The sequence below is a fragment of the Agrobacterium sp. D14 genome (genome assembly GCF_001526505.1).
GTDB classification, from domain to species: domain Bacteria; phylum Pseudomonadota; class Alphaproteobacteria; order Rhizobiales; family Rhizobiaceae; genus Agrobacterium; species Agrobacterium leguminum.
Genome location: NZ_ASXX01000022.1, coordinates 1 through 57671, shown reverse-complemented (window position 1 = coordinate 57671; position 57671 = coordinate 1). Strand labels below are relative to the sequence as shown.

Genomic DNA, 57671 nt, shown 5'->3' with positions numbered 1-57671 from the left:
CCGATCTCGACCTTCGCATGATGGAAGGTCTGGCGCTGAAGGATGCGCTGGCGCTCTGATTGACCGCCATCCCCGTCGCGGGACGGGAATGGCGGGTTGATTGCGTGTCAGGCGGCGTAACGGCTGATCGCCAGATCGTGCGTGTCGATCTCCGGCTTGTTGCCGCTGATGAGATCGGCAAGCACCCGGGCGGAGCCGCAGGACATGGTCCAGCCAAGCGTGCCGTGGCCGGTATTGAGATAAAGATTGCTGTAGCGGGTGGCGCCGATGACAGGCGTGCCATCCGGCGTCATCGGGCGCAAGCCGCACCAGAATTTCGCCTGGGTCTGGTCGCCCGCGCCGCCGAACAGGTCTTCCACCGAATGGGCCAGCGTTTCCTGCCGCGCTGCCGGCAAATCCTTGCTGAAACCGGCGATTTCCGCCATGCCGCCGGCGCGGATTCGTGAGCCGAGGCGGGTAATCGCCACCTTGAACGTCTCGTCCATGACCGTGGAAACGGGCGCGCGCTCCTCTTTCACGATCGGAACCGTGATGGAGTAACCCTTGACCGGGTAAACCGGCAGGGTAAGGCCAAGCTGGCGCACAAACTGCGGCGAATAGCTGCCGAGTGCCGCCACGAAAATATCGGCCTCCACCAGCCCGCGGGTGGTCTCCACAGCCTTGACGCGTCCTGCCTCGACGATGGGGCGCATGATGCCGGTATCGTAAAGGAAGGTGACGCCCGCCTCTTCGGCCATACGGGCAAGTTCGGTGGTGAACATGAAGCAATCGCCGGTTTCATCGCCGGGCAGGCGCAGGCCGCCGACGATCTTCTCCTTCGAAGGAGAAAGACCGGGTTCGATGGCGGCGCAGCCGTCGCGGTCGAGAATCTCGAAAGGCACGCCGCCCGCCGTCAGCACGTCGACATCCTTGCCGATGGCATCGAATTGCTTCTGGGTGCGGAATACCTCCAGCGTGCCCTGCATGCGCTGGTCATATGCGATGCCGGTCTCTTCGCGCAGCGCCATCAGGCAATCGCGGCTATATTCGGCAACGCGCACCATGCGGCTCTTGTTGATGGCGTAACGCGCCGAGGTGCAGTTGCGCAGCATCTGGCTCATCCAGCGCCATGCGGCCGGATCGGCCGTTGGGCGAATAATCAGCGGCGCGTGTTTCATGAACAGCCACTTCATCGCCTTGACCGGAATGCCGGGGGCGGCCCAGGGCGATGAATAGCCGGGGGAAACCTCGCCGGCATTGGCGAAGCTGGTTTCGAGCGCTGCCGCCGGCTGGCGGTCGATCACCGTCACCTTGTGTCCGGCTTTGGCCAGATACCAGGCGGATGTCACGCCGACAACACCGGCTCCGAGGATAGTGACGTTCATGATCGTCTCACTTGTGATTGACTGATGTTGAAGCGATGGCCGAGGTTTCTCCCGGCTGAATATAACTACGGCGATATCGGCGTCCGAGGCCGGTCAGGATTTCATAGGCGATCGTGCCCGCATCCTCGGCAATGTCTTCCAGCGTCTGCTTAGGCCCGATCATCTGCACAAGGCTGCCCTGGGTCAATGTTCCTTCAGGCAGGGCGGATATGTCGAGAATGATGCTGTCCATGGAAACGCGTCCCGCAATCGGCAGGCGCACGCCGTTATACCACGCCGCGCCGCGATTGCTGAGCGAACGCGGCAGGCCGTCAGCGTAACCGGCGGCGATGGTTGCCAGACGCGTGGGCCCGGCCGCTTCGAAGGAGCCGCCGTAACCGACCAGCGAACCGGCGGGGACGGTGCGGGTCTGGATGACGGCGAGATCGAGGCGAACGACCGGCTTCATCGGGTTGGGGCGTGCAACGGACGGCGCGCCACCATAAAGTGCGATGCCGGGGCGCAGCAGGTGGTTGTGGTAATCATTGCCCAGAAAGATGCCGCCGGAATTCGAAAAACAGACGGGCGCTTCAGGAAAGGCAATGGCGGCTTTGCGCATCACCGCAAGCTGCGCGGCATTGGAGACATGGTCCGGTTCGTCGGCGCAGGCGAGGTGGCTCATGACGAAGGCAATGTCGATGCCATCCAGCAATTGCGGATGGGAGGCGAGGATTTCAAGCTCTTCGGGGGAAAGGCCGAGACGACACATGCCGGTATCGATCTGCACGGCGGCGGTGAGCGTCTTGCCAAGCTTTTTGGCGTGGCCCGACCATTGGGCGATCTGTTCCAGCGAATTCAGAACCGGGGTGATGGCCATGGCGGCGCAGGAGGTCTCATTGCCGGGCTGAAGACCGTTAAGGACGAAAATCCGCGCCTCTGCCGAAAGCCGCAGTCGCAACGCCAAGGCTTCATCGATATGGGCAACGAAGAAATTGCGGCAGCCCGCCTCGAACAGGACCTGCGAGACGATATCCGCGCCGAGACCATATGCATCGGCCTTGACGACCGCTGTCGTCTGCGATGCTGGCGCCATGGCCGCAAGGGTCAGATAATTGTCGCGCAATGCGCCGAGATCGATGGTCAAATGGCCGCTTGCACCACCGGCGGCCTGCTGGCGGCTGATCTGCATGTCCATGGTCGTTCACCCTCATTTTTATCCCATGAGGGTATTGCAACGATTGTCGAATTTCTTGGCGATTGTTCGAGGAAAATGCGATAGAATTCATAATGGCGCAATTTTCTTTTGCTGATTGGAATCTTCTATGTCGTCACTCGATGCGACCGACCGCCACATCATCCGCCTGCTTCGGCTCAATGCCCGCATCAGCAATGCGAAACTGGCGGCCGAAGTCGGGCTTTCCGCATCCGCCTGCCTTCGCCGGGTCGATATTCTCGAGCGGGAAGGGATCATCAGGGGGTATACGGCGCTGACGAGCGGCCTTGCCGGCGGCGAAGTGATTTCGGTCATCGTGCAAATCACGCTCGACCGCCAGACGGAGGATTTTCTCAACCGTTTCGAAAATGCGGTGCGGCGATATCCGGAAATCCGCGAATGTTATCTGATGACGGGCGGATCGGATTATTTCCTGCGCTGCGAGGCGGAAAGCGCTGGGGATTTCGAGCGGATTCACAAGGAAATACTGTCGAAGCTGCCGGGGGTTTCGCGTATTCATTCGAGTTTTGCGATCCGGAATGTGTTGGCGACGCCGAAGGCGCGGTAGCATCGGAGTTCGCGGCTACCCCCTCTGTCCTGCCGGACATCTCCCCCTCAAGGGGGGAGATCGGATGGAGCGCCCGCTCGTCCCCCTCGTAGCCATCTTATCAATAAAGTGACGTTGCTGAATGTGGTGGGCAAGCCACTTGTCGATCTCCCCCCTTGAGGGGGAGATGTCCGGCAGGACAGAGGGGGGTAAACCCCAAACTCCGCCCTCTCATCGCTAACCCCACCACCGATAAAAATGATGTACCGGCCCCCGCCCGTGCCCGACAGCAAGGCCCCGCCCGGCATCGAGCGCCCCATTCAGATAGTCCTTCGCAAGCCCAACCGCCTCCTGCAACTCACAACCCTTTGCAAGATGAGCCGTAATCGCTGCCGCCAATGTGCAGCCGGTGCCGTGGTCGTTCTTCGTCTCCACCCGCGGCGCGGAAAGCGTCTGCATGGCGCCATCCGCAAACAGATAATCCGTGCTCTCCGGCCCGTCGCCGTGGCCGCCCTTGATGAGCACGGCTTTTGCGCCCGCCTTCAGGATCGCCTCGGCTTGCCGGACGATCTCTGTCTCCGTCTTCGCCATCGAAGACCCGGTCAGCAGCGCCGCTTCCGGCAGGTTCGGCGTGACGATGGTGGCGAGCGGCAGCAAGTCGCGCCGCAATGTCTCGATGGCGTCTTCATGCAGCAGCCTGTCACCGGAGGTCGCTACCATGACCGGGTCGAGCACCACCGGCTGCGATTGCCGCCGAAGCCGTTCCGCGATGGCGGCGATGGTTTCGATCCGCGAGACCATGCCGATCTTCACCGCATTGACGGCGAGATCGGAGAATACCGCATCCATCTGCGCGATAATGGTGGCGACCGAAATATCCTCAACCGCCGTTACGCCTTTGGTGTTCTGGGCGGTGATGGCGGTGATGACGCTTGCGGCGTAGGCGCCGAGCGCGGAGAAGGTCTTGATATCCGCCTGAATACCCGCGCCGCCGCCGCTGTCGGAGCCGGCAATGGTCAATGCAATGGCTGTCATGGCTGTCTCGCTTTCAGTGCCGCGTCAATCTTGGAGCGGAAGTCCTTGGTTGCGCTGGCAATATCTCCCGCGCGGAAAATGGCGGAAATGACCGCCACACCATCCGCGCCGGCGGCAATGACGGGTGGCACGCGGGCAAGATCGATGCCGGCGATAGCGCCGACCGGCATATCCGGTTTCCACTCCTTCAGCAGGGCGCGCAGCGTGGCAAAACCGTCGATACCCACCGGCTTGTCCGGATTGACCTTGGAAACGGTTTCGAACACGCCGCCAATGCAGGCGTAGTCGACGGGCATGGAGGCCGCCCGTTCGGCATCGGACCGGTTCTTGACGGTGAGGCCGATGATCGCCTTTTCGCCGAGAATGCGCCTTGCGGTTTTGGCGTCCATGTCGTCGGCGCCGAGATGCACCCCGTCCGCGCCCGAGGCGAGGGCCACATCCACCCGGTCGTTGATGACCAGCGGCACGCCGGTGCCGGCGATGGCCTCGTGAATGGCGCGGGCGTTTTCGATCATCTCGCGCGTCGAGCCGTGCTTGTCGCGATATTGCAGAATGGTCGCGCCGTTCAGCGCGGCGGCGAGCGCAAGCTCCGGCAGCGGCGCGACATCGTCAAGGCTCGCATCGACCAGCGCGTTGAGGCGGTAATCAACCTTGTTCATGCTCTATCCTCGCGTGATTTGTGATGTCCTCACCGGAAATTTTGGAAAGCACATCTAGAAACGCCGGTTCGAAGCTGCCGGGGCCTCTGGCGTGCTTGGCCGCAAGTTCGGCGGACACGCCGGTGACGGCAAGGGCGGAGGCCGCCGCCGTCAGTGCGTCTTTTTCGACAGCCATGAAGGCGGCGATGACGCCGCCCGAAAGGCAACCCGTTCCCGTCACCTTCGCCATCCACGGATGGCCGTTGACGATCCTGACGCTGCGGGTGGCATCGCGCAGATGATCGACCGGCCCGGTCTCGATCCTCACCACGCCAGGCACATCGCCGATCAGGCTCATTTCGGCGTGATTGCCACGCACGATCGTCGGGGAAAGTGCGATGAGTTCGCGCGCGAATTCCAGACGCGACGGCGAATAGTCGCAATGCACGGGGTCGACGATCCACGGCTTGCCGGATGCATTGGCGATTTCGATCGCTAGCCGGATGACCTTGCGCCGCTCGGCATCCAGCGTGCCGAGATTGACGGTCAGCGCATCCGCCTTGGTGACGAAGCTCTCGATTTCCTCCAGCGAGGTGGTCATGGAAGGAATACCGCCAACGACGGTGATGCCGTCTGCGGTGAATTTCTGCACCACGGTGTTCATCAGGCAATGCACGCGCGGGCGCGTCTTGCGCACCCGCTCCAGAATCTCGGCGGCGATTGCCGCTGTCGGAAAAGTCGTGGTCATGGCTGTTGCAGCTCCACGGCGATGTCGTCCGCCGCCGGCGCCTGCTTGATCAGCTGCATCTCCTGCATGAAAGCGCCAAAACGGGCATAGCGGGTGCGATCAAGTGCGGCCGGGCGCTTGGCGAAGCGCGGCAGCGTGTCGAAGAAGGCCTGCTTGTTCAGCGCGTCGTCAAGGTTCGGATAGGCCTTGATGAAAAGCTGCCAGGATTCCTGAGGATGGTTGGTAATGAAGATCGCGGCTTGCTCCACGGCGGAGAGGAAACGCGGCAGGCGGCTGTCTTTTGCGAGATCGCGGTGCGTGACGAAGATCAGCTCGTCATAGGCCGGCACGCCGTGTTCCTCCGGGAAGAAGGAGCGGCCTTCATGTCCCTCGAGCTTCATCTGCGTCAGCTCGAAATTGCGGAAGCCGCCAAGCGTGGCATCCACCTTGCCGGCGATCAGCGACGGCGAGAGCGAGAAGTTGACGTTGATGAGTTCGACATCGTCCTTTGTCAGGCCGTCCTTTTCCAGCATGCGTTTCAGCATCGCATCCTCGAAGCCGGAAACGGAAAAGCCGACCTTCTTGCCCTTCAGGTCTTTCAGGCTCTTGATCGGCCCATCGGCCAGAACGGTGACGGTGTTGAGGGGCGTCTCGACCAGCGTGCCGAAACGCACGAGCGGCAGGCCGGCATCGTGATCGAGGTAGAGGTTCGGTTGGTAATGCACACCGATATCGGCCTGTTTGGCCGAGACGAGACGCGGCACGGCGGAGGGGTCTGCGGGCGGAACCAGTTCCACTTCCAGCCCCACATCGGCAAAGAGGCCGCGTTCCTTGGCGATCACCATCGGCGCATGATCGGGGTTCACGAACCATTCGAGCAACACGGTCAGCTTGTCTGCCGCATGCGATTGCATGGGTGAAAGCACGCTTGCTGCCGCAACGACGAGGGAAAGAAGAGTTCGTTTCATGGTGCCGAAAGTCTCCGTAAAGATCTGAAAGGAATGGTGTGTTCTGTTTCCTTGGCCCAGGGGGCCAGATTGGCGGTCGAAAAGTCGACGATGAGCCGCAGCAGCACCGCCATGATGGCGAGAATGGCCATGGCCGCGAACATGGTGTCGGTTTGCATGCGGGCATTGGACTGGATCATCACAAACCCAAGCCCGGCCGATGCGCCCACCCATTCGCCGATGACAGCGCCGAGCGGGGCAAGCGGCGCCGCCACCCTCAAGCCCGAAATCAGCGATGGCAACGCCAGCGGCACACGCAACCGGGTGAGGATCTGCCAGTGGCTCGCCTCAGTCAGCGAGGCGGCGTCGAGGATGGCGCGATCGGTGCGGTTGAGGCCATCCGTGAAAGCGGAGGCAACGGGGAAGAAGATGATGATCGCCGTCATGACCACTTTCGAAGCCATGCCGAAACCGAACCAGAGGACGAGGATGGGGGCGAGCACGAAAACCGGAAAGGTCTGCAACACCAGAACCATGGGCCAGACGAGGCGGCCAAGGCGCGGGATGGCGGCAATCGTGAACGCGACGAGAATGCCGGCGGCGATGCCTGCCACAAGCCCGAGCGCCATTTCACCGAGCGTTACCAGTGCCTGCCCGAACAGGAAGCCGGGCTGGCGCCAGAAAGCGCCAGCGACATCGGCGGGCGATGGCAGGATATAGCGGGGTGGGGAAAACAGCCACGTTCCCGCCTGCCAGAAAACCAGCAGAAGACCGACACCGTTCAGCGCATGGGTGGCACGCATGAGCCGGACCTCAGACGCGGGCGCACCGTGTGCGAAGGGCGGAAGGTTTCAGCATCATCATTCGTCTCCAGATATGACAATCCCGGAGATCAGGCAAAGCGGAGAAGAGAAAGGGCAGCGCCTCTTGGCGCGACAGTTCCGTTCCTACGCCGGCATGACCCGGATCAGGTTCAAGGGTCCGGCTCATCGCCATCTCAGCACCGTTCGGTGCTCCCCTCGGAAGAGTTTGTTTTGTAGGTCAAGTTTCATAAATGTCAACGTCCCGCCGGCGATCCGTCGTCAGGCGTGATCGTGAATGCCTGCACGGGCTCGCGCCGGTGCGCATCTCCCATTGGCGTATTAGTTATTGAGGAAATTAGATTTATCGAAAATTAGTTATCTCTTGAAACTGCCTTTCAATATTGTTCGGCTAACTTTCGCTCCGGGGAAAAGTTCCGGGGGCGAATTTGAAGAACATCTGGCAGGATAAATCGGGAAATTTCGGCATTCTCAGCGCCCTGTTGATGGTGCCGCTGATCGGGGCGGCCGGCGTGGCACTCGATGTGACGCATGGCATGGCCGTCAAATCGGACCTGCAGATGGCGGCGGATGCTGCGGCGCTTGCTGTGGTTGCCGATACGTCGTCGAGCGTTCAGAAGGCAAAGGAAATGTCGGGCGACGGTGTCATTTCGCTTGGCACTGATGAAGCCTCCGCATTCTTTGAAAGCAATGAGCGGGCCAATCCCGATTATAAGCTCCTGTCTCTTGATGTGTCGGTGATCAAGCAGGGTAACGCGATCGAATCCTCGGTCAGCTTCAAGGCATCCGTTGGCACGACGCTTTCACGGATACTCGGAGAGGATCTCATCACCGTTTCGGGCAAGGCGACCGCCAAATACGAGACGGAAACATTCAGCGACTTCTATGTCCTGCTTGATAACACCCCCTCGATGGGTGTCGGCGCGACGCCGACCGACGTTGCGACCATGGTTGCCAATACCAGCGACAAATGTGCTTTCGCCTGTCACATCGTGAAAAACGGGGTGGTGGATACAAACAGCTATTACTACAAAGCCAAAAGCCTCGGGGTCACGACGCGCATCAATGTGGTGGCGCAGGCTACGGCAAGCCTGATGGATACGGCGAAGTCCACGCGGAAAAGCAGCAATCAATATCGCATGGCTGTCTATACCTTCGGAGAGAAGGCGGAAGATACGAAGCTGCTCGAAGTCGTTCCCTTGACCTCGGATCTGGCGACCGCGAAGAAGAAAGCCGCTGAAGTCGACCTGATGTCGATCCCCAAGCAGGGGTTCAACAACGACCAGCAGACCGATTTTGACCGGGCACTGACCCAGATTGGCGACAGGATCGGCAGTTCGGGCACCGGTGCAAGTTCAGCCAGCCCCGAAAAGATCGTCTTCTTCGTTTCGGACGGCGTCGGCGATAGCTACAAGCCATCCGCTTGCACCAAAAAAACCACCAGCGGCCGCTGTCAGGAGCCGATCGATATCAAATATTGCACGAAGCTGAAGGAAAAGGGTTTTCGCATCGCCGTGCTTTATACCACCTATCTGCCGCTGCCGACCAATGACTGGTACAATACGTGGATCGCGCCCTTTCAGCCGGAAATCGGCGCACGCATGCAGCAATGCGCTTCGCCGGGCCTGTTCTTCGAAGTCAGCCCATCGCAGGGTATCAGCGATGCGATGACCGCCCTTTTCAAAAAGGCCATCACATCACCCCGCCTGACGGGGTGATGGCAGGGACGAACCCACTAGTTCAGCCGATGGTGCGAAGCTGTTCAAACAGCGGACGATGGCTGCTATCGGCACGATAGAACACGGCCGGCTCGCCGAGCGGCGCTTCGACGGTGACGTCCTGTCCGCCGGGATAATGCGTGCCGCTCCACAGGTGCACCCATTCACCGTCGCCCGGAAGATAGAGCGAGCGTTGCGTTTCGCCCGCTTTCCAGACCGGTGCGACAAGCATGTCCGCCCCGTAGAGATAGCAGTCCTGAATGGTATAGGTCTGCCGGTCATGCTCGTAATGCAGGAAGAGCGGACGCTGCACCGGCAGGCCCGTCCTGGCCGCTTCCGCCGAGAGCGATTTCAGATAGGGGGCCAGCGCGACATAGATGGATGTCATGCGGGCGAAATGGGCAAGAACCGCCTCATCCTGATCGATCTGGAGATTGTCGCGCGGCCGGTTGCCCTCATGGGTACGCATGACCGGTGTGAAGGCGGCCATCTCCGTCCAGCGCATGATGAGTTCCGCGGTTCTAACATTGCCGAACAGGCTGGTGTAACCGCCAATATCGGAATGGTGATAGGCATTGCCCATGAGGCCGGAGGAGAGCGCCCCGCAGATGACGGTGACCAGACCGTCGTGACGGGAGAAGTCGACCGACTGGTCGCCGCCCCAGATGAGCGGGCAATGGGCCTGTACACCGGTGAAGCCGGCCCGCATGAAGAACAGCGCTTCGCCGGTCTTGCCGCGACTTTCGACGGCCTTGGCGTTGACCTCGGCCCAGAGCGTTGGCCAGGCATTGTGCACCAGCTTGGCGTCGACGCCATTGGAAAGCGTGATGTCGATCGGCAGATATTCGCCGAAATCGGCCATCCAGCCGGAAAGGCCGAAATCGAGCATGTTCCTGCCGATGATCTCTTCGGCAAACCAGTCGGCGGCGGCCGGATTGGTGAAATCGACCACGCCGCAATCGAACTCGCCGAAATCCACCAGCGCCGTCTTGCCCTCGGCGTCGGTGGCGAAATAACCGGCTTCTTCGGCAACCGGAAAGAGCGGGCCATCGACGCAGAGATAGGGATTCACATAACCCAGGAAACGGATGCCCTGATCGGCAAGCTCGGCGATCTTCTGGCGCAGATGCGGATAACGCGTATCATTCGCCTGCCAGTCCCAGAACAGGCGCGCGCCGAAGGATGTCTGGCGAAGACCCACCCAGTCTTCGCACCAGAGGCCGGACACCTTCGTTCCGGCCGCACGGATTTTCTCCAGCCGCGCAAAGGAGTTGACGCCGTCCTTTAACCCGATGATCGCGCCGCCATAGATCCATTCCGGCAGTTCCGGCTGGCGTCCGAACCGCAGCGACAGGGCGGAAACGATATCGGTGAAATGATCGCCGGCGAAGAATTCGATCTTTTCGGGGATGGCCCAGATTTCGATCTCGTGGAAATCGCCGTTGCGGAAATCGAAGACCGAATAGGCGCTTGTCTCCACATGGAGGGCATATCTGCGCGACGACAGGTAAGTCGGCTGCGGGTAGTTGGTGTTGTAATAATCGCCGCCCGCCTTGCCGCTGACATCCGATTTGAAGGTGATTTCGGTGGTTTTGTCGCGACCGACCCCCGGTTCGGAGGTCCAGAGCGGAAAGCGGCGGCCGCGCATGTCGAAATAGGACATCTGCTCGCCGCCGCCCCAGACATGCTCATCCGTTTCCGCGACAACGCGCAGCCAGAGGCGGTTGATGGTGTCATCCAGCGCCGTTAGCCGCATCGCGTTGCCGTCGAGCGTCAGACGAAGGCGCGGTGCCTGTCCCGGTGCGGATGAGAGCGTGACGCCGTTGCCGCTGACCTCGGCGTGGCGCAAGGCGGTTCGTTCGATAAGGTAGTCCTCGATATCGAAATTGCCGCGATACATATCCATCCTCTCCTTACCGAAACCGGCGAAGAAGGCCGGGTTTTCAAAGGAATGGGAAAGTATGGTGCGGTTGCCGATGGTGAGCGCGAAGCCGTCTTTGGTCGTTTCGAAATGCATGACTTTACCTTTTAGCCCTTGAGACCACCGGCGGTGAGACCCGAGACGACCCGTTCCTGAAAGATGACGATCAGGATGGCGACCGGCACGATACCTACCACCAGCGCTGCCGAAATGACCGGCCAGGGGAAGGCGAATTCACCCTGATAAAGCTGGATGCCAACGGGAAGCGTGCGCAGTGCCGGATTGGAATTGAAGGACAGCGCCAGCAGGAACTCATCCCAGGCATTCACGAAGGCAAGGATGCCGGCGGTGAAAACGCCCGGCGCGCAGAGCGGCACGACGACCTTGAACAGCGCGCCGATGCGGGTGCAGCCGTCGATCATGGCGGCATTTTCGAGATCGCGCGGAATGCTTTCGAAGAAGGAGACCAGCATCAGCGTGCAGACCGGCAGCGAAAGCACAGTGTAGGGCAGGATCAGCGCCGTCCAGCTGTTGAGCAGGTTGAGCGCCCGCATGATTTCGAACAGCGGCACCAGCAGCGTCACCAGCGGGAAGGTGGAGACGGCGATGATGAGCGAGAGGATCAGCGCGCGATATTTGAGGTTCAGCCGCGCCAGCGCATAGGCTGCCAGCACCGAAATCAGGATGGTGAGCGCGGTGGAAAGCAGCGCCACCATGAAGCTGTTGAACAGGAAGAGATGCAGCGGCTGGTCGGAAAAGGCCTGCATGTAATTGGCCAGCGTCGGCGCATGCGGAAACCAGGTGATCGGCTTGACCGTCAGTTCCGCTTCGGTCTTCAGCGAGGTGAAGAGAATCCAGATCGCCGGAAACAGGCCGTTGACCAGAAGAATGGAGGCCGCGATGAAGCGTAGCGGCTTGCCGGAAAAGAAGGAGGACAGACCGGAATTCGCAACGGTACTCATGGGATCAGTCCTTCGTCCTGATGATGCGGAGATAAACGGCGGTGACGCACATGGAGAGCGCAAACATCATGACCGCCAGGGCCGAACCGTAACCCAGATCGAGGAAGGAAACGGTGTTCTGGTGAATGTACATGGCAAGCGTCGTGGTGGATGTGCCGGGGCCGCCGCCGGTCATCATGTAAGGAATATCAAAGGTCTGCAGCGCCGTGATCGTGCGGAAGATGAGCGCGACGACAATCGAGGGCTTCAAAAGCGGCAGGGTGATTTCGAAAAATTGCCGGATTTTACCGGCGCCATCCACATCAGCCGCCTCGTAGAGCGAACGCGGAATGGTCTGCAGGCCGGCGAGGATCATCAGCGCCATGAAGGAGGATGTCTTCCAGATGATTGTCAGGCAGATGGCCGCAAAAGCCCAGTTCGGTGAATTGAACCAGATGATGCCTTCAAAGCCGAAACGGTTCAGCACATCGTTGACGACGCCATATTCGTAATGGAAGAACCATGCGAAGATGAGACCGGCGAAAGACAACGGCAGCGCCCATGGGATCAGCAGCGAAAGCCGCATCGGCCACTGCATGGAAAAAGGCAGGTTGGCGAGCAGTGCGAGGCCAAGGCCCATGATGAGCGCGCCGGGCACGGTGATCAGCGTTATCAGAACCGTATTCCAGGTCGTTTCCCAGAAGATCGGGTCGTCGAACATCGCCGTGTAGTTTTCAAAGCCGATGAATTCCGCCGGCAGGCCGGATGTCAGCGAAAGGCTGAAAAAGGAGGTGTAGACGAGCCGCGCCACCGGATAGACGATGATGAGCGACAGCAGGATCGCCGCCGGTGCCAAGAGAAGCACCGCCAGCGGCCGGTCGCCGAGATCGAGCCACCGCGTCCAGCGCGGCTGCGGTTTCTCGTCCACCCGAACCATGGTTCTTTCCGGCATTGTCACGTCTGCCACTCCCGCAACTGGATTCACGTCGTCGTCTCCCGATCGGACCGGTTCTTATCCGGCCCGTTTATCGCGCCCTTCAGGCGGCTTTATTCCTGTCAGTCGAAGCGGCCGGAAAGGGCATGGCAGGCATGTCGCTTTCCGGCCCAAAGCTTAGCGCAGAACGCGCCGCAGACGGCTTTCCATCTGCTTTGCGCCATCCTCCGGCGTCATCACGCCGGCAAGCACACCGTTGACGGTGGTGCGGATCGTCTCGCTGACCTCGTTGTAACGCGGCGTCACGGGGCGGGCCTTGGCGGTTTCAACCACGGGCAGGGCGTCAGCGAACCAAGGGATCGTCTTGGTCACATCCGAATCCTTGTAGAGAGCGGCATAGGTGGGCAGCAGCGCGGCGTTGATGGCCATGAACTTCGACACATCCTGACCGGAGAGATATTCCACCAGCTTCTTGGCTTCCTCCTGCTGCTTGGAATAGGCGGAAACGCCGAATTCCCAGCCGCCGAGGCAGGTCGTCTGCTCGCCGCCCTTGACGGCCGGCAGGCGGGCGACACCGACCTTGTCGTTCACCTGCGATTCCTTGCCCTGGAAATGGGTCCAGGCGTAGGACCAGTTGACGGCGAAGAGAACCTTGCCGGCCTGGAATTCCTTGCGGGTGTCGTCGGTCGCGACTTCCGAAATATTCTTCTTGGAAATGCCTTCATCGACGAAGCTCTTCCAGAGCTTCAGCGAATCCACGGCCGCCTGATTATCGAAGTTCAGCTTGCCGTTTTCGACCAGCGACTTGCCTTCGCTCCAATAGGGCAGCAGGAAGGTGCAGACCGCACCCTCGATCGCCTTGCCCTGGAAGGACAGGCCCTGAAGCTCGGGGTTCTTTTCACCCTCCATCACCTTCTTGGATGCTTCCTTCAGCTCGTCCCAGGTGGTTGGCGGCTGAATGCCGTATTTGTCCAGCAGGTCCTTGCGGTAATAAAGGAACATGGAGTCGGCGAAGGCGGGCAGCGCCACGATCTTGCCGTCCACGGTGTTGGCTTCGGCATAGGTCGGCAGATAGGCGGACATGTCCTTGCCGGAGAAATCGCTGGTCCAGCCGGCGGTGGCGAATTGCGCCGGGCGGATGACGTCGAGCATCAGCACGTCGAGGCTGGAATCCTTCGCCGACATGACGGTGTTGAGATATTGCGCCTGCATTTCCGAGGTGTTGCCGCCGGTCTCGATGACCACCTTCACGCCGGGCGTTTTGGCCTCATATTGATCCAGCGCCTTGCGCCAGACATCCGGCTGATGCTGGCTGGAAACGAAGATTTTCAGTTCGGCGTCGGCAAAGGCCTGTCCCGAAAAGGCGAGCACGGTTGCGCAGAGCGCGGCACCCATGAGGGCTTTGCCCTTGATGGTTTTAAATGTCATGTGTTCCTCCCATTATTAAACCTGTTGGCCGCAGCGTCTCTTCGCCCGGCAATCAGTGAATCGAGCGTTCCGTCGCGGCATCGAAAAGATGGACCTTGGACGGATCGACGCCGATCTTCAGTTCCTCATTTGGCGCAGGTCGCAGATGCGGCGGCATGCGTGCGGTCAGCGCCGCATCGCCAAGGCTGAAATGGACGAGCGTGTCCGAGCCCAGCGGTTCCACTACCTGCACCTTGACCGCAAGCTGCGTGTCGAAGCCCTCTACGGGGCCGAAATGTTCCGGACGAATGCCGACGATGACTTCGCGCCCGTCGAGACCCGTTTCGCGGGATGGCCGGATGGCTGCCATCGGCAGGGAATTGCCGTCGGAAAATATCAGCCGGTCGCCGCTCACCTTTGCGCGGGCGAAATTCATCGCCGGAGCGCCGACGAAACCGCCCACGAAGACGCTTTCCGGACGGTTATAGACCTCGTCCGGCGTGCCGACCTGCTCGATATCGCCGCCGCGCAGGATGACGATACGGTCGGCCAGCGTCATGGCCTCCACCTGGTCATGGGTGACATAGATGATGGTCGTGCCGAGCTGCTGGTGCAGCCGCTTGATTTCCGTGCGCACCTGTCCGCGCAGCTTGGCGTCGAGGTTGGAAAGCGGCTCATCGAACAGAAACACCTGCGGGCGGCGCACGATGGCGCGGCCCATGGCCACGCGCTGGCGCTGGCCGCCGGAAAGCTGGCCGGGCCGACGGTCGAGCAGGTGCTCGATGCCCAGCATCTTCGCCGCCTCGTCGATGCTGGCATTGGCCTGCGAGGCGTTGACCCCGCGCACCTTCAGGCTGAAACCCATGTTTTCGCGCACCGTCTTGTGCGGATAAAGCGCATAGTCCTGAAACACCATGGCGATGTCGCGCTCGCGCGGCGGCAGCCGGTTGACGACGCGGTCGCCGATCTTCACTTCGCCGCCGGTAATGCTTTCAAGCCCGGCGACCATGCGAAGCGTCGTCGATTTGCCGCAGCCGGAAGGGCCGACGAACACGACGAATTCGCCATCGTTGATTTCAAGGTCTATGCCCTTGACGATGCGCAGCGCACCGTAACTCTTGTCCAGCTTGCGCAGGCTGACCGAAGCCATATTTCCCTCCTCACGACCGGCGCGTCCAGAATTCGGATGGACGCCATTGCCGGTATCAACGTTCAAGTTCCACGCATCGCATCATCGAAAATCGATCCCGATTGTCTGGCGATATCGTGTGATGGCGAAACGCCTGTCTCCCTGAGGACGTGATATTACCTTTCAAAAAAAGGAAATCAATAGTGTATCAATTTTATTTCTGACAGAAATCAAAAACTATTAAGTCATTGATTTAAAGAAATATAGTCGCAAAACAGCCTGCAGGACAGGCCGCTGCTTGCTTGCCTCCCGTCAAATTTCTCCATTCATCTGCATCACGCGAATTTTGCGCAGTCTCAACGTATGCGAGAAACGTATCGCGCAACGCTATGGTCGAACCACGTCCATGAAACTTCGGCCACCGCACCATCCTGCGCCTGGCTAAGACGCAACACCCGCGGCACCAACGCGCCTGATTTCTGACCGAAGACCTCGGGCGTCCATTCGGGTACTTCACCGAGATCGATGCGATCCTCCGCCTTCGATATCCAGAGGTTGAGGCGGGTGCGATAATAGAGATAAAGGGATTCCGACATGTTCTCGATGGCGATGGTGTCGACGTAAGAACCGTCCAGCCAGATTTCTTCGATGGCCGCTGGTTTGCCGGCAATGCGCCGCAGGCGGCGAATCCTGTGCCCTTCGGCCGATGTGCCGAAAGCGGGCAGGTCGGCGGGCTTGGCAAGACGCGCCACATCCAGAACTTCCGCCGTCGGCAGGCCGCCGCCCTCGATCAGTTCAAGCCGGAAGAAGGCGTAGACGCTTTGCGGATCGCTGACGGCGCGGATGTAGTTGCCCGAGCCCTGCACGCGCTCCAGCAGGCCGCGCTCCTGCAATTCGGCGAGCGACTTGCGAAGCGTGCCAACGGCGATGCCGAGATCGGCCGCCATATCGCGCTCCGGCGCGAGCTTCTCGCCATCGATCAGCCGGCCCGCCGCCACTTCGCGCACCAGCATTTCCGCGATCTGCATATACATTGGCAGGCTGCCGCCAGTGTGTTTCATATGCCGTTTCCTCCCCCGAAACAAAAATTGATACATCATTGATTTACATATTTCTTGATGTTATGCAAGAAAAACGAGAGCGGCCCTGAGGAGGAATTGCATGACCGTCGTACCCGTTACATCCGCTGATCTCGATGCTGCCGAGGTCTCCTGGTTTTCCGCTTTGTGTTCCGATGACTACGCCTATCTTGGTGTGCCGGATGGCAGCCTGCGCTCCAGTTTCGAACATTGTTCCGATATCGTCAAAAAGGCCGAAGAACTCGGCTTTCGCAACATCCTCTGCCCTTCGTCCTATCAGGTCGGGCAGGATACGCTGAGCTTCGTCGCCGGCTGCGCGCCGATCAGCGACCGCATCAATTTTCTTGCTGCTATCCGCTGCGGCGAAATGCAGCCGATCATGCTGGCGCGCACGGTGGCGACGCTCGACCACATGTTGAAGGGCCGCCTGACGCTCAACGTCATCAGCTCCGATTTCCCCGGCGAAGTGGCCGATAGCGCGTTTCGCTACAAGCGCAGCCATGAGGTCGTTGAGATTCTGCGCCAGGCCTGGACGCGCGACACCATCGACCATGACGGTGAAATCTACCAGTTCAAGGGCGTCTCCACCGAGCCGGCAAGACCCTATCAGCAGAATGGCGGACCGCTCCTTTATTTCGGTGGCTACTCGCCGGATGCGCTGGAACTCTGCGGTGCGCAATGCGACGTCTATCTGATGTGGCCGGAAACGAAGGACCAGCTTGCAGACCGCATGCGTGCCGCAAATGAGCGCGCCGCCGCCCATGGCCGCACGCTGGATTACGGCCTGCGCGTCCATATGGTGGTGCGCGATACCGAACAGGAAGCCCGCGAATATGCCGAACATCTTGTCTCGAAGCTCGATGACGAATATGGGCAACTGATCCGCAACCGCGCGCATGACAGCGGTTCGCTCGGCGTGTCGCATCAGGCGCGTGCCCGCGAACTCGCCGACAAGTTCGGTTATGTCGAACCCAATCTGTGGACCGGCATCGGCCGGGCGCGTTCGGGCTGCGGTGCGGCGCTGGTCGGTTCCACCGACAAGGTGCTTTCGGCGCTGGAGGAATACCAGAAGATGGGCATTCGCGCCTTCATCCTTTCCGGTTATCCGCATCTCGATGAGGCGGAGCACTTCGGCACCAAGGTTCTGCCGCAGATGAAAACCTGCTCCCTGCCGCATGCCTATGGCCGGGTGCCTTCTGAAACGCCGGCCACGCCGCTCGGCAACGGGGAACGCCACTAATGGAACGCATCGCTCTTTCCGACAAACTCGAATTCAGCCGCATCGTCTACGGCATGTGGCGCATCGGTGACGATGCCGATACCTCGCCCGCCCATGTGCAGGCCAAGATCGAGGCTTGCCTCGCGCAGGGCATCACCACCATGGATCAGGCCGATATTTACGGCGGATACACGGCGGAAGCCATTCTGGGGGCGAGCCTGAAAGCCGCTCCGGGGCTGCGTGACAGAATAGAAATCGTCACCAAATGCGGCATCGTTGCACCCGCCGGACGTCACGCCGCCGCCCGCGTCAAACATTACGACACGACGGCCGGCCACATCAACGCCTCGGTCGAGGCGTCGCTTCGCGACATGGGGACGGATCACGTTGATCTGCTGCTCATTCACCGTCCCGATCCGTTGATCGATGCGGAAGAAACCGGCAAGGCGCTCGATGCGCTGGTGGCATCCGGCAAGGTCAAGGCCGTCGGCGTCTCCAACTTCCGCCCGTGGGATTTCTCCCTGCTGCAATCGGCGATGAGCAACCGGCTCGTGACCAACCAGATCGAAATGAGCCTTCTTGCCACGGATTGCTTCACCAATGGCGATCTGGCCTTCCTGCAGGAAAAGCGCGTTTCTCCAATGGCATGGTCGCCGCTTGGCGGCGGCTCGCTGTTCTCCGGTGCCCATGGCGGCACAATGGCCGCCCTGCAGCGCATCGGTAAGGAACAGGGCGTGGATGCGACGGCAGTGGCGATCGCCTGGCTTTTGCGGCATCCGGCCAAAATCGTGCCTGTGCTCGGCACCAACAATATCGAGCGTATCGGAACGGCGGCCGATGCGCTTCGCGTGACGATGGACCGCCAGACGTGGTTCGAGCTCTACACCCTTGCGATTGGAAAAGAGGTGCCGTGATGACAGTGGCAGAGGCGATCAAAATGCCCAATGAGCATGTATTCGTTCCCGGCGGCGAAAACAGCCGCAGCTTCCGCAATGCGCTCGGCGCTTTTACCACCGGCGTGACGGTGGTGACCGCCACGACGCCGGAAGGGCCGATCGGTATGACGGTCAACAGCTTCGCATCCGTGTCGCTCGATCCGCCGCTGGTACTCTGGTCGCCGGCCAAAAGCTCGTCGCGTTATCAGGCCTTCAGCGGTGCAACCCATTTCGCCATCCACGTGCTGAGCGCCGATCAGGATGTGCTGAGCGCTCGCTTCACCCGCAACGGCCGCGCTTTCGACGATCTCGACTGGGAAATGAATGACGAGGGCGTTCCGGTCATTCCCGGAACGCTTGCCCGGTTCGAATGCCGGCAGGCGGCGTCCCACGATGCGGGCGACCACACCATCATCGTCGGCGAGGTGCTGCGCGCCGCCCATCGTGATGGAGACCCGCTGTGCTTTTCGGGCGGATCCTTTGGCCGGTTTTCGCGGCAATAGGAAATGTCCATTAGTATTTCTTTGAGTGCTTAAAAGCGAATTATTACAGAAATATTTCAATTTCTTCATGGGGTGCACTCGTTGCACTCCATTTTTTATTTTTAAATCATCAATAAATATGAGTTCTATTATGATTTATGGCAATTATTTTTCCAAATGGGCTAATTGAGTTGAATATGAGGATGATTCGCCGGATCGGGAGAGGGCGGAGCGAAGCGCCGGTATGGGAGGTTGGATGTCCGGTTGTTTCTACCGTCAAACGGGGAAGCCGCGAAAGACTGGCTTAAGGGCGATAGTTTCGCCCGGGCGTTCCCGGCAGACACCGGCGAGCTTCCTCATTCTGTTGTTTTCCGTTGCAATAGCTCACCCTACCTTAGCCGAGACGATAGTCTGGCAGGGCTCCGCGACAGACGACTGGTTTTCCACTTCCAATTGGCCTTCTTACCTATGGGTGCCCGGGCCGGATGATGCGGCCATGATCAATGGTGATGGGCCGACGATCGCCGACGGCAAAGAGGCCAAAGCCTACGATTTGTTTGTAGGAATCACGGCGGATGGCACCATGTCGGTCGAAGGTGGCCTGTCGACAGCCTATACCCGTCTCGGAAATTCCTTTGGCGTCTCCGGCACCCTGAATTTTTCTGGAGGAACATGGTCGAACGACCGCGATGTGTCGGTGGGTGAAAGCGGTCTCGGCGAACTCCGCCTCATTGGAGGCAGTCAGGCGGTTTCCGGCGGAAATATCTACGTTGGCAAAGATCAGACGGGACAGGGCACCTTCGTGCTGGACGATTCATCCAGTTTCGAGAATTCCGGCACGATTTTCGTGGGCTACGGCGGTGGCGTCAATCTGCTGGAGGTACTGGGCGCAAGCCGTCTGGAAACCGGCGGGCTGGTCGTGGCCAACGGGGACGGCATGCTCGGAACAGTATCCGTGGAAGGACAGGGCAGCAGCCTGACCGTTTCCGACGGAATGGTTGTCGGCGGTGGCGGTACTGGAGTTTTCACCATTGCCGGCGGTGGGGTGGTTGCGAGCCGGGGCACGACCGTGATTGGCGATTTGGAGTCGTCGGATTCGAGTGCGCTCACAATAAATGGCGCAGGTTCTCTGCTGGAAACAGAAGGTACTCTGGTCGTCGGTAATTTGGGTGCCGCCACCATGTCGGTCGGCACGGCGGCGATCGTTGACAGCGGAACCGTGGTTATCGGCCGCCATTCGGCAGGTATTGTCGCTATAACGGGTGGCGGCACCAAATGGATGACAGGCGGCTTGCTGATCGGTGGCGATGCTTCTGATCCCATCGGAAATGCCGGGAGTGGCAGGCTTACCGTCGAGACGGGCGGTACGGTGGAAAGCGTCTCCGGGCGCCTCGGCATTGTTGCCGGCTCTACGGGTCACGTTACCGTGGACGGCGGCGGTTCTGTCTGGACGGCCGGAAGCGGCGGTCTTGGTGTGGGCGTTGACGGCGCGGGCGAGCTGGCCATAACCGGTGGTGGGATCGTCGGTTCCGCCCGCACCGTTCTTGCTGCAAACGCTGGCAGCACCGGCTCCGCCGCTGTTTCCGGTTCCAGAACCACCCTGCGTAATGACGGCGATCTCTATGTGGGCGGTGCCGGCGAGGCGTCTTTGCATGTCTGGGCGGGCGGCGCTGTCACCAGCGATAATGGATATGTCGCGACGCTCGCCGGTTCGACGTCCTCCGTGATCGTCTCTGGCGGCGGATCGAGCTGGACGCTGGCCAGGGCCCTGATCGTCGGCGATCAGCGAGGTGCGGAAGGAGAGGTTGCGGTCACTACTGGCGGTGATATTCGGGCAGGCGAGGTCAAGCTGGGCTATTTTGCTGGCTCTTCCGGCGCGATGACAATAGACGGGACCGACTCCAATATGACCGTGCGGGTCGACAATAATTTTGCCTATTCCGGCTATATGGATATCGGATACGGTGGTTTCGGCAGGGCTATAGTGTCCGATGGCGGTTCGCTCGATGCCTATCGGCTTTTATTGGGCACGAGGGCGGGTTCGAGCGGGATATTGCGGGTGAGCGGCGTAGGATCGCGCGTCGAAACCGATAGTGCCCTTACTATAGGCCACGCCGGCAGCGGTGCGGTGGAGGTGACGGGCGGTGCTTCGCTTGCTGCGACAATCCTCATCATTGCATCCGAAGCGGGATCGACCGGTGTGCTGAATATTGGCGCCGCTGCCGGGCAGACGGAACGTTCCGCCGGGGAAGTCGAGGCGGAGGCGATCGTGTTCGGTGCCGGCAACGGCCGCATCGTGTTCAACCATTCCGAGACGAATTATACCTTGTCGGCCGATATTTTCGGCGCAGGCCATGTCGATGCGGAAAACGGCGTGACGACGCTCAGCGGCCAGAACACCTATTCCGGTGGTACCAGTGTCTCTGCCGGAACGCTGAAGGGAAGCGCCACGAGTTTCGGTTCGGGCAGGATCGCCAACGATGCGCAGCTTGTCGTGGATGGGGCGGGTACGCTTTCGAATGTCATCAGCGGTTCCGGCGCCATTGAGAAGACGGGCAGCGGCAATCTGGTTCTTACCGGTAACAACAGCTATTCCGGCGGCACCATGATTGCGGCCGGCACATTGACGGGAGGGGCGGCAGGCTTCGGTTCGGGAGAAATCATCAATAATGCGCAACTCGTCGTGGAGGGCGCGGGAATTTTTTCGAATACCGTCAGCGGCACCGGCGCTTTTGAGAAGACGGGCGATGGCAATCTGGTTCTTAACGGAGCCAGCACATATACTGGCATTACCGAGGTTTCGTCCGGTAAGCTCAGCGTCAACGGCTCGCTTGTCAGCACCGTTTTCGTAGATGACGGGGCGACGCTTGGCGGTTCCGGCGCCATTGGCGGCCTGACCGTTGCTTCCGGCGGCACGCTTTCGCCTGGCAATTCCATCGGCACGCTCACCTCCACCGGCGATGTGACATTCGCCAGCGGCTCGGTCTATGCGGTCGAAATCGATGCGTCCGGCAATTCCGACAGGCTCGATGTCAATGGCACGATCACCATCGGCAACAATGTCAATCTCGTCGTCACGACGCTTTCGAGCCATTCGGCCTATAGTCTCGGCACACGATACACCATCTTGACGGCGACCGGCGGCGTTACCGGCGTTTTTTCCAGGATAGATGAAAATTTCGCCTATTTGATCGCAAGCGTAACGAAGAGCACCGATAGCGGTACCGCCTATCTCTCCTTCACCCGGACATCGCCGGAGGCAGGGCTCCTTGCCTCCGCGACGTCGAGGGAAAATGCGGGCGCAGCGAATGCTGTCGAGGCGCTCGGGGAGGCTGCGCCGCTTTATCAGGCAGCCGTGTTTCTTCAGCAGGGGGAAGCCCAATCCGCCTTCTCGCAGCTTGCTGGCGCGCTCCAACCTTCGCTTGCAATGGCGTTGATAAGCCGTAGCCAACTGACGCGTGACGTTATTCTCGACAGGATGCGCAGCGCCTTTAACGGCATCGATGCGCGACCGATCCTGCCCATTGCCGGTTCAGGCGGAAGGCAACCAGAGAATATCGGCGAAGACCACCTCACTTTCTGGTCCAGTGGTTTTGGCTCGCGCAGTCGTCTCGGTGGCGATGGTCATGGTTTTTCTGTGGAGACCAAGGGCGGCGGCGTTCTTTTCGGTGTCGATGGGGATTGGGACAACGGCTGGCGCACGGGTCTGGCGGCCGGTTACGGTCACGACACCGTCAGCCAGATCGACCTCGCCGCGTCGGCGGATGTGGACAGCTATTATCTCGCCGCTTATGGGGGCACGGCGATTGGACCCACTTCCCTGCGCTTCGGCGCAATTCACGCCTTCCAGAATGTGGAAACCCAACGGGCAATTTCGTTTTCGACACTGAAGGGGGAACTCGCTGCCGGTTACGATGCCTCCACCACACAGGCCTTTGCCGAAGCGGCCTGGCGTTTCGATTTCGACCCGACCCATGTCGAGCCCTATGCCAATATCAGCTACGTGAACACCCATACGGATGCTTTTCGGGAGATTGGCGGCATTGCCGCCGTTTCGTCCGGCCCGGCAAACCACGGCCAGCTCTATACCACGCTCGGCGCGCGCATCAGTCGCGATTTCGCCGTTGAGGGTGGGCTTGGGCGGGCGATGTTCGACGTGGCGTGGCGACATGGCTATGGCGATCGGACTCTGGAGAGCAGATTGTTTTATGATGGCGGCAGCGGCTTTTCCGTCGCAAGTGCTGCGACGGCGCGCGATGCGGCATTGCTGAATGTCGGCCTGAGCTATGATCTCAATCCCTTCGCCACTTTGACATTCCGTTATGGTGCAGTTTTCGGAGCGGGGGTGCTGGAGCAATCCGCCTTTGCCGAGCTGGGAGTTCGTTTCTGATGACGTGCATTCAAAGCCGGCTCTGGAAACCATTCCTGCTTATTTTCGCCGTCACCGGTGGGGCGAATGGTTTGCATGCACAGGAGGCTGCGAAGACGGTTGCGCCCTTGCATGAGGTTTATGGTAGCTGGCAGGTCGCCTGCGCGGCGATTGCGAAAACAGGGGATGCTGCTGCAACCGCAACACCGCTCTGCGCCATCGCCCAGATACAGCTCGAGGAAAAAACGCGCAAGTTGGCCATGTCCGCCGAATTCCGGCTGGACGATGCGGCAAGGCCGGACAGGCTTTCCGGCGCATTGGTGATGCCTTTCGGTCTGGCTGTCACGAAGCTCTTTTCGGTGAAATCCGGAAATGTCCGGTTGCAGGAAGTACAGGTCAGCACCTGTCTGCCGGTGGGTTGCATTGTTTCCTTCACGCCATTCGTGGAACTCGTGTCGGCTTTGAAGGCGGAGCAGACCTTGACGATTGAGGCCCCTGATCTCGAGGGGCGCATCATTTCGTTCCAGTTGCAGGGCAAGGGATTTGCCGAGGCGCTGAAGCGCCTCGAAAATCTGCGTTAAGCGGCAACGGAGTCCGGTTCGCCGGTCCCTTCCGGCTTCTGCGGTTCGGCGTGCTTTTCCGCCTTTTTCCGGCGGGAGAACAGCCCGGTGAGGAAATGACCGAACCGGTCCATTTCCACGAAGATGACAGGCGTGATGAACAACGTCAGCAATTGCGAGACGATGAGGCCGCCGACCACGGCGATGCCGAGCGGCTGGCGCAGTTCCGAACTCGCGCCCGAGCCGAGCGCGATGGGAAGCGCCCCAAGCAGCGCGCAGAAGGTCGTCATCATGATCGGCCGGAATCGGCGCACGCAGGCCTCGTGAATGGCGGTTGCAGGCGGTTCGACCTTTTCGCGCATGAGCTCCACCGCGACATCGATCATCATGATCGCGTTTTTCTTGACGATGCCGATCAGCATCAGCAGGCCAATCAGCGCGATGATCGAAAAATCCATGCCCATCACCTTTAGGGCCACCAGGGCGCCGAAGGCAGCCGCCGGCAGGCCGGAGAGGATGGTCAGCGGGTGGATGAAGCTCTCGTAAAGCACGCCGAGAACCACATAGATGGTCAGCACCGCCGCCAGAATGAGAATGCCGGTATTGCCCTGGCTCTGCTGGAAGATCGCCGCCGTACCGCCATAGCTGGTGAACACATCCTGCGGCAGGCCTATCGTGCTCTTGATCTGATCGATCCGGCTTGTGGCATCGGACAGCGCCACGCCATCCGGCAGGTTGAAGGAGATGGTGGTGGAGACGAGCTGGCCCGTCTGGTTGATGGTGACAGGGGCCTGTGTGCGGGTGAGGGTGGCGAAGTTTGAAAGCGGAACCAGAACGCCCGATTTTGCCGAAAGAATGTTGATATCGCTGAGGAAATCATCATTCCACGGTTTCGAGCTGTCGAATTCCACAATCACGTCGTAGCTGTCGCCGGTGGACTGGATCTGGCCGCCGTATAACCGCCAAAGGACATTTCCAGCGTCTTGCGCAACTGATCATTGGTGATGCCGAAGGCGGCTGCCTTTTCCGGATCGACGGAAATCGTTGCGGCGATCGCGCCGTTCTGGGCATCTGAGGTGACGGAGGTGAAGGTGTGGTCGCGGCGCATCGCTTCCATCAGCTTGTTCGACCATTCATTGGTCGTGTCGGCATTCAGGCCCTGAACGACGAGCTGGTACTGGCTGGCGGAGCTGCGCCCGCCGAAACGCAGGCTCTGCTGCGGATTGATATAGGTGCGGATGCCCGCCACTTTCGATGTGGCCTGCCCCAGTTCCGCCAGCACCTGGCTGAGCGGCGCGCGCTCTTCCTTGGGCTTCAGCTCCACGAACATCGAGCCGTTGTTCAGCGGATTGCGTGAATTGCCGCCGACAATGGAGGTGACATGCACCACAGCCGGATTCTTGCGGATCTGATCGGCGACCTGAGCCTGGAGATCGCGCATCGCCGTATAGGAAATATCCTCACGCGCCTGTGTCGAAACGGAAAGACGGCCGATATCTTCCTGGGGAAAGAAGCTGGAGGGCAGGGTTTCGAAGAGATAAAGCGATGCCGCGACCGAGGCGAGAAACGATGCCAAAACGATGCGGCGATGGGAGAGGCACCAGCCGACGGCGCGGCCATAGGCGCGCAACGTCCGTTCGAAACCCGCATCGAACCAGCGGATGATCGCGGGTGGTCTGGAGGAGTGGCCGGAGAGGCGCGAAGCGAGCATCGGCGTCACCGTCAGCGAGACCAGCGCCGAGGCCATGATCGCGAGCGTGACGACCATGCCGAATTCGTTGAAGAGCCTGCCGATAACGCCGCCCATCAACAGGATGGGAATGAAGACGGCAACCAGCGAGATGGACATGGAGAGAATGGTGCTGCTGACCTCTGCCGCGCCCTGAAGGGCCGCCTCCCGCATGGGCAGGCCTTTTTCATGCAGGCGCAGGATGTTTTCCAGCATGACGATGGCGTCGTCCACCACCAGCCCCACCGAAAGTGTCAGGCCGAGCAGTGAGATATTGTCGATGCTGTAGCCCAGAACATACATCATGCCGAAGGCGGTGATGAGAGACAGGGGGACTGCAAGACCCGGAATGACGGTCGCCGTCAGGTGCCCAGTGAAGAGATAGATGACCGCAACCACCAGCCCGATGGTGAGAAACAGCGTGAACTGGACGTCCGAAATCGCGTCCTTGATGGCGGTCGAGGCGTCATTCATGACGTTGATATTGACCGAAGGCGGCAACTGCTGGTGAAGCGCCGGCAGCTTGGCCTTGATGGCGTCCACTACATCGACGGTATTGGCGTCCGGCTGACGTTGCACGGCGAGAACGATGGCCTGTTCACCGTCGAACCAGCTGCCGGCATTGGTGTTGTCGATGCTGTCAGTGACATTGGCAATATCGCCGAGATGGATCGGCGCGCCATTATTCGTCGAGACGACCAGCGAGCGGAAGGCGGCCGCATTGGTGCGCTGGGTATCGGCCTCGATCGTCAGGCGCTGATTGTCGTTCTGTAGCGCCCCGACGGGAACCTGATTATTCGCTTGGGCGATGGCGGTGGTGACGGTGTCGACGCCGAGCCCTCTTGCCTGAAGCTGGGCCGGATCGAGGCCGATACGCACGGCATAGGTCTGTGCGCCATAGATGCTCACCTGCGCGACGCCCGATATGGTGGAAAGAAGCGGAGAAATGATGTTCTCGGCGATTTCGTCCACCTTGCTGGTCGGCATCTCCTTGCTATTGACGGCCAGCAGCAGCACCGGCGCATCGGCCGGATTGGTCTTGCGATAGCTCGGCGTCGTCGTCATGTTGCTCGGCAATTGCCGCTGCGCGCGGGAAATCGCGGCCTGCACATCGGCTGCCGCTGCATCGATATCGCGGTTGAGATCGAACTGTAGCACGATCGAGCTGTTGCCGAGCGTATTGGTGGCGCTGATTTCGCTGACGCCGGGAATGGTCTCGAACTGCTTGACCAGCGGTGTGGTGACCGATGTGGCCATGGTTTGCGGCGAAGCGCCGGAAAGCGACGAGGAAACGTTGATCGTCGGGAAGTCCACCTTCGGCAGGGCGGCCACGGGCAGCAGGCGGAAGCCGGCAAGCCCGGCCAGCACCAGGCCGATGGCGAGAAGCGTGGTGGCAACGGGCCGGTTGATGCAGAAATTCGGGATCATTGGTCGCCAACCTTTTCCTGCGGAATATTGGCGGCCAGATTGCCGGCCGCGCCGCCCTTGTCGGAAAATTGCTCGACCACGAACTGGCCGTCGGCAAGTTCGGATTGACCCTCGATAATCACATGCTCGCCACCATTGAGGCCGCTTGCGATGGCGGTAAGATCGCCGTTCGAGCGGGCGACTTCCACCGGCGTCATATGGGCATGATGTTCGCTATCGACGGTATAGACGAAGTTGCCCTTTGGCCCCGGCCGCACGGCGACCGTCGGTACGACGATCATTTCATCGTCCGACACGAAGTGGGCCGTGACGTTGACGGACTGGCCGGGCCATAAAAGACCACGATCGTTCTTGAATTCCGCCTTGGCCAGCACCGTGCCGGAGGTCTGATCCACCGTATTGTCGTAGAACCGCAGTACGCCGCTCATCGGTTCGCCCCCCGTCGCCGCGGGGTCGACATCGACTGCGGTATCCTTCGCCACGCCTTCGCGCAATTGCGGCAGATAGCGCTGGGAGAGCCGGAAACTGACCGAAATCGGATCGTATTTGGTGATCGTCACGATATTGACGCCGGCGCTGAGATAGGCGCCGGGGCTGACGCTGATATCGCCGAGCCGCCCATCGAAGGGGGCACGGATTTCCATATGTTCGAGCGTCACCTGGTCGGAGGCAAGCGTTGCCTTGTCGGCATCGATCTTGGCGCTGGCGCTATCCCGCGCCGCCCTTGCCTGATCCAGCACCTGCTGGGATTCCGCACTCTGCTTGACGAGATTGGCGGCGCGCTGGAAGGCGGCCTCCGTCTGCTCCAGCGTTGCCTGATCGGCGGCGATATTGGCCTTGTCCTTGTCGACAGCGGCGCGGGCGATGCGGTCATCCATCTTGAGGATAAGGTCGCCCGCCTTGATATGCTGACCGTCCTTCGCCTCGATTTCCATGACGAGGCCGGCCTGAAGCGGCGCGATATTGGTGATGTCGGCCGCAACCGCCCAGCCCGTCGCCGTTGCATCCATCGGCAGCGTCGCCTTGCCGACGGCGATGGTGCTGACGGTGGGTGGCCCGCCATTGCGCCGCCCTCCGCCCTGTCTTTGTCCCTGCTGCCGGGCTGGTTGGCCGCTTTGGGAGGACTGCGTCGCCGTTTCGGCGTCGGCCCTGGGAGATACGCTGGCAAATTGCTTGAGATAGGGGACTTGATCGAGCGGCAGGCGATCCTTGAAATACCAGGCACCGGCGGCTGCGATGGCAAGAACGCTGAGAGCGGTCCAGAAACGTTTCATCTGACGATTCCGCGTAATGAGAGCGATACATGTTTCCCGAACATGTGCGGTAAGCCTTGGGAGCAGCTTTCCCCCACAAGACACCCAATGCGCTGCGAAATCACCTTAAACTTTTGTAATGGCGGCGACAATGACCGTCGCTATATGCCCTGTCTTTTGGGGGCAGACGGTTTTGGTTCCTGCCCCATGCAATGCTTGACCATGTTCCCGTTTCGCCGCTGGTTCCGGCCAAGGAAAAAGCCGCCTCGTTTCCGGGGCGGCTCTGGCATGGATGGTGAAAAGCCTCCGATTAGAAGGCCCGGATGGCGTTGCGGGTCGCCAGCACGTCCTCGGCGACATTGCCCGTCGTTGCCGGTACGGAGCCGACGAGATCCAGGAACTTGTAAAGTTCGGTGGCCTGCGAGTTGGTGACATAGATGATGTCGCGATCCTGCATCGGGAACTTCGTGGCGGCGAAGAAGGTCGACGGATCGCGCAGATTGGCGCGGAAGATGACCGGAACGTCCTGTCCGGGGAACTTCGACGTATTGATGCCGAGCTTCACGAGAAGATCGCGCTTGACGATACGATAAACATAGACCTGAGCCGGGTCGGCGCGGGAATCGAGCAGTCCACCCGCTTTGCCGAGTGCATCCGAAAGCTTGAGATCCGCATCCTCGAACTCGAAACGTCCGTTGAGGCCCGAAGCGCCGAAGGCAAGGTAAGTGCGGCGTTCACGCTCCACCATGATCGTGTCGCCCGGAACCACATAGATGTTTTCGGACGGCGTGCTGACGAGGTGGTTGTAATTGACGCGGGCGGTCTTGCCGCGGCGGATCAGCGTGACATAGGATTCGATATTCGGAGCGCTGAGGCCCTTTGCATAGGAGATGACGTCGAGAACCCGATCGCCCGCTTCCGAAAGCTGAACCTTTGTCGGTTCCTTGACATCGCCCAGCACGGAGGCCTGTGCGGAGCGGCTGGAAATCTTGGTGATGAGAACCTGCGGCTCGATGGCGCGGTTGGCAAGCCGTTCCTCGATTTCGCTCTGCACATCCTCGACGTTGCGGCCGGTGGCGCGAATCTTGCCCGCATAGGGAACGCTGATATTGCCTTCCCGGTCCACGGTCTGGTTCGGCAGGCTGATGAAGTTGCCGGGACGGCTGCCGGCGTCGTTCGGAATGAAGAGGCCGCCGGCCTGGCTTTCAAAGATTGCAACCTGCACCACGTCGCCGACACCCATCGGCAGCGCCGGAACGCCGCCCTTGCCGCCGCCGAAACTGCCGAGCAGGGTGGTGGTGGTGGTGTCGCCGACGTAATTGAGGACGGAGCTGTTGATGTCGAGCAGCGCGTAGTCGACACCGGCGGTTTTCTGCTTGTCCTTGGAGGCGAATTTCACGGAAGCGTTAGATTCGATCGAGGCTGCATCGGGGCCGGAGGCCGCGGTAACCGTGCAACCCGCCAGTGCTGCAGAGGCAAGCAGAATCGAAACATTCAATAAACGCATTTGGTCCTCGAAATGAATGCCGCCCGAAAAGCAGAAATAATCCGGACATCGTATAAGTTTTTAAAAATAAGCACTTCATAAATGACACCGGTAAAGGAAATCCAAACCGGCATTACATCCATTCAGCGGAATCGCATCCCTGGATGTTTACGTCCCCTATCAGGCATATGCCCAATTTCAGACGATGCTTCAAGTTCATCATCACTCAACTGCGCCGAAAAATTCCGGGCGAGGCACGATGTTCGAATCCCCTGACGGTGTCAGTATTGTTGCGCTTCAATATTCAGTTGGATGCCATAATCTCTTTGATTGCTGCATTGCGCTAGTGCAGTTTTGTCACGCTTGCGCGGTTTCTTTTGCTGTTGACTGACGTGAAGACTAATCAATTGTTTTGTAAATGTTTTTATGTACCCGTCATGCCCGCTCAGCCAGTGCGAAATTCACGGTATCCGCGAATTCCCGCAGGAAACGCTCGCGTGAGAAGCGGGCGGCATTGGTGATACAGGCGTTCTTGTCGAAGCGGTCGGAATTGTCGACGAACTCCTGTACGGCGGCGCAGATTGCCTCCGGTGTCTGCTCACCGAAATAAAGGCCGGTCGGATGGTTGGAGGCGCCGAGCGGAACGACGGTTTCCAGCACGCCGCCCTTGCCATAGGCGATGACCGGTGTGCCGAGCGCCTGGGATTCGACGGGCACGATGCCGAAATCGTCTTCTGCTGCAAAAACAAAGGCCTTGGCCTCGGCCATGTATTTGTGAAGCTCGTCATTGCCGACGAAACCGAGAATTTCGACATTCGACGTGGCGATTTCGCGGATGCGTTTCATGTCCGGCCCGTCGCCGATGACGACCAGCCGTTTGTCGGGCATCTTTGCAAAGGCTTCAACGATCAGGTGCACCTTCTTATAGGGCACGAGCCGCGACGCCGTGACGAAATAGTCCCCCTTAAGCTCGGACGGGGAAAGATGGGACGTGTCCACCGGCGGATAGATCACGGTGGAATCGCGGCCATAACATTTGCGCACCCGGTTACGGATGAATTTGGAGTTGACCGTCATCAGGTCGACACCGTTGGCGGTGCGGATGTCCCACATGCGGATATAGTGAAGAATGGCGCGCGCGATCCATGAGGTAAAGCCGCGCGTCAGTCTGGTTTCCTTGAGATACTGGTGCTGGAGGTCCCAGGCGTAGCGGATGGGGCTATGGATATAGGAGACGTGAAACTGGCCCGGGCCGGTGATGACGCCCTTGGCGACCGCATAGCTCGAGGAAATAACGAGGTCGTAGCCACTCAGATCGAACTGTTCGATGGCGAGCGGCATCAGCGGCAGATAGGAGCGGTATTTTTTCCGGGCGAAAGGCAGCTTCTGGATGAAGGACGTGTTGACGGGACGGCCGCCGAGAAACCCCCGGTCGCGCTCGCTCATGAAATCGACAAGGCAGTACAGATCCGCGTGAGGGTAAATTTCAAGAAGGTTGTGAAGCACTTTTTCGGCCCCGCCTCTGTCGGTGAGCCAGTCATGCACGATTGCCGTCTTCATAATTTCCTCAATAATTTCAACGTAATAAAAATTAATGTTCTGCCATGGAATAAAGTTTGGCGGTGTAGAATATCAGGTCTGTCTGCAGCCCTTGAAAATACGGCTGGCGGCGTCAAATAGCGTAATGATTAATAAGAATGTGCGGGTATGTCTGTGGTGGCCTAGCGTTAGTCCGCTCTTTAATAGCACTTTGTTCGCAAATGCGAAATATCCAACCTTCTTAATTCCCTTTCTTCCTTTGCAGTCAAACGCCGATCGTCATTCCCGCTTTCCCAGCCGGAAGAGATGGATATCACGGCACACCGCTTTTTTGGCGAAACTCCCGTTTTTTCATTGCCTTAAACGGTGCTGCCACCTCTCCCGAAGACTTCTCTTGCGTTTCGCCGATCATGGAAACCCATCATCGTGCCGCATTGTCATTGACAAGGCGTCTTATCGAGATATTCTGTTATAAAGATGCATATAACATAATAATGGAACACATAAGAGCTGGGAGCTTGACCATGAGACGTAAACTTGCATTTCTCGCCACCGCCGCTTTGCTGCTTGCGCCGGGTGTAATGATGGCTGCGGAGAAGGGCGGCGTCATCAATGTCGCCACCATCGGCGAGCCGCCGACCCTCGATCCCATGGCGTCTACTGCCGATCTCGTCGGCATCGTCACGCAGCATATTTTCGAAACGCTCTATACCTTCGACAAGGGCTGGAAGGTGACGCCGCTTCTGGCGGAAAGTCTGCCCGAGATCAGTGCGGACGGCAAAACCTACACGATCAAGCTCAGGCAGGGCATCAAGTTCCATGACGGCAGCGACATGACGTCTGAAGATGTCGTCGCCTCGCTCGGCCGCTGGATGAAGATCGCCTCGCGCGGCAAGCAGGCAGCCGGCTTTATCGAGAATATCTCCGCGCCGGATGCCGGAACGGTCACGATTGCCCTCAAGCAGCCCTATGCGCCGCTCGCTTCGCTGCTCGCCTTCAACAATTCCGCAGCCATCATTCTGCCGGCCGAAAAGCAGGCGGAGCCGATGGCCGAATTCATCGGCACCGGCCCCTATATGCTAAAGGAACGCAAGGCTGACCAGTATATCCAGCTCGTCCGTTTCGATGGCTACAAGTCCCGCGATGGCGAAAGCGACGGTTATGGCGGCGCACGCCATCAGTATCTCGATGAAATCCGCTTCGTTCCGGTGCCAGATCCGAATACCCGCGTCGAAGCCGCCGTTTCCGGGCAATATGATTACGTCGATTCCATTCCGGTGGAATCCTTCGACAAGGTGAAGTCGTCGTCTGCCTCGCAGCCTTTGATGCTGAAGCCTTTCGGTTATCCGGTCTTCGTGTTCAACACGAAGGAGGGGCTTTCTTCCAAGCTGGCGGTCCGCAAGGCGGTGACCGAAGCGCTGAACATGGAAGACATGCTGGCGGCTGCGTTCGGCAGCACGGATTTCTATGCGCTCGATGGCGCCTATTATCCCGATAATTTCTCCTGGCATTCGGAAGAGGGCGTCGAGGGTAATTACAATCTCGGCAACCCGGAGGCCGCCGCCGAAAAGCTGAAGGCGGCCGGTTACAACGGCGAGCCGCTGCGCATCCTCACCAGCCGCCAGTATGAGTTCCATTACAAGATGGCGCAGGTCGCGGCGGAATATCTGAAGCTTGCCGGTTTCAAGGTGGATATGCAGGTAGTGGACTGGGCGACGCTGACGCAGCGCCGCGCCGACCCGAAGCTCTGGGATATCTACATCACCCACAGCCCCTTCCTGCCGGAGCCGGCGCTAATCGGTGCGCTCTCCACCGGCTCGCCGGGTTGGTGGGATACGCCGGCGCGCAAGGCGGCGGTTGACGCCTTCACCTCGGAAGCCGATCCGGAGAAACGCGTCGCGCTCTGGGCCAATGTGCAGAAGACGATCTATGCCGAGCTGCCGCTCATCAAGATCGGCGACTTCAATGCTGTGGCGGCCAAGTCCAACAAGCTGGAAGGCGTCGATCCGGCTCCATGGCCGTATTTCTGGAATGCATCGGTTACGAAATAAGGCCGGCACCGCACGCCGTCATCCCGGCCTTGAGCCGGGGTCCAGCGCGATCAAGTCCTTGGTCGCAAGAGACCTTTTCACCACGCGGACGCGTGGTGGCTGGATGCCGGATCAAGTCCGGCATGACGGAAGTGAGCAGTCGATCTTTAAGCAACCCGTTTCAACCGTCGCCTGATAGCGGCAATCACGCGCTTCGGAGCCTTCATACGTGATACGGTATATTTTCCAGAGACTTGCGGGAATGATCGTGGTGATGTTCCTTGTCGTCACTATCGTCTTCGTCATCCTGCGCGTAACACCCGGAGACCCGGCGGCCGTGATGCTGGGGCCGGATGCTTCGGCGCAGGACATTGCGGAGTTGCGCAGCCGGCTCGGTCTCGACCAGTCGCTCGGCGTGCAATATGTCTATTATATCGGGCAATTGCTGAAGGGCGATCTCGGCCAGTCGATCTTTCTCAACATGCCGGTCGGCTCAGCGCTGCTGGACCGGGCCGAACCGACCTTTTTCCTGACGATCTTTTCGCTGCTGATCGCGAGCGTCATCGCGCTTCCCATCGGCATTTACGCCGCTTACCGGCGCGGTTCCTTCGTGGATCAGGCAGCGACCACGGTGGCGATGCTGGCGGCGAGCATCCCGAGCTTCTGGCTCGGCCTCATTCTCATGCAGGTCTTCGCCGTGCGGCTCGATCTGTTCCCGGTGTCGGGTTATGGTGGGCCGGGTGCCAGCTTCATGGAGCGCATGTATCACCTGACCCTGCCGGCAATCGCGCTCGGCCTCGTCTCCTCCGCCCTCATCCTGCGCTTCACCCGCGCCTCGATGCTGGATGTTTTAGGCGACGACTATGTCCGGACCGCCCGTGCTAAGGGCGTCAAGGAGCGCCGCGTGGTGATGAAACATGCGCTGAAGAACGCGCTTATCCCCATCCTCACCGTGCTCGGGCTCACCGCCGCCGTGCTGATTTCCGGCGCAGTGGTGACGGAAACCGTCTTTGGCCTGCCGGGGGTCGGCAATCTCGTCGTCTCGGCCGTTCTCAGGCGCGATTATCCGGTCATTCAGGGCGCGCTTCTCGTCATCGCCGGGCTTTACGTGCTCATCAATTTTGCAATCGACATGCTCTATCTGCTGGTCGATCCGAGGGTTCGTTACTGATGGCCGATATTGTTTCCACCGCCCCGCCGGCACGCAACCCCACCATCCTGTTCATCCGGCGTCTCCTGAAGCGCAAGACGGTCGCTGCCGGTCTCATCGTGCTGCTCGTCTTCGTGCTGCTCGCGGTTTTCGCGCCGATGATTGCGCCGTATTCGCCATCGAAACTGTCGATTGTGAACCGCCTGAAGCCGCCAAGCGAGCTTTACTGGTTCGGCACCGATGAGTTCGGTCGTGACGTGTTTTCTCGCACCATCTATGCCGGAAGGCTGTCGCTTCTGGTCGGTGCCGCCGTGGTGGCGCTTTCGGCGCTGATTGGCATCACGCTCGGCCTGCTTGCCGGTTTCTTCCAGAAACTGGATACACCGATTGCCCGGTTGATCGACGCAATGATGGCCTTTCCGGATATTCTGCTCGCCATCGCGCTGGTGGCGGCGCTCGGTCCGTCGCTGACGACGGTGATCATCGCGCTTGCGGTGGTCTACTCGCCGCGCCTTGCCCGCATCGTGCGCGCCTCGACGCTGGTGATCCGCGAATTGCCCTATGTGGAGGCGGCGAAGGCGCTCGGCATTTCCACCTTCCACATCATGACGCGGCATGTGCTGCGCAATCTGGTCTCGCCGATCCTCGTGCAATGCACCTTCCTTTTCGCCAGCGCCATGCTGGCCGAGGCCGGCCTGTCGTTTCTGGGGCTCGGTGTCAGCCCCGAAATTCCGACCTGGGGAACCATGATCTCCGCCGGCCGCCAATATATCGGCCAGGCCGACTGGATGACCTATTTCCCCGGCTTTGCCATCATTCTTTCCGTGCTGTCGTTGCAAATGGTCGGCGACGGGCTGCGGGACATGCTCGACCCAAGACTGCGAAGGGATTTGTAATATGACGTCCGGTGAACAGGCGAAAACGCCTCTTCAAGCTCCCATTCTTCTCACCAACGTCAAACCCGTCGGTTTCGGAAAGGGTGCTCCACAGGCTTCGACCGATATACTGATCGGTGGCGATGGCAAGGTCGCCGCGGTTGGGACCGCCATTCAAGCGCCTGCTGATGCGCAGCGCATCGATGCCAAGGGTGCCTTCATCTCGCCCGGTTGGGTCGATCTGCATGTGCATATCTGGCACGGCGGCACCGATATCTCCATCCGCCCCTCCGAATGCGGGGCCGAGCGTGGCGTAACCACGCTGGTGGATGCCGGTTCGGCGGGCGAGGCGAATTTCCACGGTTTCCGCGAATATATCATCGAGCCCTCGAGGGAGCGCATCAAGGCTTTCCTCAATCTCGGCTCCATCGGGCTCGTCGCCTGCAACCGCGTGCCGGAACTGCGGGATATCAAGGATATCGACCTTGATCGAATCCTCGAATGTTATGCCGAAAACAGCGAACATATTGTCGGCCTCAAGGTGCGGGCGAGCCATGTCATCACCGGCTCCTGGGGCGTCACACCGGTCAAGCTCGGCAAGAAGATCGCCAAGATTCTGAAAGTGCCGATGATGGTGCATGTGGGCGAACCGCCCGCACTTTACGACGAAGTGCTGGAAATTCTCGGCCCCGGCGATGTCGTGACCCATTGCTTCAACGGCAAGTCGGGCTCCAGCATCATGGAAGACGAGGACCTGTTCAACCTTGCCGAACGCTGCGCCGGTGAAGGCATCCGGCTGGATATCGGCCATGGCGGCGCGTCCTTCTCCTTCAAGGTGGCGGAAGCGGCGATTGCACGCGGCCTTTTGCCCTTCTCGATCTCCACGGATTTGCACGGCCACTCGATGAATTTCCCGGTCTGGGATCTGGCGACGACCATGTCGAAGCTGCTGTCGGTCGATATGCCCTTCGAAAATGTCGTCGAGGCCGTCACCCGTAATCCGGCCTCCGTCATCCGCCTCGATATGGAAAATCGCCTCGATGTCGGCCAGCGCGCCGACTTCACCATTTTCGATCTAGTGGATTCCGATCTGGAAGCGACCGATTCCAACGGCGACGTGGCGCGTCTGACGCGCCTGTTCGAGCCGCGTTACGCGGTCATTGGCGCCGAGGCGATTGCCGCCAGCCGTTACATTCCAAGGGCGCGCAAGCTCGTGCGCCACAGCCATGGTTATTCCTGGCGCTGAACCCAAATGGACAAGGCGGAGGAGGGCAATCCCCTCCGTCTTCCGCAGAGATTAAGGGATACCCGTCCCTGTATTATGAGGAATTCGCGTGAAACAGTCTTCGCTTGAGGCAGAGGGGCGCCATTCGCCCTATGACCGGCTCGCCGCGCTCGGCATCTCCCTGCCGCCGCCGCCGCCGCCAATTGCCAATTTCGTCACCCATGTGGTGGAAGGCAACATGCTTTATCTTTCGGGGCAGGGGCCGCGGGAGGAAAACGGCCATCTTTACGCCGGCAAGGTGGGCGCGGAAATCGGGCTGGAAGAGGCCTATAACCATGCGCGGCTCACCGGCATCAACCTGCTTGCCGTCATGCATGAGGCGCTGGGAGACCTGTCGCGGGTGAAGAAGGTGGTCAAGCTGCTCGGCATGGTGAACGCCGTCAGCGATTTCCGCGATCATCCGAGCGTCATCAATGGCTGCTCCGATCTCTTCATCGATGTGTTCGGCGATGCGGGACAGCACGCCCGCTCCGCCGTCGGTTTCGGCTCGCTGCCGGGCAACATCACCGTTGAGATAGAAGCCATCGTCGCGCTCAAGGATTGAGGCCGTTCAATGGTTGCGCCAGCCCATCAGCTTTTCGATCCGTTCCGCCGAAACCCTGACCTGTTCGGTATAATGGTTCTCGTCCGCCAGCACCTTCTGTTCCGGCAGCACGATGGAAATCGTCGCCACGCATTCGCCTCTGTTGTCGCAGATCGGCGAGGCGATGCAGGCGACGGCGTAATCGGATTCTGCGACCTGTATCGACAGCCGGTCATGGAAAGCGGCACCTGCCGATTGCGACAGGGTCTCCGGGTTGATTTCTGCACGGCCCGTGGGAGAAGTGCGGGCGCAACGGCGGAAAAGCTCGACACGTTCGGCCTCCGGCAGATGCCCGACGAGCAGGCGGCCGGACGCCGTCCAGTTCAGCGGAACGCGGGTGCCGACGCGCGAGGCGACCTGAAAATGGCTCGGGCCATCGGCCATGGCCAACACCAGCATATGGTCGCCATCGCGGCCACAAAGCTGCACGGTTTCGCCCGCATGGCGGCACAGATCGTGCATTTCGTGGGTGGCGACACCCATGAAATCCAGCGAGCGGGCATAGGCGAGGCCATAATGGTAAAGCCGCGCGCCGAGCCAGATGTTGCCATCGGCATTGCGTGCCAGCATGTTCTTTTCGACGAGATCGTCGATGATCACATAAACGGTGGAAAGCGGCGCCTTGATCGCCTTGGCGATGGCGTAAGCGCCGGCCGGCGATCCGGTTTCGTAAAGATAATCAATCACCTGAAGGGCGCGGTCGATACCGCTGACGCGCGAGCGCTTGGCCGCCTTCGCGTCCGCGTTTTCGGCGGCGTCGGACAGGGCGGTTGAAGGCGTTTCGTCCAGTTTATGGGCGTCCAATTTTGGCTCCTCATGAATTTTGAGAAGCTATTACATTATTATGGCATATATGTCGATGCCCATCGCATCGCAAAGACAGGAGAAAGACATGACCGAGGATATCAGAAGCAGGATCGGCCTTCGCCCGGTCATCAACGTCTCGGGCACCATGACCTCGCTCGGCGCTTCTATCGTCGTTCCGGAAGCGGTCGAGGCCATGGCGGCCATCCTGCCGCAATTCGTCGAGATCAACGATCTGCAACGCAAGGCAAGCGCGATCATTGCAAGGCTGACGGGCGGCGAGGCCGGTTTCGTCACGGCCTCCTGCTCCTCGGGTATCAGCCTTGCGGTTGCGGGTGCCATTACCGGCAACAATCTGCTGGCCATCGAAAAACTGCCCGATGTGACCCCGGAAAAGAACGAAGTGCTGGTGCAGATGGGGCATGTGGTGAGCTATGGCGCGCCGGTGGATCAGGCGATCCGTCTCGGCGGCGGCAAGGTGGTGCTGATCGGGCAGGCAACATCGACCCATCGTTTCCACATGGAAAACGCCATCACCGAAAAGACGGCGGCAGCGGTCTATGTCGTCTCGCACCATGTGGTCGATTATGGCCTGCTGCATCTTTCTGAGTTCGTCGAGATTGCCCATGCCAAGGGCGTGCCTGTCATCGTGGATGCGGCTTCCGAATATGATCTGAAGCTGTTTCTAGCGACGGGCGCGGATATGGTGCTTTATTCCGGCCACAAGTTCCTCGGCGGCCCGACTTCCGGCATCGTCGCCGGCAAAAAGGAGCTGGTGCGTAATGCCTTCCTGCAGAATATGGGCATCGGCCGCGGCATGAAGGTCGGCAAGGAAAGCATCTATGGCGTCATGGCGGCGCTGGAAGCCTGGGAAAAGCGCGACCATACCGGCATTCGCGAGCGTGAAACCGGCTACCTCAACCTCTGGAAAAAGACGCTGGATGGACGCCCGGGCGTGACGGCGCTGATCGAGCCAGACCCGACCAACAACCCGCTCGACCGGCTGCGCGTCATCATCGATCCCGAGGAGGCGCATATCAGCGCCTGGGACCTGACGACGGCGCTCGCCAAAGGCAGCCCGCCGATCATTGTCCGCGACCACGAGGTGGAGCACCGTTATTTCTATCTCGACCCCTGCAACCTGCATCCCGGCCAGGAAACCATCGTTGCCTCCCGTCTGGCGGAAGAGCTGGATAAGGCGCGCGCCTCCAACGAGGTGATCGCCACACCGTTCGAAGACCGCAGCCGCCACCGTTTCGACGGCATGCTGCGCTGGCCGGACTAAGTGAAACGAGCGGGTGCCGCGTATTTCTTCTCCCCGAGGGGGAGAAGGTCGCGGCAGCGGGATGAGGGGGCGAGGGTGCGGTCTATCGCTGGCGTTGCCCCCTCATCCGACCCTTCGGGCCACCTTCTCCCCCCGGCGGGGAGAAGAAATTCGCGGCAACGCCGTGCCTGAGTTGAAACATAAAAAGAAGGGAACGATCATGACCATGCCGCAGGCAGCACCGCTTGGTGCCGAAGATGCCGTACTTTCCGTCCGCAATCTCACCACGTCCTTTCACGTGGATGGCGGCTGGAAACCCGTGGTGCGTGATATTTCCTTCGATGTCGGGCCGGGAGAGACGGTCGCGATCGTCGGCGAAAGCGGCTCGGGCAAGAGCGTTACCTCGCTTTCCATCATGCGGCTGCTGGATCGAGAAAGCAGCAGGGTTCAGGGTGAAATCCTGCTCGGCGGGCGCAACCTGCTGTCCCTTTCCGAAGACGCCATGCGGCGGGTGCGGGGCAATGAAGTGGCGATGATCTTTCAGGAGCCGATGACCAGCCTTAATCCGCTTTTCACCATCGGCGACCAGATTTCCGAGGCCCTGCTGTGCCATCAGCCGATGTCGAAAGCTGAAGCGCGGGCGGAGACGATCCGCCTTCTCGAAAAGGTCCGCATCCCGTCTGCCGCCTCGCGCTTCGATGAATATCCGCACCGCTTTTCCGGCGGCATGCGCCAGCGCGTGATGATCGCCATGGCTCTTGCTTCAAAGCCGAAATTGCTGATCGCCGACGAGCCGACGACGGCACTCGACGTGACCATTCAGGGCCAGATTCTCGACCTCATCAAGACGCTGCAGGAAGAGGAGGGCACATCGGTCCTCTTCATTACCCATGACATGGGTGTGGTCGCCGAAATCGCCGACCGTACCGTCGTCATGTATCGCGGCGAGCAGGTGGAGGTCGGCGCGACGGCGGATATTTTCCATCGCGGCAAACATCCCTATACGCGCGCACTTTTGTCCGCCGTTCCGGTTCTGGGATCGATGAAAGGCGAGGAAAGACCGCTCCGTTTTCCCATCGTCAATACCACAACGGGGGAAACGCAGGAGCCGGCGCGTCCGGCCGATACCGTCAACGCCGCCGCACAGCCTGTGCTCAAAGTTGAGGGGCTGACCAAGCGTTTTGACATCCACTCCGGTCTTCTGGGGCGTCTCAGTGGCCGCGTGCACGCGGTGGAAAACGTATCCTTCGATCTCAGGGCCGGTGAAACATTGTCGCTGGTGGGCGAAAGCGGCTGCGGCAAATCCACCACCGGACGCGCCATCATGCGGCTGATCGAGCCGGATGCCGGTTCGGTCGTGGTCAACGGCGAAAACATTCTCGCTATAGACAAGACGGGCATGCGGGACATGCGCAAGACGGTTCAGATGATCTTTCAGGACCCTTTCGCCTCGCTCAATCCGCGTATGACGGTGGGTGCGGCGATTGCCGAACCTTTTCTGGAGCATCGCATGGGAAGCGCCCGCGAGGCGAAGGATGTGGTGGCCGATATGCTGGCGAAGGTCGGTCTCTCACCGGACATGGCTTCGCGTTACCCGCATGAATTTTCCGGCGGCCAGCGCCAGCGCATCTGCATTGCCCGCGCGCTCGCCCTCCAGCCCAAGGTAATCGTTGCCGACGAAAGCGTCTCGGCGCTGGATGTTTCCATCAAGGCGCAGGTCATCAACCTGATGCTGGACCTGCAACAGAGCCTCGACCTTGCCTTCCTGTTCATCAGCCATGACATGGCGGTGGTGGAGCGCGTCAGCCACCGGGTGGCGGTGATGTATCTCGGCGAGATCGTTGAGATCGGTCCGCGTGCGGCTGTCTTCGACAATCCGCAGCATGACTATACCCGCAAGCTGATGGCGGCCGTGCCGGTGCCGGACCCGGATCGCCGCAACACGCGTCGGGGTGCTGCGAATGACGAGCTGAAAAGCCCGATCCGCGCCGTCGATTATGTCGTCAAGCCGCGTGAATATCGTGAGGTTTCGCCCGGCCACCTCGTTGCCTGCTGAAGCTGGTTACAGGCCGGGCACGTCCGATGTCGCGAAAGGTATACGGTAACCGCGCTGAAAACTTTCCCGCTGTCCGAGATGGCGGTACCATGTCTGCACGGCTGGAAAGTCGTCGAGGTTGATCCTGTGGCGGGCGAAACGGGAGACCCATGGCCAGATGGCAATGTCGGCTATTGAAAAATCGCCGGCCACGAACTCCCGCTCACTCAAGCGGTCGTTCAATGTCCGGTAAAGCCGCGCCACATCTGCCGCGAAACGCGTTTCGGCAAAGGGTGCCTGTCCGGCATGGTAGGTCAGGAAATAATGGGCGTAACCGAGTGTCGGGCCGAAATTGGCGGCCTGCCACATCAGCCATTCGGTGACGATCAGTCGTTCGGTTGCTGAGGCGGGCAGAAGCCGGCCCGCCTTTTCGGCAAGATAGATCAGGATCGCGTTCGATTCCGTCAGGACGGTGCCGTTTTCATCGTCGACGATCGCAGGGATTTTCGAGCCGGGATTGATGCGGACGTAATCGGCGGCAAATTGCTCGCCTTTTTCGATGTCGATGGCGTGGCTGGTATAGGGCAGTCCAAACTCTTCCAGCGCAATCGAGATTTTAAGACCGTTGGGCGTGATCCAGGTGTAAAGGTCGATCATGTTAGTCGAACATCGCCTCATCAAGCGGCAGTGCCCGTCTGCCTTTCTTGCCGGTCACGTCGGAAAGGTCCGTGTAAAGACCGCGCAGCGTCAGAACCAATTGGACGATACGCGGATCGGTGACACGATAGATCACCGCCTTGCCTTCCCGCGAGCCTTCGATCACACCGGCGTCGCGCAATTCGGCGAGCTGCTGCGAAAGCGTTGGCTGCTGGATGCCGAGTTCATATTCCAGCGCGGAAACGGAGGCTTCCGTTTCCATGAGGTAACAGACGATGGCCAGACGATTGGCGTTGGCGACAAGCTTCAAAAGCTCGCTCGCTTCCACCACGCTGCGGCAGATGAGATTGGAAACCGGTTTCGTCACGACTACAGGCCCATTTTTCAAACTACAAAAAAGTAGATTGTATGGTAATAAATTTCAATGGCTTGATGAAAGCTAGTTCGACCGATCAAGCATTTTTCAAAATCTACAGGATTGGTAGATTTCTCTTTCGCTTTCCGGCCGAGGATCGCCAAAACGTTCCTCGAAAACATTCTATAAAAAAGTAGATTGATTGCGAAATGAGGTGTCGACATGAAAATCGGGGTTCATCCCAACAATCTGCATTTACGTCTCGCCCGGCTCTGGCCCGGTGCCTTTGAAGAATTCGATCCGGAATTCGTGGCCTATCGTGAAGGCCGCGATACGGCGGCGCTTCTGGAAAAGGGCGAAATCCATTTCGGCGGTACTGGTTCGACGCCGCCCATCGAGGCGGATGCACGCGGGCTTTCAGCGGTCTATATCGCCGCGTCCGCACCACGGCCTGCCAATGGCGCGATCCTCGTGCGGCGCGATAGCCCGATCCGTTCCGCAGCTGACCTCTCGGGAAAACGCATATCGCTGATTGATGGATCGTTTCACACCTATCTTCTGGCGCGCAGCCTGGAGGGGGCGGGGCTTGGCCTTGCGGACGTGACCCGTATCGAAAGCGGCGACAGCGATAGCCTGCGCGATCTCGTGGAAGGCCGTGTCGATGCCTGGGTAACAATGTCGCCACGGCTGGAAAAGGCTCTGACCCATGAGGAGATCAGCCTTCTGGTCCGCTGCGGTTCAACCATTCCCAACCGCTCGCTGTTCTGGACGCTTGCGCGCCACAACATAGCGGGCGAGACAGGGCAGGCAATTGCGGCCGAACTGGATCGCGTCGGCCGGGCCGCGATGGCGGATATAGACAAAGCCGCCGCCCTTCTCGCCGCGGAACCGGGCAGCGAAGGTGATGCACAGTCCTGGGCCACGGTGCTGAGGTCGCGTGACCTTTCGGTCGTGGCCGCTGCCGAAAATATCCTTGCCGAACAGCAGGAGGAGGCCGATACGCTTTACAGGCACGGTCATTTCTCTTTACCGGTTCTGACCGGGCAATCAGCCAGCACGGGAGGCGGCAGATGAATGTTTTCTGGTACATGTGCGCGCCCGACGGCGCCTATCCCTGGCAGCCGGAAGGGTCCCGCAAGGTGGATCTCGGTTATTACAAACAGCTGGCGCTCGCTTACGACCAGCTGGGTTACACCGGTGCACTGTTTGCCACCGGCGCGCATGACGTCTGGGTTCTGGCGGGCGCGCTGCTTTCCTATACCGAGCGGCTGAAGTTTCTGGTCGCCATTCATCCGGGCCTGGTCGCGCCGACGCTGCTCGCCAAGATGGCGGCAACGCTTCAGGAATTTTCGCGCGGACGCCTGCTGATCAATGTCGTCTCGGGCGATGCGAAGATGCTCGGCGCATACGGCATGACCATGCCGCATGACGAGCGCTATGATATGGCGGATGAATATCTGCAGATTTGGCACCGTCTTTTTGCCGGCGAAACAGTCGATTTCAAGGGCCGACATTTCCAGACGGAGGGCGCAAAGCTGGCGCTGCCGGTGGGGCAGGGTATCGAGCCTCCGCCATTGTGGTTTGGCGGCTCCTCGGACAAGGCCATCGACGTCGCGGCCAAACATGTCGAGACCTATCTTTCCTGGGGTGAAACGCCGGACCAGATCGGCGCGAAGGTCGATCTCGTCAAGGCGCGGGCGGAGAAGCTTGGCCGTGAGCTGGAATACGGCATTCGTCTCTATGTTATTGTACGTGATACGGATGAAGAGGCATGGGCCGCCGCCGCCGATCTCTACGGCCGCATGGATGAGAGGGCCATTGCCGCCAACCAGCGTTTCGTCGGCAAGACGGATTCCGTTGGCCAGCAGCGCATGACGGCGATGCATGGCGGGCAGAAGCCGGAGAATCTGCGCGATCTGGAAATCGCGCCCAATCTCTGGGCCGGCATCGGGCTTGTCCGTCCGGGCCCGGGAACCGCGATTGTCGGTTCGCCGGATACTGTCATCCGCACGCTGGAGGCCTATAAGAAGGCGGGGGTGAATACCTTTATCCTTTCCGGCATGCCATTACTGGAAGAGGCTTTCCGCTTCGGTGAAAAGGTTCTGCCGCGTCTTGACGTATCGCGTGAGGTCTCGACGGCAAAACAATTCACCTGGTCGACTTTGTTCGATCGCGACCTCTCGGCCAAGGCCTCCTGAGCATGGTGCGGGAGTGGAGAGACAAGACATGACGGCAAGTCCGGCAACAACAATCGCGCAACGGCGCATCGGCCCGCAGCTCGCAGCAGAGCGGGCGCTTGCCATTCTGGACAAGGTGCTCGGCGCAGTCGCCGCCGTGATCCTTGCAACGCTTCTCGTGGTGGTGCTGGTCAATGTCACGCTGCGCTATCTGTTTCACACCGGCTTCATTGGCGCGGAAGACCTCGGCATCTGGCTGCATGTGGCCATGATCGCGGTCGGTGCGCCGCTCAGTCTCAAAAGCGCGCTCGCCATGCGGCTCGATGTCTTCGTGCGGTTCCTCCCGCAACGATTTCACGCGGCGACCGAAATTCTGGCCGATGCCATCTCTTTCGTCGCAGCGCTTATCCTCGCTTTCGGCGGAGTGGAGATCGCGGCGATGCTGGGCGGCACCTCGCCCACACTCGGCCTGCCGGAATGGGTGCGTTTCGGCTTTCTCGGCGCAGGCGGCGCGCTTATCCTTCTCTATCTGGCGCTTCAGCGTGTCAGTGAGGGCAAGGCGCTTGCCGTTCTCGCATCTCTCGCCATCGCTATTGTGGCCTATGTCGGCTTGCCGGAAGTTTTCGTCGATACGAACCTGCCGCCGAGCCTGTTTCTGGCGCTGACGGCGGCCGTGGGGCTGGTGCTCGCCGCGCCGCTTGCCCATGCCTTCCTTGCCGCCGCCTATGTGGCGATTGCCTTCGGCAGCACCTTGCCGGAGCCGGCCATCGTTTCGTCAACCGTGACCGGCATGTCGAAATTCCTGCTGCTCGCCATTCCCTTCTTCCTGCTGGCCGGAAGCCTGCTGACGGAATCGGGCGTCGCCAACCAGCTGGTGCGTTTCGCTGCCTCCATGGTCGGGCACCGGCGGGCAGGCCTGGCGCAGACGACGCTTTTGACCAGCGTGCTGTTTTCCGGCGCATCCGGCTCATCGGTCGCCAATGCCGCCTTTGGCGCCTCCACCTTCCAGCCGGAACTGGTGAAACATGGCTATCCGCCGGCGCAGGCCGGTGCGATCATTGCCGCCACTTCCGTGCTGGACAATGTCATTCCGCCCTCCATCGCGTTTCTCATCCTCGCAACGGCCACCAATCTTTCGGTCGGCTCGCTGCTGGTTGGCGGCTTTTTTGCCGGCGGGCTGATGGCGGTCTGCCTTGCGGTGGCAATCCATTTCAGCGTGCGCAGCGTCGATACCTTGCCGCGCGCCACGGGTGCGGAGCGCTGGCGCTCGGCCATCGCCGCCATACCGGCCTTCGGTCTTGGCGTCATCGTGGTGGTCGGCATCCGCATCGGCATCGTCACCACCACGGAAGCGGCGGCACTTGCCGCACTTTACACGCTGCTTCTCGGCTTCGGTTACCGGCTGGGCGCGGGCCGCATTTTCGCGACCTTCCGGCAATCGGCCGGAGAGGCGGCGGCCATCGGCCTTCTGATCGGCACAGCAGGGCCTTTCGCCTTCCTCCTGGCGGTCGACAATGTCTCGGGGCTCGTCACTGACTTCGTGACTTTGCTCGGCGGCAGCAAGATTGCGGTGCTGCTGCTCTCCAACCTCATCCTGCTCGTGGTGGGACTGGTGCTGGATATTGGTGCTGCCATCCTGCTGTTCGGACCGATCCTGCTGCCCGCCGCCGTGGCCGCCGGCATCGATCCGATCCATTTCGGCGTCATCCTCGTGGTCAATCTGATGATCCATGGCCTGACACCGCCGCTCGGCATGCTGATCTTCGTGGTCAGCGGCGTCACCCGCATTCCGGCGACCGCGCTTTTCCGGGCCGTCGTTCCCTATCTTGTCTCCCTTCTCGTTTCCCTCGCCATTCTGTGCGCCTGGGCCATTTTCTTCTAAATCCGGGGTTTTATTCATGACTATTATCGATCGCCGCAATCTTCTGAAACTTTCCGCCATTGGCGCGGCAACGCTTGCCGCACCCGCCTTCGTGCGGACGGCACATGCCAGAACCCGCAGCCTCACCGTCGCGTCGCTTTTCGCCGACGACAAGCCGGAGACGAAAATCTGGGTGAAGATCAGCGAGCTGGTGGAGGCGAAGCTGCCCGGCCGTTTCCGTTTCAATATCGTCAAGAGCGGCGCGCTGGGCGGCGAAAAGGAAGTGGCGGAAAATATCCGTCTGGGCTCGGTTCAGGCGAGCCTTTCCACCGTCTCTTCGCTCTCCGGCTGGGTGCCGGAATTGCAGATCCTCGATCTGCCCTTCCTGTTCCGCGATGCCGAGCATGTGCGCAAGGTGGTGACGGGTGAGACCGGCAACGAGCTGAAGACGAAGCTCGGTGCGCAGCAATTCGTCGCCGCGGATTTCATCAATTACGGCGCTCGCCATCTTCTGACCAAGGAGCCTGTTACCCGACCGGAGCAGTTGGAGGGCAAGAAGATCCGCGTTATCCAGAGCCCACTGCACACCAAGCTCTGGAGCGCCTTCGGCACCACGCCGGTCGGTATTCCGATCACAGAGACCTATAATGCGCTGGCGACCGGCGTTGCCGATGCCATGGACCTTACCAAGTCCGCCTATGCCGGCTTCAAGCTTTACGAGGTCGTGCCCTATATGACCGAGACCGGCCATATCTGGGCCTCGGGCGTCGTCTATTACGGCGCGACCTTCTGGAACCAGTTGGACGACGAAGAAAAGAAGGTTCTTTCGGAAGCCTCCAGCGCGGGCGCACAATATTTCAACCAGCTGATCGTCGAAGACGAAACGAAGTCCGTCGAGCTTGCGCTCTCCAAGGGCGGCAAGGTGTTGCAGCCGGAAGCGCTGGATGAATGGCGCAAGGGTGCCCAGGGTGTCTGGCAGGATTTCGCCGGTATTGTTGGCGGCATCGAGAAGATACAGGCTGTGCAGTCCGCCTGAGGATATGGCCTTTGAAATAGAAAACCCCGTGCATCCTTCGCACGGGGTTTCTTTGTTCGGTATCAGTGCGAAGCACCGGAGCCACCGACCGCGACGATGGAATAGGGCTGGCCCTCCACCGCAACCGTGCGGGTTTCCTTCAGGCTTTCCGCATCCACCACGCGGACCAGCGAATGGCGCGGATCAGAAATTGCGACCTGCCCATCGGCAACGGCGAGACGTGGGCGCGGATCACGCCAATGGCCGTCCTTGCTGTAAGGCTCGGTCACCTTCGCCTTGCGGGTGATGGCGCCTTCCAGCACGTCAAGCACATGCAGGTCACCATCTTCCGTCAGGATATAGGCGTTGCGCGGATTGGCGGGATCGAGAATGAAATCGACGCGCCGGGTCGGCAGTTCCACCAGACGGAAGGCGTCCTTGCTGTCCGGATCGATCAGGACGACCTTGTCCTCACCGTAATTGCCGAGGAAGAACTGCATGGATTTGCCGCCGAGCAGCGTGCCGGTATAGGCTTTCGGGAAATCTTCCGGATAGGTCAGCATTTCAAGCTTCGGGCCATCGGTGCCGCCGGGGCGGGCAACGAGAATGCCTTCCTTGCAGCCGAAAGCGGCAAGCCGTGCGGATGTCGCCTCGCCATGCAGATCGGTGCATGCCGCCTGTTCGCCGACCTGCTTGCCCTCCCTGTCGAGAACACGCAGCCCGATGCGGGGCGGCAGCGTATCGGGTTTCGTTTCGATCTCGGTATTCGGCACGGAAACCAGAACGTAACGTCCCATCGTCACCGCCACGCCATGGTGCGGCGCAGTCGTGTCGACGGTGCGGACCTTGGCCTTGCCGTCCAGCAGGGCCGCCTCGTCGATGATCTCCGCCTTGCCGCCACGGTCATAGAAAAGGATCGCATGATCGTCATGCGGCACGACGTGGAAAGGGCGCTTGCCTTCGAAGGTGACGGGCAAAAGCGCTGCATCCTCCACATCCAGATCGCGATGTTCGCCGTGATCGGAGAAAACGATGCCGGTCTTGATCACATGCACCATGTCGGCATCCGATTGCGTGGCGAAGACCGTCTTGCCGGAGGCGCTGGCGGTCAGCGCCGCATAGCCCTTGAGATCGTAGCGTCCGAGTTCCTTGCCGGTTTCGAAATCGATTGCGCGCACCACCGGCTGGCTGTGATCGGCGACGAACAGCCGCCATTCCTTGACGCTGTCGCCGCTTTCTTCGGCCAGCGCCATGTCTGGGCCAAGGGGCATGGCGAGGGCAAGGCATGTTGCAAGCGCGCTCATGCCGAGATGGTGATGAAGGGAAAATCTCATGGTGTTCCTTCCAGACGTTGTCATCCTCTTGCGGAGTTGAACCGATGGCGGTCTTTTGAGGATGATTGTAATGTTATTACGTTACGAGTCACGTATTAGCATTACGTGCAGGGTCGATGTCAACCGAGCAGGACGTCGCGATGTGGAAAATCTGGAAGAGGCTGGAAGAAGCAGATGACGCGCCGGCGTTGGGCCGCATCTTTCGAAAGGCCGATAGCCTTCTTTAAGCGCCGGCTGAAAAGAATGGCAGGCGCGTTGCCGCGCCTGCCGTCGTTCAATTTAGCGAATGTCTTCCGGCAGAACGTCCGAAGGGATGTTCTGGTAGGAAACCGGGCGCGTGAAGCGGCGGATCGACATGGTGCCGACCGAAGTTGCGCCGAAGTTCGTGGAGGCCGGGTAGGGGCCGCCGTGAACCATGGCGTCGCAGACTTCAACGCCGGTCGGGAAACCGTTGGCGAGAACGCGGCCGGCCTTGCGCTCGAGGATCGGCAGCAGCTTGCGGCCGAGTTCGGCGTCGCCGGCATCGAGGTGCAGGGTGGCGGTCAGCTGGCCTTCGAAGCTTTTCGCAACCGCGATCATCTCTTCCGGGCTCTCGACCGTTACGATCAGGCCGAGCGGTCCGAAGACCTCTTCGGCAAGCGCGTGGTTCGCAATCCAGTCCTTGCCGGACACGCGGTAGAGATAAGGCGTGGCGTTGCGCAGGTTGCAGGTGGTGGTCAGCACGTCACGCACGCCATTGCCGGCGGCGATGCGGTCGCGGCCGTCGCGATAGGCGGCAGCGATGCCGTCAGTCAGCATGACCTGCGGGCCGACTTCCGAAAGGGCTGCACGGGCGCTTTCAGCAACGGCGTCCGCCTGCGAGGCGAGAATGACGGCGATGCCGGGATTGGTGCAGAACTGGCCCGCACCCATGGTGAGCGAACCAGCCCAGCCCTTGGCGATGGCTTCGCCACGGGCGGCAACGGCTTCCGGCAGCAGGAACATCGGGTTGACGGAACCGAGTTCGCCGAAGAAGGGGATCGGCTCGGGGCGCTGGGCGCAGAGATCGAACAGCGCACGGCCGCCGGCGAGCGAACCGGTGAAACCGACCGCCTTGATGCGCGGATGCTGCACGAGCGCGGAGCCGACATCGCGGCGGCCGCCCTGGATCAGCGAGAAGACGCCGGGATGCAGATTGTGCTTCTTGACGGCGGCGAGAACGGCTTCGGCGACGATTTCGCCGGTGCCGGGATGGGCGGAATGGCCCTTGACGACGACCGGGCAGCCGGCTGCCAGAGCCGCGGCGGTATCACCGCCGGCCGTGGAGAAGGCGAGCGGGAAATTGGAGGCGCCGAAGACCGCGACGGGGCCGATCGGACGCTGCATCAGGCGAATGTCCGGGCGCGGCAGGGGCTGGCGGTCCGGCAGCGCCTCGTCGTGGCGGCGGTCGAGATAGTCGCCCTTGCGGATATGCGAGGCGAAAAGACGCAGCTGGCCAACGGTGCGGCCGCGTTCGCCCTGCAGGCGTCCTGCGGGCAGGCCGGTTTCGGAGGAGCCGATTTCGGTGATGGCGTCGGCGCGGGCTTCGATCTCATCGGCAATGGTGTCGAGGAATGCGGCGCGCTCTTCGCGGGTGGTGTAACCGTAGCTCCAGAAGGCGTCTTCGGCTGCTTCACAGGCTGCATTCACCAGATCGACGGTGCCGACCGAAAAATCGAAAGCTTCGCCATGTGCAGGCTCGCTGCGGAATTTTGCTTCCGTTGCGACCCATTCTCCTGCAACCAGATGTTTGCCGTGCGGCTTGAAACTCATTGTGCTCTTCCCTGAAAATCTGATCCTGTGTGGAAAATCCACCCGACACCGTGACGTTGCACCGAAAGGCGACAGCGCAAACGCCATCAGCCGCGATCCTCGCCCGGTTGCCTTCTGCCTTAGCCCGTGTGGGGCCTGAGCGAAAGCCGGTTTTTCAACTATCTGACCGAAAAGTGTGATTAATTGGGCGAGGCGTGAAAAAGACCCGCTTCCGTTTACGCGCACGGCGCTCTATTGTGACGCCATGATGACAAATAGACTTCCGAAATATGTTGCCTGGTCGGTTTTTCTGCTGATCGTGATCGTTACAGTTTGCCCTATCGGCTTTCGCCCGCACACGCTGACGACGGTGGGCCTGGACCGCGCCGCGGCCTTCGCCTTTTGCTCGGCTGCCTTCGTGCTCGCCTATCCGCGTTACTGGCTGGCGATCATCGTGACAGGCATTGCGGCGGCTTTCGGCATCGAGGCGCTGCAATTCCTGTCGCCCACCCGTCATCCGCATCTGATGGACGCCGCCGTGAAAGCCGCCGGTGTCATCGCCGGCGGGCTTACGACCTTTTCCTACCTGCTGTTCAGGGCGAGGCTGGCTGCAGGCTGACGGAACGCCCGCAGCCGGGAACATTGTTCAGCGTGTCCCACCCGCCAGCCCGAAACGGCTGTGCGATAACGTGCGTTCGATGCCGCGCAGCTCCGCCAGCCCTTTCAGCCGGCCGATGGCGGGATAACCGGGCTGTGCGCCGCGCGTCAGGTCGTCGAGGATTTCCTGGCCGTGATCGGGCCGCATCGGAATGGTGTGGTCTTCGCGGCCCTCCGCCCGGCGGCGCGCCTCTTCGGTGAGGAGTGCTGCGATGACGGCGACCATATCGGTTCCGCCTTCGAGGTGCTCGTCTTCGAAGAAGGAGCAGGGCACGGTATCGGTGTCGCGCGTCACGTTGCGCAGATGTACGAAATGGATGCGATCGGCAAAACGGCTGGCGATGAAGGGCAGGTCGTTATCCGCCCGTGCGCCGAGGGAGCCGGTGCAGAGTGTCACGCCATTGGCGCGGCTGTCGACCTTTGAGAGCATATGGGCGTAGTCCGCCTCCGTCGACAGGATACGCGGCAGGCCGAGCAGCGGCCATGGCGGATCGTCGCCATGGGCGCAGATGTTGATACCCACCTCTTCGGCAACCGGCGTCACCTCGCAGAGGAAGTCGATAAGGTTCTGTTGCAGCCTTTCGCGGTCGATGCCGTGATAGGAGCGCAGTTTTTCCAGAAGCTGGGCAAGCGTATAACCATCCGCCGAGCCGGGCAGGCCCGCGCCGATATTGCGCCCGAGGGCGGTGATTTTCGTGTCCGGCATGTCGGCGAAGCGTTTTGCCGCTTCTTCCGCCAGCCAGTCCGGATAATCGGCCTTTGCCCCGGGGCGTTTCAGGATGTGGATGTCGAAGGCTGCGAAATCGGTAAGATCGAAACGCATCGCCTTGGCGCCGTGCCTCGTTTCCCAGCGCAGGTCGGTGCGGGTCCAGTCCAGCACGGGCATGAAATTATAGCAGACGGTGCGGATGCCGGAGGCGGAGAGGCGGCGCAGCGTTTCCTGCCAGTTGGTTATATGGCTTTTCCAGTCGCCGGTCTGGGTCTTGATATCCTCGGATACCGGCACGCTTTCCACCACGTCCCAATAAAGACCGCCGGCCTTGATCGCCTCATGCCGTTTGGCGATTTCATCCACCGGCCAGACATCGCCTGTGGCGACGTGGTGCAGCGCGCTGACGATGCCTTCCGCACCCGCCTGAGCCGCATCCTGAACCGTGACCTTGTCGACCGGGCCGAACCAGCGCCATGTATGTCTCATCTTTAATCCTCAAATATCAGTCTGCGGAAAATGTCAGTTGCACCTTGCAGGCGGCAGAGCGGTCTCCGGCCTGTTCGAATGCGGCTTTCGCCTCGCCGAGCGGGAAGCTGTGGGAAATGATCGGCCGGACATCGATCCTGCGGGTGGAGATGAGCCCGGCGGCAATGGCGAATTCGTCGTGGAAACGCTGTGAGCCGCGCCAGAGAATTTCCTTGCCCACCAGCGCGTTGAGCGGAATGGTGATGTCACCCGTGACGCCCACCTGCACGATGGTGCCGCGCGGGCGCACGCAGGCAAAGGCGGTGCGAAGTGCTGGACCGGCTGCGGAGCAATCGAAAATGACGTCGAAATAACCCTTATTGCCCTGATATGGCAAAAGCGCCTCGGCGTCTTTCGCGACATTGATCGTGCGGTCGGCACCCATGGCGGGAGCGCGTTCAAGTGCGGCATCGGTGAGGTCGGTGGCGACGATGGTGGCCGCACCGGCATGGCGGGCGGCGGCGATGGTCAGGAGGCCGATGGGACCTGCGCCCGTCACGAGTACGTTTGCCCCTTTCAGGTCGCCGGCCTGGGCCACGGCATGCAGGCAGACGGCGAGCGGCTCGGTGCAGGCGGCTTCGGCGGGTGAGGTATCCTCTGAAAATGTCGCGCATTGTTTGGCGGGAACCACCAGCCGGTCTCGGAACATCCCCTGTTCATGTGGCAGGCGCATGGCGCTGCCCATGAAGCGCATTTCAAGGCAATGGATCGGCTGGCCCTTCAGGCAGAAATGGCAATGGCCGCAGGGCTGGGAGGGATTGACGGCGACAAGCTGGCCGATGGCAAGCCCGCTGACACCAGCGCCCAAAGCCGCGATATGGCCGGATGCCTCGTGACCGCAGATGATCGGCTCACGCACACGGACCGGGCCGAAGCCGCCATCCTGATAATAATGCAGATCGGAGCCGCAGATGCCGCCCGCCGCCATGGCAAGCAGCACTTCGCCGGGTCCCGGTGCGGGAAGGTCCTGCGTTTCGACGCGAATGTCCTTCTGGCCGTATAGACGTGCCACGCGTGTCTGCATGACGATGCCCTCATATGTGTATGGGATGAAGAAGCCCGCGCGGGAAACCGCGCGGGCGATGATGTTTGCGTTAGCGGATCAGGCCCATTTCGGTCGGCAGCCACAGCGTGATGGCCGGAACGAAGGTGATCAGCAGCAGCGCCACGAACAGCGGCACCAGCCAAGGCAGGATGGCCATCGTCGTGCGTTCGACGGAGAGTTTCGCCACGCGCGAGAGCACGAACAGCACCATGCCGAGCGGCGGATGCAGCAGCCCTATCATCAGGTTGAGCGTGATGATCAGGCCGAAATGCACCGGATCGATATTGAACTGCAGCACCAGCGGCAGCAGGATCGGCACGAGGATGGTGATGGCCGCAATCGTATCGAGGAAGCAGCCCACGAACAGCATCAGGAGGTTGACCAGAACGAGGAAAATCCACTTGCTGTCGGTGATCGTCAGGATCGCCGCCGAGAGAAGCTGTGCCGCCTGACTGACCGTGAGCAGCCATGCGAAGACAGATGCCGCCGCGACGATGAAGAGCACCGAAGCGGTCGTCTCTATCGTATCGAAGGTCGATTTTGCCAGCGTCTTGAAGGTCATCGTCCGGTAACGGACAAGCCCGAGGAACAGCGACCACAGAACGGCGGCAACGGCGGCTTCCGTCGGCGTGAACCAGCCCATGGTCATGCCGCCGATCAGGATCACCGGCGTCATCAGCGCCATCACGGCGGAAAAGTCGAAATACCAGTCGCAGGCGAGCAGGATCACCAGCACGATCAGGATCGACAGGTTGAGCGACAGGCCGAATGCCGTGAGGATATAGATGCCGAGCGGCACCATCATCACCACGAAGACTTCGATCGATGCGCCGAAGATGGTTCTGAGGCTGAACGGCGTGTCGGAGCCCCAGCCCTTGATATAAGCGAAGACCGCAACCGTGATCATCATCAGAAGCGTCATGACGACGCCCGGAACGATGCCGGCCATGAACAGCGCGCCAATCGAGACATTCGCCATCATGCCGTAGATGACGAAGGGCAGCGACGGCGGGAAGATCGGGCCGAGCGTTGCGGAGGCGGCGGTGACGCCGACGGCCGCTTCGACCGGATAACCGTGATCCTTCATGGCCTTGATTTCGATGGTGCCGATGCCGGCAGCATCGGCAAGCGCGGTGCCGGACATGCCGGAAAAGATCACCGAGCCAATGATGTTGACCTGCGCGAGGCCGCCCTTCATCCAGCCGACCAGCGCGACGGCGAAGGAATAGATACGTCCCGTCACCCCTGCCGTATTCATCAGGTTGCCGGCAAGGATGAAGAAGGGAACGGCCAGAAGCGGGAAGCTTTCCACGCCCGCAATCAGGCGCTGCGCGGCGATGATGTCAGGCGCGACATTGTAAAACACGATGTAGAGCAACGAGGCCGAGGCCATGGAAATGGCGACCGGCAGGCCGATCAGCATCAGGAGAAGAAATGAGCCGATAAGAAGCAGCATGTGGTCAATCCCCCGCGCTCTGGAATTCTTCAGGCCGCTCGAGCACGGAATAACCACGCTGCATATTGGCGATGAAGACCTGCACCGACCGGAAGAACATCAGAACGAAAGCGGCCAGAACCGTATAGAAAACGATGTTGCGCGGCAGCGCCACGGTGACCATTTCCTCATCGGCGACGATTTCCAGATAGCGCCACATCAGCCATGACGTATAGGCGAAGAAGAGGATGCGCAGTACGTCGACAAGGATCGACATGGCGCGGGCCACCTGCGGCGGCACATAGTGATAAAGCACATCCACCTGGATATGGCGCGACATGCGGACGCACATGACTGAACCTAAAAAGACGACGCCGATCAGGCAGTTGACGGCGATTTCTTCCGTCCAGGCGTAGCTGTCGTTGAGCACGTAGCGGGTGAAGAACTGAAGGAACACGCAGCCCGTCATCAGCCAGAAGAGGCCGAGCGTGACCCAATCTTCGAATGAATAGACCTTGAGATCGACCTCCGGCGGCGCCTCGTCGAACGTATGGGCGAGTTCCTCAGGCGTGACCTGAGTATGGATTTCCTGCGACATTGAGATATCCCGTCTGGAGAGAAAGGGCGGTGCGGCAACGGGGCCGCACCGGATCTTGGCTCACTTGACGGCGCGAATGGCTTCCCAGTCGGCCTTGTCGTAACCGAAGTCCTCGAACTTCACTTTTTCGAGGACGTTCTTCTCGAAGTCGGCCTTGTCCACCTCGGCGACGGTCAGGCCGCGCTTCTTGAAGTCTTCGACGAGGCTTTTTTCGCGGCCTTCGATGGTCTTGGTGGTGCGCTCGGCGGCCTGCTGCATGACTTCGGTGAAGATTTTCTTGTCTTCATCGGAGAGCTGCGACCACAGGTTCTTCGAAATCACCGTGTTGAGGTGGTCGACGATATGGCCGGTCAGGACGATGTTCTTCTGCACTTCGAAGAACTTCTTCGCCTCGATGGTGGTCAGCGGGTTTTCCTGTGCGTCGACCGTGCCGTTCTGGAGCGCCAGATAGACTTCCGCAAAGGCAATCGGGGTCGTGTTGGCGCCGCAGGCGCGCGGCATGGCGAGATAGGCCGGAACGTCAGGAACGCGCATCTTCAGCCCCGCCATGTCGGCGCAGGCGGCAATCGGCTTGTTCGACGTGGTGTGACGCGTGCCGTAATAGCTGACGGCGGCGATGTGATTGCCAGTCTTGTCTTCGTAACCCTTGGCGAGACGCTTGAAGATATCGCTCTTGGTATAGGCGATCAGATGGCTCGGATCGCGGAAGATGTAAGGGAAATAGGTGACGCCGATCGGCTTGAAGTCACGCGCGGCAAAGCTCGAGCCGGAAATGATGATATCGACGGTGCCGATCTTCAGGCCCTGGTTGATATCGGCTTCCTTGCCAAGCTGCGAGGCGGGGAAAACATCCACCTTGTAGCGGCCGTCGGTGCGCTTGGCGATTTCTTCCGCCGCCCAGACCGAATCCGTATGGAAAGGTTCCGAGGTCTCGTAGACATGCGCCCATTTCAGCGTGGTCTGCGCCTGCGCCGCCAGAGCGGAAAGCAGGATGGCGGCTGTTGCGCCCATTAAAGTCGACAATCTGATTTTCATTCTTAACTCCTCCCGAATTAAAGCCAGATTTCTCATTTTTCCCGTCGCCGGTTGCGGCGCGGTCACTCTTCTCCGATCGTTTCCTCCCCGAAACTTTCGGAAAATCTCTTTTGCGACAGCGTCAGATGCTGCCGCATCGCCTCGCGCGCGCCTTCCGGGTCGTTGGCGGCAATGGCGTCGCGGATTGCGCGGTGTTCCTGAACGGCAAGGTTCCAGGTGTGCGGCCCCTCGAAATAGCTGGCGAGCTTTTCGAAAAAGGGTGACAGGCTGCGCTCGTCATAGATCAGGCCGGTAAAGCGATTGAGCGCCGAGTTACCGATGATATCGGCGATGGCGGTGTGGAAGGCCCGGTCGAAATTGAGCGCCTGCGGCGAGCTGTCGAGCGCGCCGGCCATGCGTTCGATGATGTCATCGAGCTTGGCGATGCATTCCGGCGTGGCAAGCCGTGCGGCTTCCTCCGCAATCGCGCTTTCGATGATGCAGCGCGCCTGCAGGATTTCGAATGGCCCATGCGCATCCGGCACCGGCGGCTTTTCCTTGGCCTGCTTGCCGGCTGCGCTGACATAAACGCCCGAACCCATGCGGATATGGATATGGCCTTCCACTTCCAGAACGATCAGCGCTTCGCGAACCGTCGGGCGCGATACGCCGAAGCGTTCGGCAAGATCCCGTTCCGCCGGCAGGCGCTGGCCTTCGGTCAGTTCTCCGCTTTCGATGAGCAAACGAATTTGTTCCGCGACCAACCGGTAAAGGCGGCGCGGCTCCAGAGCCACAAACATGATATCCTCCCAGCGCGAAAGTCTCCCCCGATCGCGCAAGCGGTAAGATGGTCTTACCAATTTTATTAGGACGCATTTATGCGGTGCTGTCAATCGGCCGCTGGTGGAAAAGTGTGTGGGAGGAGTTTGTGGCGGTTCAGCAGGTCGGGCGTTGTCTCATTCCGGGGCCTTTACCACTTCCGTCATTCCGGCTTGGAGTGGGCATTCAGCCAGCCCGAGTCTTTGTGCATAAGAGGATGGTAAAGTTCGCAAACCTTGCCTTCGTCATGCTCGGGCTTGTGTGGAGGATT

The 57671-nt window shown here is 60.3% G+C and carries 47 protein-coding genes, 1 pseudogene and 1 riboswitch (1 of these 49 running past the window's edge); of the genes and pseudogenes, 20 read left to right on the top strand and 28 right to left on the bottom strand.

Annotation, left to right across the window (positions count from 1 at the left end):
• Window positions 1-59 carry the 3' portion of a GntR family transcriptional regulator gene (locus L901_RS15225; RefSeq protein ID WP_003519916.1) on the top strand. It extends 652 nt beyond the left edge of the window, so the window shows 59 of its 711 coding nt (coding positions 653-711); the start codon falls outside the window, past its left edge; it ends in the stop codon at window positions 57-59.
• Window positions 60-107: 48 nt separating this feature from the next.
• Here the strand turns inward: L901_RS15225 and L901_RS15220 are convergent, their stop codons facing one another.
• Together L901_RS15220 and alr are read right to left on the bottom strand one after the other, a co-directional pair.
• Window positions 108-1364 carry a D-amino acid dehydrogenase gene (locus L901_RS15220; RefSeq protein WP_059758237.1) on the bottom strand — a complete coding sequence of 419 codons (1257 nt, stop codon included), beginning with the start codon at window positions 1362-1364 and terminating at the stop codon, window positions 108-110.
• A 7-nt stretch (window positions 1365-1371) separates the two neighbouring features.
• Window positions 1372-2538, bottom strand: a complete 1167-nt coding sequence (gene alr, locus L901_RS15215; protein WP_059758233.1) for an alanine racemase — start codon at window positions 2536-2538, stop codon at window positions 1372-1374.
• A gap of 127 nt (window positions 2539-2665) precedes the next feature.
• Between alr and L901_RS15210 the strand changes: the two genes are divergently transcribed.
• The gene (locus tag L901_RS15210; RefSeq protein ID WP_003500727.1) at window positions 2666-3124 is read left to right on the top strand and encodes an Lrp/AsnC family transcriptional regulator; all 459 of its coding nucleotides are present in this window, start codon (window positions 2666-2668) and stop codon (window positions 3122-3124) included.
• A gap of 216 nt (window positions 3125-3340) precedes the next feature.
• Here the strand turns inward: L901_RS15210 and thiD are convergent, their stop codons facing one another.
• The 5 genes from thiD to L901_RS15185 are packed head-to-tail and all read right to left on the bottom strand — an operon-like array spanning window position 3341 to window position 7253.
• Window positions 3341-4138, bottom strand: a complete 798-nt coding sequence (gene thiD, locus L901_RS15205; protein ID WP_059758231.1) for a bifunctional hydroxymethylpyrimidine kinase/phosphomethylpyrimidine kinase — start codon at window positions 4136-4138, stop codon at window positions 3341-3343.
• Complete coding sequence (gene thiE / locus L901_RS15200) at window positions 4135-4797, bottom strand: thiamine phosphate synthase (RefSeq protein ID WP_059758228.1); 663 nt, start codon at window positions 4795-4797, stop codon at window positions 4135-4137. The genes thiD and thiE overlap by 4 nt, the downstream gene beginning before the upstream one ends.
• On the bottom strand, window positions 4784-5524 hold the full coding sequence (locus tag L901_RS15195; protein WP_059758225.1) for a hydroxyethylthiazole kinase: 741 nt from the start codon (window positions 5522-5524) through the stop codon (window positions 4784-4786). The genes thiE and L901_RS15195 overlap by 14 nt, the downstream gene beginning before the upstream one ends.
• A complete protein-coding gene (locus L901_RS15190; RefSeq protein WP_059758221.1) occupies window positions 5521-6471 on the bottom strand; it encodes an ABC transporter substrate-binding protein in 951 nt (316 codons plus the stop codon). Before L901_RS15190 ends, L901_RS15195 begins: the two co-directional genes overlap by 4 nt.
• A complete protein-coding gene (locus L901_RS15185; protein WP_059758218.1) occupies window positions 6468-7253 on the bottom strand; it encodes an ABC transporter permease in 786 nt (261 codons plus the stop codon). The genes L901_RS15190 and L901_RS15185 overlap by 4 nt, the downstream gene beginning before the upstream one ends.
• Before the next feature lie 124 nt (window positions 7254-7377).
• Window positions 7378-7480: riboswitch (TPP riboswitch) on the bottom strand.
• 219 nt (window positions 7481-7699) lie between these two features.
• Between L901_RS15185 and L901_RS15180 the strand changes: the two genes are divergently transcribed.
• Window positions 7700-8989: a pilus assembly protein TadG-related protein gene (locus tag L901_RS15180; RefSeq protein ID WP_059758215.1), complete on the top strand. Its 1290-nt coding sequence runs from the start codon at window positions 7700-7702 to the stop codon at window positions 8987-8989.
• Window positions 8990-9011: 22 nt separating this feature from the next.
• On the opposite strand, the gene L901_RS15175 is transcribed toward L901_RS15180, so the two are convergent.
• The 6 genes from L901_RS15175 to L901_RS15150 all read right to left on the bottom strand — a co-directional run bounded on the left by L901_RS15175 (window position 9012) and on the right by L901_RS15150 (window position 16382).
• Window positions 9012-11006 (bottom strand): alpha-glucosidase, encoded by a 1995-nt coding sequence (locus L901_RS15175; protein WP_059758212.1) that lies wholly within the window; start codon window positions 11004-11006, stop codon window positions 9012-9014.
• Between the two features lie 11 nt (window positions 11007-11017).
• The gene (locus L901_RS15170) at window positions 11018-11872 is read right to left on the bottom strand and encodes a carbohydrate ABC transporter permease (protein WP_003519886.1); all 855 of its coding nucleotides are present in this window, start codon (window positions 11870-11872) and stop codon (window positions 11018-11020) included.
• Window positions 11873-11876: 4 nt separating this feature from the next.
• The gene (locus L901_RS15165) at window positions 11877-12788 is read right to left on the bottom strand and encodes a carbohydrate ABC transporter permease (RefSeq protein WP_020810525.1); all 912 of its coding nucleotides are present in this window, start codon (window positions 12786-12788) and stop codon (window positions 11877-11879) included.
• A 174-nt stretch (window positions 12789-12962) separates the two neighbouring features.
• Window positions 12963-14213 carry an ABC transporter substrate-binding protein gene (locus L901_RS15160; protein ID WP_059758209.1) on the bottom strand — a complete coding sequence of 417 codons (1251 nt, stop codon included), beginning with the start codon at window positions 14211-14213 and terminating at the stop codon, window positions 12963-12965.
• A gap of 52 nt (window positions 14214-14265) precedes the next feature.
• The gene (locus L901_RS15155; protein WP_059758206.1) at window positions 14266-15342 is read right to left on the bottom strand and encodes an ABC transporter ATP-binding protein; all 1077 of its coding nucleotides are present in this window, start codon (window positions 15340-15342) and stop codon (window positions 14266-14268) included.
• Window positions 15343-15677: 335 nt separating this feature from the next.
• The gene (locus L901_RS15150) at window positions 15678-16382 is read right to left on the bottom strand and encodes a GntR family transcriptional regulator (RefSeq protein WP_059758203.1); all 705 of its coding nucleotides are present in this window, start codon (window positions 16380-16382) and stop codon (window positions 15678-15680) included.
• A 100-nt stretch (window positions 16383-16482) separates the two neighbouring features.
• On the opposite strand from L901_RS15150, the gene L901_RS15145 reads away from it, so the two are divergent.
• The 5 genes from L901_RS15145 to L901_RS15125 all read left to right on the top strand — a co-directional run bounded on the left by L901_RS15145 (window position 16483) and on the right by L901_RS15125 (window position 23986).
• A complete protein-coding gene (locus L901_RS15145; RefSeq protein WP_003519880.1) occupies window positions 16483-17640 on the top strand; it encodes an LLM class flavin-dependent oxidoreductase in 1158 nt (385 codons plus the stop codon).
• Window positions 17640-18533, top strand: a complete 894-nt coding sequence (locus L901_RS15140) for an aldo/keto reductase family oxidoreductase (protein ID WP_059758200.1) — start codon at window positions 17640-17642, stop codon at window positions 18531-18533. Before L901_RS15145 ends, L901_RS15140 begins: the two co-directional genes overlap by 1 nt.
• Complete coding sequence (locus tag L901_RS15135) at window positions 18533-19057, top strand: flavin reductase family protein (protein ID WP_059758197.1); 525 nt, start codon at window positions 18533-18535, stop codon at window positions 19055-19057. The genes L901_RS15140 and L901_RS15135 overlap by 1 nt, the downstream gene beginning before the upstream one ends.
• A 475-nt stretch (window positions 19058-19532) precedes the next feature.
• Window positions 19533-23426, top strand: a complete 3894-nt coding sequence (locus L901_RS15130) for an autotransporter domain-containing protein (protein WP_245289657.1) — start codon at window positions 19533-19535, stop codon at window positions 23424-23426.
• The gene (locus L901_RS15125) at window positions 23426-23986 is read left to right on the top strand and encodes an invasion associated locus B family protein (protein ID WP_059758191.1); all 561 of its coding nucleotides are present in this window, start codon (window positions 23426-23428) and stop codon (window positions 23984-23986) included. The genes L901_RS15130 and L901_RS15125 overlap by 1 nt, the downstream gene beginning before the upstream one ends.
• Here the strand turns inward: L901_RS15125 and L901_RS15120 are convergent.
• The 4 genes and pseudogenes from L901_RS15120 to L901_RS15105 form a co-directional block, all read right to left on the bottom strand.
• Window positions 23983-27122 (bottom strand): annotated as a pseudogene (locus L901_RS15120) (efflux RND transporter permease subunit). The gene L901_RS15125 and the pseudogene L901_RS15120 sit on opposite strands and share 4 nt — an antisense overlap.
• Window positions 27119-28396: an efflux RND transporter periplasmic adaptor subunit gene (locus L901_RS15115; protein ID WP_059758188.1), complete on the bottom strand. Its 1278-nt coding sequence runs from the start codon at window positions 28394-28396 to the stop codon at window positions 27119-27121. Before L901_RS15115 ends, L901_RS15120 begins: the two are co-directional and overlap by 4 nt.
• A 289-nt stretch (window positions 28397-28685) precedes the next feature.
• Complete coding sequence (locus L901_RS15110; protein ID WP_003519875.1) at window positions 28686-29882, bottom strand: polysaccharide biosynthesis/export family protein; 1197 nt, start codon at window positions 29880-29882, stop codon at window positions 28686-28688.
• A 414-nt stretch (window positions 29883-30296) separates the two neighbouring features.
• Window positions 30297-31421 (bottom strand): glycosyltransferase family 4 protein, encoded by a 1125-nt coding sequence (locus L901_RS15105; RefSeq protein ID WP_059758185.1) that lies wholly within the window; start codon window positions 31419-31421, stop codon window positions 30297-30299.
• Window positions 31422-31924: 503 nt separating this feature from the next.
• Here L901_RS15105 and L901_RS15100 point away from each other — a divergent pair.
• The 5 genes from L901_RS15100 (at window position 31925) to L901_RS15080 (ending at window position 37284) form a co-directional block, all read left to right on the top strand.
• Window positions 31925-33451 carry an ABC transporter substrate-binding protein gene (locus L901_RS15100; protein WP_059758182.1) on the top strand — a complete coding sequence of 509 codons (1527 nt, stop codon included), beginning with the start codon at window positions 31925-31927 and terminating at the stop codon, window positions 33449-33451.
• A gap of 208 nt (window positions 33452-33659) precedes the next feature.
• On the top strand, window positions 33660-34601 hold the full coding sequence (locus tag L901_RS15095; protein WP_059758179.1) for an ABC transporter permease: 942 nt from the start codon (window positions 33660-33662) through the stop codon (window positions 34599-34601).
• Entirely contained in the window at window positions 34601-35476 is an 876-nt protein-coding gene (locus L901_RS15090; RefSeq protein ID WP_059758176.1) for an ABC transporter permease, read from the top strand. Before L901_RS15095 ends, L901_RS15090 begins: the two co-directional genes overlap by 1 nt.
• Before the next feature lies 1 nt (window position 35477).
• Window positions 35478-36701, top strand: coding sequence for an amidohydrolase/deacetylase family metallohydrolase (locus tag L901_RS15085; protein ID WP_059758175.1), 1224 nt, complete (start codon window positions 35478-35480; stop codon window positions 36699-36701).
• Window positions 36702-36789: 88 nt separating this feature from the next.
• Window positions 36790-37284, top strand: coding sequence for a RidA family protein (locus tag L901_RS15080; protein WP_003519868.1), 495 nt, complete (start codon window positions 36790-36792; stop codon window positions 37282-37284).
• A 6-nt stretch (window positions 37285-37290) separates the two neighbouring features.
• Here L901_RS15080 and L901_RS15075 read toward each other — a convergent pair whose 3' ends face one another.
• Window positions 37291-38127, bottom strand: a complete 837-nt coding sequence (locus L901_RS15075; protein WP_059758172.1) for an IclR family transcriptional regulator — start codon at window positions 38125-38127, stop codon at window positions 37291-37293.
• Between the two features lie 88 nt (window positions 38128-38215).
• Here L901_RS15075 and L901_RS15070 point away from each other — a divergent pair, with 88 nt between their 5' ends.
• Window positions 38216-39412 carry an aminotransferase class V-fold PLP-dependent enzyme gene (locus L901_RS15070; protein ID WP_059758265.1) on the top strand — a complete coding sequence of 399 codons (1197 nt, stop codon included), beginning with the start codon at window positions 38216-38218 and terminating at the stop codon, window positions 39410-39412.
• A 199-nt stretch (window positions 39413-39611) separates the two neighbouring features.
• The gene (locus L901_RS15065; RefSeq protein ID WP_059758263.1) at window positions 39612-41447 is read left to right on the top strand and encodes an ABC transporter ATP-binding protein; all 1836 of its coding nucleotides are present in this window, start codon (window positions 39612-39614) and stop codon (window positions 41445-41447) included.
• Between the two features lie 6 nt (window positions 41448-41453).
• Here L901_RS15065 and L901_RS15060 read toward each other — a convergent pair whose 3' ends face one another.
• Together L901_RS15060 and L901_RS15055 are read right to left on the bottom strand one after the other, a co-directional pair.
• Window positions 41454-42083, bottom strand: a complete 630-nt coding sequence (locus tag L901_RS15060) for a glutathione S-transferase family protein (protein WP_059758169.1) — start codon at window positions 42081-42083, stop codon at window positions 41454-41456.
• 1 nt (window position 42084) lies between these two features.
• A complete protein-coding gene (locus tag L901_RS15055; protein ID WP_003519863.1) occupies window positions 42085-42450 on the bottom strand; it encodes a helix-turn-helix transcriptional regulator in 366 nt (121 codons plus the stop codon).
• 210 nt (window positions 42451-42660) lie between these two features.
• On the opposite strand from L901_RS15055, the gene L901_RS15050 reads away from it, so the two are divergent.
• Genes L901_RS15050 through L901_RS15035 form a run of 4 tightly spaced genes read left to right on the top strand, consistent with a single transcriptional unit; the run spans window position 42661 to window position 47512 of the window.
• On the top strand, window positions 42661-43512 hold the full coding sequence (locus L901_RS15050; protein ID WP_059758167.1) for an ABC transporter substrate-binding protein: 852 nt from the start codon (window positions 42661-42663) through the stop codon (window positions 43510-43512).
• The gene (locus tag L901_RS15045) at window positions 43509-44636 is read left to right on the top strand and encodes an LLM class flavin-dependent oxidoreductase (protein WP_059758165.1); all 1128 of its coding nucleotides are present in this window, start codon (window positions 43509-43511) and stop codon (window positions 44634-44636) included. Before L901_RS15050 ends, L901_RS15045 begins: the two co-directional genes overlap by 4 nt.
• A gap of 28 nt (window positions 44637-44664) precedes the next feature.
• Window positions 44665-46497, top strand: a complete 1833-nt coding sequence (locus L901_RS15040; RefSeq protein WP_059758163.1) for a TRAP transporter large permease subunit — start codon at window positions 44665-44667, stop codon at window positions 46495-46497.
• Between the two features lie 16 nt (window positions 46498-46513).
• Window positions 46514-47512, top strand: coding sequence for a TRAP transporter substrate-binding protein (locus L901_RS15035; RefSeq protein WP_059758160.1), 999 nt, complete (start codon window positions 46514-46516; stop codon window positions 47510-47512).
• Between the two features lie 62 nt (window positions 47513-47574).
• Here L901_RS15035 and aztD read toward each other — a convergent pair whose 3' ends face one another.
• Both aztD and L901_RS15025 read right to left on the bottom strand, forming a co-directional pair.
• The gene (gene aztD, locus L901_RS15030) at window positions 47575-48825 is read right to left on the bottom strand and encodes a zinc metallochaperone AztD (protein WP_059758158.1); all 1251 of its coding nucleotides are present in this window, start codon (window positions 48823-48825) and stop codon (window positions 47575-47577) included.
• 279 nt (window positions 48826-49104) lie between these two features.
• Window positions 49105-50616: an aldehyde dehydrogenase (NADP(+)) gene (locus tag L901_RS15025; protein WP_059758154.1), complete on the bottom strand. Its 1512-nt coding sequence runs from the start codon at window positions 50614-50616 to the stop codon at window positions 49105-49107.
• Window positions 50617-50860: 244 nt separating this feature from the next.
• Here L901_RS15025 and L901_RS15020 point away from each other — a divergent pair, with 244 nt between their 5' ends.
• Window positions 50861-51214 carry a hypothetical protein gene (locus L901_RS15020; RefSeq protein ID WP_059758151.1) on the top strand — a complete coding sequence of 118 codons (354 nt, stop codon included), beginning with the start codon at window positions 50861-50863 and terminating at the stop codon, window positions 51212-51214.
• 27 nt (window positions 51215-51241) lie between these two features.
• Here the strand turns inward: L901_RS15020 and uxuA are convergent, their stop codons facing one another.
• The 6 genes from uxuA to L901_RS14990 all read right to left on the bottom strand — a co-directional run bounded on the left by uxuA (window position 51242) and on the right by L901_RS14990 (window position 57381).
• Window positions 51242-52450 (bottom strand): mannonate dehydratase, encoded by a 1209-nt coding sequence (gene uxuA, locus L901_RS15015; RefSeq protein ID WP_059758148.1) that lies wholly within the window; start codon window positions 52448-52450, stop codon window positions 51242-51244.
• Between the two features lie 16 nt (window positions 52451-52466).
• On the bottom strand, window positions 52467-53513 hold the full coding sequence (locus tag L901_RS15010) for an L-idonate 5-dehydrogenase (protein ID WP_059758146.1): 1047 nt from the start codon (window positions 53511-53513) through the stop codon (window positions 52467-52469).
• A gap of 70 nt (window positions 53514-53583) precedes the next feature.
• Window positions 53584-54990 (bottom strand): TRAP transporter large permease, encoded by a 1407-nt coding sequence (locus tag L901_RS15005; RefSeq protein ID WP_035220793.1) that lies wholly within the window; start codon window positions 54988-54990, stop codon window positions 53584-53586.
• Window positions 54991-54994: 4 nt separating this feature from the next.
• A complete protein-coding gene (locus L901_RS15000) occupies window positions 54995-55567 on the bottom strand; it encodes a TRAP transporter small permease (RefSeq protein WP_059758143.1) in 573 nt (190 codons plus the stop codon).
• A 60-nt stretch (window positions 55568-55627) separates the two neighbouring features.
• Window positions 55628-56602: a sialic acid TRAP transporter substrate-binding protein SiaP gene (locus tag L901_RS14995; protein WP_003519848.1), complete on the bottom strand. Its 975-nt coding sequence runs from the start codon at window positions 56600-56602 to the stop codon at window positions 55628-55630.
• Between the two features lie 62 nt (window positions 56603-56664).
• Window positions 56665-57381 carry a FadR/GntR family transcriptional regulator gene (locus L901_RS14990; RefSeq protein ID WP_020809475.1) on the bottom strand — a complete coding sequence of 239 codons (717 nt, stop codon included), beginning with the start codon at window positions 57379-57381 and terminating at the stop codon, window positions 56665-56667.
• Window positions 57382-57671 lie beyond the last annotated feature (290 nt).

Bases quoted from the DNA above. Each gene is read 5' to 3' on its own strand.
- uxuA (WP_059758148.1), bottom strand. From the start codon at position 52,450: ATGAGACATACATGGCGCTGGTTCGGCCCGGTCGACAAGGTCACGGTT.
- L901_RS15090 (WP_059758176.1), top strand. From the start codon at position 34,601: ATGGCCGATATTGTTTCCACCGCCCCGCCGGCACGCAACCCCACCATC.
- L901_RS15160 (WP_059758209.1), bottom strand. From the start codon at position 14,213: ATGACATTTAAAACCATCAAGGGCAAAGCCCTCATGGGTGCCGCGCTC.
- L901_RS15010 (WP_059758146.1), bottom strand. From the start codon at position 53,513: ATGCAGACACGCGTGGCACGTCTATACGGCCAGAAGGACATTCGCGTC.
- L901_RS15150 (WP_059758203.1), bottom strand. From the start codon at position 16,382: ATGAAACACACTGGCGGCAGCCTGCCAATGTATATGCAGATCGCGGAA.
- L901_RS15035 (WP_059758160.1), top strand. From the start codon at position 46,514: ATGACTATTATCGATCGCCGCAATCTTCTGAAACTTTCCGCCATTGGC.
- L901_RS15020 (WP_059758151.1), top strand. From the start codon at position 50,861: ATGATGACAAATAGACTTCCGAAATATGTTGCCTGGTCGGTTTTTCTG.
- L901_RS15070 (WP_059758265.1), top strand. From the start codon at position 38,216: ATGACCGAGGATATCAGAAGCAGGATCGGCCTTCGCCCGGTCATCAAC.
- L901_RS15130 (WP_245289657.1), top strand. From the start codon at position 19,533: ATGATCAATGGTGATGGGCCGACGATCGCCGACGGCAAAGAGGCCAAA.
- L901_RS15195 (WP_059758225.1), bottom strand. From the start codon at position 5,524: ATGACCACGACTTTTCCGACAGCGGCAATCGCCGCCGAGATTCTGGAG.
- L901_RS15190 (WP_059758221.1), bottom strand. From the start codon at position 6,471: ATGAAACGAACTCTTCTTTCCCTCGTCGTTGCGGCAGCAAGCGTGCTT.
- L901_RS15155 (WP_059758206.1), bottom strand. From the start codon at position 15,342: ATGGCTTCGGTCAGCCTGCGCAAGCTGGACAAGAGTTACGGTGCGCTG.
- L901_RS15110 (WP_003519875.1), bottom strand. From the start codon at position 29,882: ATGCGTTTATTGAATGTTTCGATTCTGCTTGCCTCTGCAGCACTGGCG.
- L901_RS15165 (WP_020810525.1), bottom strand. From the start codon at position 12,788: ATGGTTCGGGTGGACGAGAAACCGCAGCCGCGCTGGACGCGGTGGCTC.
- L901_RS15025 (WP_059758154.1), bottom strand. From the start codon at position 50,616: ATGAGTTTCAAGCCGCACGGCAAACATCTGGTTGCAGGAGAATGGGTC.
- L901_RS15185 (WP_059758218.1), bottom strand. From the start codon at position 7,253: ATGCGTGCCACCCATGCGCTGAACGGTGTCGGTCTTCTGCTGGTTTTC.
- L901_RS14990 (WP_020809475.1), bottom strand. From the start codon at position 57,381: ATGTTTGTGGCTCTGGAGCCGCGCCGCCTTTACCGGTTGGTCGCGGAA.
- alr (WP_059758233.1), bottom strand. From the start codon at position 2,538: ATGGACATGCAGATCAGCCGCCAGCAGGCCGCCGGTGGTGCAAGCGGC.
- L901_RS15140 (WP_059758200.1), top strand. From the start codon at position 17,640: ATGGAACGCATCGCTCTTTCCGACAAACTCGAATTCAGCCGCATCGTC.
- L901_RS15060 (WP_059758169.1), bottom strand. From the start codon at position 42,083: ATGATCGACCTTTACACCTGGATCACGCCCAACGGTCTTAAAATCTCG.
- L901_RS14995 (WP_003519848.1), bottom strand. From the start codon at position 56,602: ATGAAAATCAGATTGTCGACTTTAATGGGCGCAACAGCCGCCATCCTG.
- L901_RS15085 (WP_059758175.1), top strand. From the start codon at position 35,478: ATGACGTCCGGTGAACAGGCGAAAACGCCTCTTCAAGCTCCCATTCTT.
- L901_RS15105 (WP_059758185.1), bottom strand. From the start codon at position 31,421: ATGAAGACGGCAATCGTGCATGACTGGCTCACCGACAGAGGCGGGGCC.
- L901_RS15065 (WP_059758263.1), top strand. From the start codon at position 39,612: ATGACCATGCCGCAGGCAGCACCGCTTGGTGCCGAAGATGCCGTACTT.
- L901_RS15170 (WP_003519886.1), bottom strand. From the start codon at position 11,872: ATGAGTACCGTTGCGAATTCCGGTCTGTCCTCCTTCTTTTCCGGCAAG.
- L901_RS15125 (WP_059758191.1), top strand. From the start codon at position 23,426: ATGACGTGCATTCAAAGCCGGCTCTGGAAACCATTCCTGCTTATTTTC.
- L901_RS15000 (WP_059758143.1), bottom strand. From the start codon at position 55,567: ATGTCGCAGGAAATCCATACTCAGGTCACGCCTGAGGAACTCGCCCAT.
- L901_RS15100 (WP_059758182.1), top strand. From the start codon at position 31,925: ATGAGACGTAAACTTGCATTTCTCGCCACCGCCGCTTTGCTGCTTGCG.
- aztD (WP_059758158.1), bottom strand. From the start codon at position 48,825: ATGAGATTTTCCCTTCATCACCATCTCGGCATGAGCGCGCTTGCAACA.
- L901_RS15045 (WP_059758165.1), top strand. From the start codon at position 43,509: ATGAATGTTTTCTGGTACATGTGCGCGCCCGACGGCGCCTATCCCTGG.
- L901_RS15115 (WP_059758188.1), bottom strand. From the start codon at position 28,396: ATGAAACGTTTCTGGACCGCTCTCAGCGTTCTTGCCATCGCAGCCGCC.
- thiE (WP_059758228.1), bottom strand. From the start codon at position 4,797: ATGAACAAGGTTGATTACCGCCTCAACGCGCTGGTCGATGCGAGCCTT.
- L901_RS15210 (WP_003500727.1), top strand. From the start codon at position 2,666: ATGTCGTCACTCGATGCGACCGACCGCCACATCATCCGCCTGCTTCGG.
- L901_RS15050 (WP_059758167.1), top strand. From the start codon at position 42,661: ATGAAAATCGGGGTTCATCCCAACAATCTGCATTTACGTCTCGCCCGG.
- L901_RS15040 (WP_059758163.1), top strand. From the start codon at position 44,665: ATGACGGCAAGTCCGGCAACAACAATCGCGCAACGGCGCATCGGCCCG.
- L901_RS15220 (WP_059758237.1), bottom strand. From the start codon at position 1,364: ATGAACGTCACTATCCTCGGAGCCGGTGTTGTCGGCGTGACATCCGCC.
- thiD (WP_059758231.1), bottom strand. From the start codon at position 4,138: ATGACAGCCATTGCATTGACCATTGCCGGCTCCGACAGCGGCGGCGGC.
- L901_RS15145 (WP_003519880.1), top strand. From the start codon at position 16,483: ATGACCGTCGTACCCGTTACATCCGCTGATCTCGATGCTGCCGAGGTC.
- L901_RS15005 (WP_035220793.1), bottom strand. From the start codon at position 54,990: ATGCTGCTTCTTATCGGCTCATTTCTTCTCCTGATGCTGATCGGCCTG.
- L901_RS15175 (WP_059758212.1), bottom strand. From the start codon at position 11,006: ATGCATTTCGAAACGACCAAAGACGGCTTCGCGCTCACCATCGGCAAC.
- L901_RS15135 (WP_059758197.1), top strand. From the start codon at position 18,533: ATGACAGTGGCAGAGGCGATCAAAATGCCCAATGAGCATGTATTCGTT.